The organism is Dysgonomonas sp. 520, from assembly GCF_010501095.1.
In the GTDB taxonomy this organism is placed as follows: domain Bacteria; phylum Bacteroidota; class Bacteroidia; order Bacteroidales; family Dysgonomonadaceae; genus QVMP01.
The window spans coordinates 1-57671 of sequence record NZ_QVMP01000004.1 but is presented as its reverse complement, the minus strand read 5'-3'; the positions used below and the strand labels follow the sequence as shown (position 1 = coordinate 57671).

46 protein-coding genes and 1 pseudogene (1 of these 47 running past the window's edge) are annotated in these 57671 nt (G+C 37.6%); 18 read left to right on the top strand and 29 right to left on the bottom strand.

Features of this window, described 5'->3' with window-relative positions:
• On the bottom strand, window positions 1-1344 hold the 5' end (the start) of the coding sequence (locus D0T56_RS03360) for a TonB-dependent receptor (protein ID WP_163318718.1). The gene continues 1899 nt to the left of window position 1, outside the view; 1344 of the gene's 3243 nt are visible here — the first part of the coding sequence; the start codon lies at window positions 1342-1344; the stop codon falls past the left edge of the window.
• A gap of 286 nt (window positions 1345-1630) precedes the next feature.
• Between D0T56_RS03360 and D0T56_RS03355 the strand changes: the two genes are divergently transcribed.
• Window positions 1631-5995 (top strand): two-component regulator propeller domain-containing protein, encoded by a 4365-nt coding sequence (locus D0T56_RS03355; RefSeq protein WP_163318717.1) that lies wholly within the window; start codon window positions 1631-1633, stop codon window positions 5993-5995.
• A gap of 120 nt (window positions 5996-6115) precedes the next feature.
• On the opposite strand, the gene gpmA is transcribed toward D0T56_RS03355, so the two are convergent.
• From gpmA to D0T56_RS03280, 15 genes and pseudogenes are all read right to left on the bottom strand, one after another.
• Entirely contained in the window at window positions 6116-6862 is a 747-nt protein-coding gene (gene gpmA, locus D0T56_RS03350) for a 2,3-diphosphoglycerate-dependent phosphoglycerate mutase (protein ID WP_163318716.1), read from the bottom strand.
• Window positions 6863-7368: 506 nt separating this feature from the next.
• Entirely contained in the window at window positions 7369-8466 is a 1098-nt protein-coding gene (locus tag D0T56_RS03345; RefSeq protein WP_255491024.1) for a glycoside hydrolase family 43 protein, read from the bottom strand.
• 78 nt (window positions 8467-8544) lie between these two features.
• On the bottom strand, window positions 8545-9438 hold the full coding sequence (locus D0T56_RS03340) for a glycoside hydrolase family 43 protein (RefSeq protein WP_163318714.1): 894 nt from the start codon (window positions 9436-9438) through the stop codon (window positions 8545-8547).
• A gap of 142 nt (window positions 9439-9580) precedes the next feature.
• A complete protein-coding gene (locus D0T56_RS03335; RefSeq protein ID WP_163318713.1) occupies window positions 9581-10714 on the bottom strand; it encodes an aldose epimerase family protein in 1134 nt (377 codons plus the stop codon).
• A 4-nt stretch (window positions 10715-10718) separates the two neighbouring features.
• Entirely contained in the window at window positions 10719-12728 is a 2010-nt protein-coding gene (locus D0T56_RS03330; RefSeq protein WP_163318712.1) for a hypothetical protein, read from the bottom strand.
• Window positions 12729-12754: 26 nt separating this feature from the next.
• Entirely contained in the window at window positions 12755-13000 is a 246-nt protein-coding gene (locus tag D0T56_RS03325; protein WP_255491014.1) for a hypothetical protein, read from the bottom strand.
• A complete protein-coding gene (locus tag D0T56_RS03320) occupies window positions 12978-13604 on the bottom strand; it encodes a DUF1016 N-terminal domain-containing protein (RefSeq protein WP_163318710.1) in 627 nt (208 codons plus the stop codon). Before D0T56_RS03320 ends, D0T56_RS03325 begins: the two co-directional genes overlap by 23 nt.
• A gap of 2 nt (window positions 13605-13606) precedes the next feature.
• Window positions 13607-13942 carry a hypothetical protein gene (locus D0T56_RS03315; protein ID WP_163318709.1) on the bottom strand — a complete coding sequence of 112 codons (336 nt, stop codon included), beginning with the start codon at window positions 13940-13942 and terminating at the stop codon, window positions 13607-13609.
• Between the two features lies 1 nt (window position 13943).
• A pseudogene (locus tag D0T56_RS03310) lies at window positions 13944-14995 on the bottom strand (site-specific integrase).
• 51 nt (window positions 14996-15046) lie between these two features.
• Window positions 15047-15958 carry a helix-turn-helix domain-containing protein gene (locus tag D0T56_RS03305; protein ID WP_163318708.1) on the bottom strand — a complete coding sequence of 304 codons (912 nt, stop codon included), beginning with the start codon at window positions 15956-15958 and terminating at the stop codon, window positions 15047-15049.
• 247 nt (window positions 15959-16205) lie between these two features.
• The gene (gene mnmE / locus D0T56_RS03300) at window positions 16206-17600 is read right to left on the bottom strand and encodes a tRNA uridine-5-carboxymethylaminomethyl(34) synthesis GTPase MnmE (protein WP_163318707.1); all 1395 of its coding nucleotides are present in this window, start codon (window positions 17598-17600) and stop codon (window positions 16206-16208) included.
• 172 nt (window positions 17601-17772) lie between these two features.
• Window positions 17773-18504, bottom strand: a complete 732-nt coding sequence (locus D0T56_RS03295) for a hypothetical protein (RefSeq protein WP_163318706.1) — start codon at window positions 18502-18504, stop codon at window positions 17773-17775.
• A 116-nt stretch (window positions 18505-18620) separates the two neighbouring features.
• Window positions 18621-19223, bottom strand: a complete 603-nt coding sequence (folK, locus tag D0T56_RS03290; RefSeq protein WP_370458781.1) for a 2-amino-4-hydroxy-6-hydroxymethyldihydropteridine diphosphokinase — start codon at window positions 19221-19223, stop codon at window positions 18621-18623.
• A gap of 34 nt (window positions 19224-19257) precedes the next feature.
• Window positions 19258-19788 carry an RNA polymerase sigma factor gene (locus D0T56_RS03285; protein WP_370458780.1) on the bottom strand — a complete coding sequence of 177 codons (531 nt, stop codon included), beginning with the start codon at window positions 19786-19788 and terminating at the stop codon, window positions 19258-19260.
• Between the two features lie 110 nt (window positions 19789-19898).
• Window positions 19899-20429 carry an RNA polymerase sigma factor gene (locus tag D0T56_RS03280; RefSeq protein ID WP_163318705.1) on the bottom strand — a complete coding sequence of 177 codons (531 nt, stop codon included), beginning with the start codon at window positions 20427-20429 and terminating at the stop codon, window positions 19899-19901.
• Between the two features lie 621 nt (window positions 20430-21050).
• Between D0T56_RS03280 and htpG the strand changes: the two genes are divergently transcribed.
• The 3 genes from htpG (at window position 21051) to D0T56_RS03265 (ending at window position 24512) form a co-directional block, all read left to right on the top strand.
• The gene (htpG, locus tag D0T56_RS03275) at window positions 21051-22940 is read left to right on the top strand and encodes a molecular chaperone HtpG (protein WP_163318704.1); all 1890 of its coding nucleotides are present in this window, start codon (window positions 21051-21053) and stop codon (window positions 22938-22940) included.
• A 317-nt stretch (window positions 22941-23257) separates the two neighbouring features.
• Window positions 23258-23455: a hypothetical protein gene (locus D0T56_RS03270; protein WP_163318703.1), complete on the top strand. Its 198-nt coding sequence runs from the start codon at window positions 23258-23260 to the stop codon at window positions 23453-23455.
• 22 nt (window positions 23456-23477) lie between these two features.
• Complete coding sequence (locus D0T56_RS03265) at window positions 23478-24512, top strand: N-acetylmuramoyl-L-alanine amidase (RefSeq protein ID WP_163318702.1); 1035 nt, start codon at window positions 23478-23480, stop codon at window positions 24510-24512.
• Window positions 24513-24744: 232 nt separating this feature from the next.
• Here D0T56_RS03265 and D0T56_RS03260 read toward each other — a convergent pair whose 3' ends face one another.
• The 3 genes from D0T56_RS03260 to D0T56_RS03250 form a co-directional block, all read right to left on the bottom strand.
• A complete protein-coding gene (locus D0T56_RS03260; RefSeq protein WP_163318701.1) occupies window positions 24745-26070 on the bottom strand; it encodes an NAD(P)-dependent oxidoreductase in 1326 nt (441 codons plus the stop codon).
• 277 nt (window positions 26071-26347) lie between these two features.
• On the bottom strand, window positions 26348-27919 hold the full coding sequence (locus D0T56_RS03255; protein WP_163318700.1) for an Rne/Rng family ribonuclease: 1572 nt from the start codon (window positions 27917-27919) through the stop codon (window positions 26348-26350).
• A 278-nt stretch (window positions 27920-28197) separates the two neighbouring features.
• Window positions 28198-28473, bottom strand: a complete 276-nt coding sequence (locus D0T56_RS03250; RefSeq protein ID WP_163318699.1) for an HU family DNA-binding protein — start codon at window positions 28471-28473, stop codon at window positions 28198-28200.
• Window positions 28474-28654: 181 nt separating this feature from the next.
• Here D0T56_RS03250 and mutY point away from each other — a divergent pair, with 181 nt between their 5' ends.
• From mutY to D0T56_RS03235, 3 genes are read left to right on the top strand one after another with little or no spacing between them, the layout of a single operon-like run.
• A complete protein-coding gene (mutY, locus tag D0T56_RS03245) occupies window positions 28655-29737 on the top strand; it encodes an A/G-specific adenine glycosylase (RefSeq protein ID WP_255491023.1) in 1083 nt (360 codons plus the stop codon).
• Window positions 29738-29787: 50 nt separating this feature from the next.
• Window positions 29788-30144, top strand: coding sequence for a hypothetical protein (locus tag D0T56_RS03240; protein ID WP_163318698.1), 357 nt, complete (start codon window positions 29788-29790; stop codon window positions 30142-30144).
• Window positions 30141-31232, top strand: coding sequence for a glycosyltransferase family 4 protein (locus D0T56_RS03235; protein WP_163318697.1), 1092 nt, complete (start codon window positions 30141-30143; stop codon window positions 31230-31232). Before D0T56_RS03240 ends, D0T56_RS03235 begins: the two co-directional genes overlap by 4 nt.
• Window positions 31233-31283: 51 nt before the next feature.
• On the opposite strand, the gene D0T56_RS03230 is transcribed toward D0T56_RS03235, so the two are convergent.
• Window positions 31284-32120 (bottom strand): helix-turn-helix domain-containing protein, encoded by an 837-nt coding sequence (locus D0T56_RS03230; protein WP_163318696.1) that lies wholly within the window; start codon window positions 32118-32120, stop codon window positions 31284-31286.
• Window positions 32121-32437: 317 nt separating this feature from the next.
• Between D0T56_RS03230 and D0T56_RS03225 the strand changes: the two genes are divergently transcribed.
• Entirely contained in the window at window positions 32438-33241 is an 804-nt protein-coding gene (locus D0T56_RS03225; protein ID WP_163318695.1) for a hypothetical protein, read from the top strand.
• Window positions 33242-33716: 475 nt separating this feature from the next.
• On the opposite strand, the gene D0T56_RS03220 is transcribed toward D0T56_RS03225, so the two are convergent.
• The gene (locus D0T56_RS03220) at window positions 33717-34580 is read right to left on the bottom strand and encodes an AraC family transcriptional regulator (RefSeq protein WP_163318694.1); all 864 of its coding nucleotides are present in this window, start codon (window positions 34578-34580) and stop codon (window positions 33717-33719) included.
• A gap of 190 nt (window positions 34581-34770) precedes the next feature.
• Between D0T56_RS03220 and D0T56_RS03215 the strand changes: the two genes are divergently transcribed.
• From D0T56_RS03215 to D0T56_RS03190, 6 genes are all read left to right on the top strand, one after another.
• The gene (locus D0T56_RS03215) at window positions 34771-36561 is read left to right on the top strand and encodes an L-fucose isomerase (RefSeq protein ID WP_163318693.1); all 1791 of its coding nucleotides are present in this window, start codon (window positions 34771-34773) and stop codon (window positions 36559-36561) included.
• A 5-nt stretch (window positions 36562-36566) separates the two neighbouring features.
• Window positions 36567-36959: an L-rhamnose mutarotase gene (locus D0T56_RS03210; RefSeq protein WP_163318692.1), complete on the top strand. Its 393-nt coding sequence runs from the start codon at window positions 36567-36569 to the stop codon at window positions 36957-36959.
• An 8-nt stretch (window positions 36960-36967) separates the two neighbouring features.
• The gene (locus D0T56_RS03205) at window positions 36968-37612 is read left to right on the top strand and encodes a class II aldolase/adducin family protein (protein ID WP_163318691.1); all 645 of its coding nucleotides are present in this window, start codon (window positions 36968-36970) and stop codon (window positions 37610-37612) included.
• Window positions 37613-37619: 7 nt separating this feature from the next.
• A complete protein-coding gene (locus D0T56_RS03200; RefSeq protein WP_163318690.1) occupies window positions 37620-39083 on the top strand; it encodes a rhamnulokinase family protein in 1464 nt (487 codons plus the stop codon).
• Window positions 39084-39114: 31 nt separating this feature from the next.
• The gene (locus D0T56_RS03195; protein ID WP_163318689.1) at window positions 39115-40347 is read left to right on the top strand and encodes a sugar MFS transporter; all 1233 of its coding nucleotides are present in this window, start codon (window positions 39115-39117) and stop codon (window positions 40345-40347) included.
• A gap of 266 nt (window positions 40348-40613) precedes the next feature.
• Window positions 40614-40877 (top strand): prolyl oligopeptidase family serine peptidase, encoded by a 264-nt coding sequence (locus D0T56_RS03190; RefSeq protein ID WP_163318688.1) that lies wholly within the window; start codon window positions 40614-40616, stop codon window positions 40875-40877.
• Between the two features lie 4 nt (window positions 40878-40881).
• On the opposite strand, the gene D0T56_RS03185 is transcribed toward D0T56_RS03190, so the two are convergent.
• Entirely contained in the window at window positions 40882-41628 is a 747-nt protein-coding gene (locus D0T56_RS03185) for a hypothetical protein (RefSeq protein WP_163318687.1), read from the bottom strand.
• Window positions 41629-42039: 411 nt separating this feature from the next.
• Here D0T56_RS03185 and D0T56_RS03180 point away from each other — a divergent pair, with 411 nt between their 5' ends.
• Window positions 42040-42948 (top strand): YafY family protein, encoded by a 909-nt coding sequence (locus tag D0T56_RS03180; protein ID WP_163318686.1) that lies wholly within the window; start codon window positions 42040-42042, stop codon window positions 42946-42948.
• Window positions 42949-42985: 37 nt separating this feature from the next.
• On the opposite strand, the gene D0T56_RS03175 is transcribed toward D0T56_RS03180, so the two are convergent.
• The 4 genes from D0T56_RS03175 to D0T56_RS03160 form a co-directional block, all read right to left on the bottom strand.
• Entirely contained in the window at window positions 42986-43630 is a 645-nt protein-coding gene (locus D0T56_RS03175) for a hypothetical protein (RefSeq protein ID WP_163318685.1), read from the bottom strand.
• A gap of 6 nt (window positions 43631-43636) precedes the next feature.
• Window positions 43637-43927 (bottom strand): hypothetical protein, encoded by a 291-nt coding sequence (locus D0T56_RS03170; protein ID WP_163318684.1) that lies wholly within the window; start codon window positions 43925-43927, stop codon window positions 43637-43639.
• A gap of 464 nt (window positions 43928-44391) precedes the next feature.
• On the bottom strand, window positions 44392-45423 hold the full coding sequence (locus D0T56_RS03165) for a hypothetical protein (protein ID WP_163318683.1): 1032 nt from the start codon (window positions 45421-45423) through the stop codon (window positions 44392-44394).
• An 87-nt stretch (window positions 45424-45510) separates the two neighbouring features.
• A complete protein-coding gene (locus D0T56_RS03160) occupies window positions 45511-45669 on the bottom strand; it encodes an Arm DNA-binding domain-containing protein (protein WP_163318682.1) in 159 nt (52 codons plus the stop codon).
• A 507-nt stretch (window positions 45670-46176) separates the two neighbouring features.
• Between D0T56_RS03160 and D0T56_RS03155 the strand changes: the two genes are divergently transcribed.
• Window positions 46177-48240, top strand: coding sequence for a sensor histidine kinase (locus tag D0T56_RS03155; protein ID WP_163318681.1), 2064 nt, complete (start codon window positions 46177-46179; stop codon window positions 48238-48240).
• Here the strand turns inward: D0T56_RS03155 and D0T56_RS03150 are convergent.
• Window positions 48203-48859: a response regulator transcription factor gene (locus D0T56_RS03150; protein WP_163318680.1), complete on the bottom strand. Its 657-nt coding sequence runs from the start codon at window positions 48857-48859 to the stop codon at window positions 48203-48205. The genes D0T56_RS03155 and D0T56_RS03150 overlap by 38 nt on opposite strands.
• 171 nt (window positions 48860-49030) lie before the next feature.
• Here D0T56_RS03150 and D0T56_RS03145 point away from each other — a divergent pair, with 171 nt between their 5' ends.
• Together D0T56_RS03145 and D0T56_RS03140 are read left to right on the top strand one after the other, a co-directional pair.
• Window positions 49031-50494 (top strand): hypothetical protein, encoded by a 1464-nt coding sequence (locus D0T56_RS03145; RefSeq protein WP_163318679.1) that lies wholly within the window; start codon window positions 49031-49033, stop codon window positions 50492-50494.
• 63 nt (window positions 50495-50557) lie between these two features.
• Window positions 50558-56551, top strand: a complete 5994-nt coding sequence (locus tag D0T56_RS03140) for a T9SS type A sorting domain-containing protein (protein ID WP_163318678.1) — start codon at window positions 50558-50560, stop codon at window positions 56549-56551.
• 411 nt (window positions 56552-56962) lie between these two features.
• On the opposite strand, the gene D0T56_RS03135 is transcribed toward D0T56_RS03140, so the two are convergent.
• Both D0T56_RS03135 and D0T56_RS03130 read right to left on the bottom strand, forming a co-directional pair.
• Window positions 56963-57271, bottom strand: a complete 309-nt coding sequence (locus D0T56_RS03135; RefSeq protein WP_163318677.1) for a hypothetical protein — start codon at window positions 57269-57271, stop codon at window positions 56963-56965.
• Window positions 57258-57671 (bottom strand): hypothetical protein (locus D0T56_RS03130; protein ID WP_221412327.1); only part of this gene is annotated, 414 nt, incomplete at its 5' end. The genes D0T56_RS03130 and D0T56_RS03135, both read right to left, overlap by 14 nt.

Sequence of the window (57671 nt, the reverse complement as noted above, 5' to 3'; positions counted from 1 at the left end):
TTTCCACGTAAGTCCGGCGTTAAATGTTGTATTGAACTGATTTTGTTTTTTATACTCATTTTCAACGTCTTCGATAGGATTACGAAGCGAGCTTAACGCCTCCACCGAATTATCGTCTTGCCCCTCAATCAGTTCGGACGACATTCCTACCAAACTTCTGACAGGTGCATACTTAACAGCATCTTTCAGTTTTTTTCCGTTCGATATACTTGGTCCGGTTATATCTGCATTGGAGAAACGAACAGAGAAGTCAAAGTCAAGATTTTTGTTGATTTTCGTATTCAACTTGAAGCTTATATTATCTCTTTTATACTTCGAGTTCAACATAATATAGTCTTCATCGGCATGCGTATAGCTCAGGTTAAACCGGGTGGTTTCGTTACCTCCGGTTATGCTGGCATTATAATTCTGCTGCACGCCGGTGTTTCCATACAGTTTGTCTTGCCAGTTATTTCCTTTCTTTGCCTTGTATATACCAAGGTCGTCCCAAATTCCGTAATTGCTGAAGAATCCTGTACTGATCGATTCTCCCGGGTCAAGTTCTCTTTGGTAGTACACATATTCGTAAGGAGAAAGTACTTCTGTGAGATTATATGCTTTTTTGAAACCGACATACGCGTTCAGATTTACTGTTATCTTTCCTTCCTTTCCGCTTTTTGTAGTCACTATAACTACCCCATTAGCTCCCTGCGAACCATAAATTGCCGTAGAAGCAGCATCTTTAAGCACGTCGATAGATTGAATGTCTCCGGGAGCGATATCCGAAATATTACTTACCTGAAATCCATCTACAATATATAATGGCGAATTGTCTTGAGTAATAGAACCTCCACCACGCACACGTATTTTTATTTCGGCATCCGGAGATCCTTCCGTTGTTGTAATGTTTACACCGGCCATACGTCCCGATATAGCCTCCAATGCTGATGTTACAGGAATATTTTTCAAGGTTTTATCGTCTACGGAAGCAACAGACCCCGTCAAATCGCGACGCTTCATTGTTCCATATCCAACAACTACAACTTCATCCAACTGAGAAAAATCGTCCAGCAAAGTTACATCGAGTGTAGAACCTGAAATCGCAATCTCTTTCGATTTCATTCCAATGTAACTGAATACTAAGGATTTTGTTGCCGAAGGTACAGAAATTGTGTATTTTCCATCTATGTCAGAAATTGCTCCGACCGTAGCATCCTTTGCCGCCACCGAAACACCTATCAGTGTTTCTCCTTTTGAGTCTCTTACCGTACCGGTTATTGTTTTTTGCTGTGCAAAAACACTCATAGCACAAAACAACAACAATAAGGTACAAAACAGACTTCGTAAATTGTTTTTCGTTTGCATCTTTTGGTTTATTTAAAATTGTTTTAGATTTTTGTTAAGGTTCGCAATGCAATGTTAAGGTATAATAATGAGGCGTGAGGGGGATATTTTGGAATTTAATGAGGGTTGAATTGGAAGAGCACACAAGCCAAAATCAAACAACACACTACTAACAAGCGAGTTACACAATAAATATCAGAAAAAACAACTATGTATTATTGTACAGATTACAATTAGAAATCATCTTTCTTTGAAAAACTAACAGTATATTTGTGTATACCTTTTTAATATTAAAAACACACTATATATGAGACTAAAACTTTGGCTTTTGTCATCCGCCTTCTTTCTCGTGTCTCTATGTATATTGGCTCAACCTAATTGTCATTTCGAGCACTATGGGCCAATAGATGGATTGCCTCAACGCTCTGTGATGAGTATACTTCAAGACAAGAAAGGTTTTATGTGGTTTTCTACTTGGGATGGCTTATGCAAATTTGACGGCTACAACTTCACCACATACAAATCTCGATTGGGCGACCCCGTATTGATGAAAACAAGCAGGATAGACAAGATATGGGAAGACACATACGGAAACATCTGGGCACACTCTTATAATAAGGAAACATACAAATTCGACCCGAATATTGAACAGTTTAGAGCCATAAAATCGGAAAACAACGGGATATTTCTTTCCTCAACCACCATCCCCACTTCTTCGGGCAAGGTTTGGATTACGTCCGAACTGATGGGATGTGTATGTGTATTAGATTCGACAAATTCGACCCGTTTCTTTAATGTCGAAAACAATCTACTGAAAGGGAATAAAGTCAACACCGTATTTGAAGACAAAGAACTCAACTCATGGATATTGACAGACAATGGACTGACCAGGTTCTCTCATGACAACAAGGAGTGCAACACATTCTTTTCGGTGAAACAACCCGAAAAAGCCAGATTTTTTTGTGCCACTGAAGTGAACGACGAAATATGGTTTGGAGGCGAAAAAGGCTGCATTTTTAGATATCAAAAAAAGAATGGAAAATTCAAAACATTAGAAACAGGTGTCGAGTCTAACATAATTTCGATAAAAAACATTTTCGATAATGTGGGGATAATACTCACGTCCAACGACGGTTTTTTCATCTATAACAAAGAAAAAGATGAACTCAACGCATACAATAAGTCGAATTTGCCCAACCTGCCCACAAACGAACTGATATCGTGCTATGTAGACAAAAACAAAGATATATGGATAGAAATGGACCATTACGGGGTTGCCAAATTCGATGTTCTTCATAGCAAGTTAACTTTCTATACGTCGATCAACCCAAATAGAAGCGACATGGCATTTCCGCCTCATTTCTTAGTTTTGGAAGACAATTCGGGTGGAATCTGGATACATCCCAGAGGTGGAGGATTTTCGTATTATGATAAACAAACAGACCAGCTACTTCCTTTCTACAACAACCCATTGGCTCCTAACTGGAAGTTTTCGAGCTTGTTGCACGACGCTTATTTCGACAGGCAGGGAAACCTGTGGTTAAGTACCCGTTCCGACGGTTTGGAAAAAATAGTGTTCGACAACGATTTTTTCAAATTCGATTACATAGGAGCCAGTAGCAGCTATTCTCTGGGATACGAAGTCCGTGCTATATTTGAGGATAGGAATAAAAATATTTGGCTGGGAAGTAAAGACGACATCATCAGGATATACGACCAAAACGAAAACTTTAAAGGGATTTTGAATAACGATGGAAGGATAGGCTCGACGGGAACCCCCATTAAAGGGAAAACATATACAATTATCCAATGCAAGGATGGCACTATCTGGATCGGGACCAAAGGAGACGGCTTATACTTGTTAGAGCCTCGTGCTTCGGAAAAAGAATCTTTCAACATAACTCATTTCACCAACAATGCCAACGACCCTAATTCTGTTAGCAGCAACAATATATATTCGTTGCTAGAGGACAACGAAGGCCGATTGTGGATAGGGACTTATGGCGGTGGGCTGAATTTATATGACAAAAAAAACAGCCGGTTCATTAATCATCAAAACAACTTAAAGAACTACCCGATTGATGTAGGGCACTATGTGCGGACGTTGGAGATGGATAAGAACGGGAATATTTATGTGGGCACAACGTTCGGATTAATAGTTTTTTCTTCAAAATTCGAATCTTTTGACAAAGCCTCCTACAAAGTATATACAAGAAATGCTTTCGAGAAAAACAGCCTAAGTGCCAACGATATATTCTACATATACAGGACAAGTAAAAACGAAATATTCATTGCAACCTTCGGTGGTGGTTTATGCAAAGTTATTAGCAAAGACGAACAAGGCATGCCACTCAAATTCAAAAACTACAATGTAACAACCGGACTCCCTTCCGATGTTATTCTGACCATAATAGAGGATAACGATAACAAATTGTGGGTAAGTAGCGAAGGCGACCTCACCAAGTTTGATCCGGAAACAGAATCATTCGAAATATTCAGCGACATAAACAGGATTATGAGCCGGCAATATTTTTCGGAGGCCAAAGCGTTAAAAACATATCAGGGCGAAATCATATTCGGTTGTTCGAAAGGTATACTTTCTTTCATCCCTCAAAACATTACCAGAAGCGACTTTCAGCCCTATCTTGCTCTAACCGGGTTTCGTGTGTCTAATATTGACATTCAGTTGCACGAAAAAATAGATGCCATAAAGGAATTGACATTAACTCACAAAGACAACTTCTTCACCATAGAATTTGCAGCTCTCGACTTTGTTAATCCTCAAAACATATCATACGCCTATCGCCTGGATGGCTTTGACAAAGATTGGATCTATTGTCAAAAACAAAGAATAGCAAATTATACAAATTTGTCTCCGGGCAATTACGTATTCAGAGTAAAATCGACCAACAGCAACGGAAACTGGATAGAGAACGAACACGTTTTGAACATAACCATCAGGCCGTCATTTTGGCAAACAGGATGGGCATACTCTCTATATATAACAATAATTTCGCTTATAGTTTTCATCGTATTACGCTCTGTTTTTACGTATTACAGGATGCGCGACCGTGTTGTTCTGGAGCAGGAACAAACCGAGATGAAAACACGTTTTTTCACAGATATTTCGCACGAGATACGCACTCCTTTAACAATGATAGTGTCGCCTGTCGAAAATATTCTGGACAACGAGAAAATACCTCAAGAAATAAAGCCGGAACTAAATTTGGTTCTCAAAAATGCAAACAGGATGCTCAATATGGTGAATCAGATTTTAGATTTCAGAAAAATTCAGAAGCTAAAACTCAACATACAAGAGGTGGCAATTGGCGAATATGTTGCAGAGATATGCAACAATTTCTTCAAATCGGCCGGAGAACAAGGCATTCAGCTAAATGTTGACAATCAGATAGGTGGTGAAAAAATTTGGGTGGATAAGAACAGCATCGAAAAACTAGTATTTAACTTGGTTTCCAATTCTATAAAATATACCCCTAAAGGGAAAAACATAGAAGTGACCATCTTCAAGAAAGATAAAGCAATAGCTCTGCAAGTGAAAGACGAAGGGCAAGGCATGACTAAGGAGATACAAAACAAACTATTCACCCGTTTTGCTTCCTTCAACACCGATAAAAACAAGCCAAGTACGGGTATCGGTCTATCTATTGTAAAAGAAGTTGCAGACAAACATCACGCTAAAATAGCGGTTGACAGCGACATCAACAGGGGAAGCTCATTTACCATACTTTTTTCTCCGGGACTGGAGCACTTCGAAAACGACGAAAATGTAAATATAACTTATCCTGAAAAAGAGGATATATTAAAGAGACCGGATGCTGATGCCTCGAACGGAAATGAGAATATTGAGCTGGCAACAAAGGAGAATTCCGACCTTCAAGATAAAAAATTGTCTGTACTTCTGGTTGAAGATGATTCTGACCTAAGAGGTTTTACGCGAACAATTTTGGCTCCGCACTACAATGTACTTGAAGCCGAAAACGGAAAAGATGGCTACAATTTAGCTATTGAAAATCTACCGGATATCATATTAAGCGACATTATGATGCCAGAGATGGACGGGATAGAGTTTCTGCGAAAAACAAGAGAAAACTATAATACGAGTCATATTCCTTTCATTTTACTGACAGCAAAAACGAGTCTCGACGACAAACTTGAAGGCATTAGCTTTAGTGCCGATGAGTATATAACAAAACCATTTAACGTTAAACTACTGAAAGCCAAGATTAACAACATATTAGAACAAAGAAGGCGATTAGTAGAGTTCATTTCGAAGGACAACCAGTTGGTTTCTAACCCCGAAAAAGCAGAGACTAGAATAACCAATCAGGATGAGGTTTTTATTAGAAAAGTGAAAGAAGAAATAGAAAAGAACCTCGACAACAACGAGTTTATGATAGACGACCTGGCAAATGTTACCAATATGAGCCGAAAGGTATTTTTCAACAAGATGAAAAGCCTTACAGGTCTAGCCCCTGTTGAATATGTAAGGGAAACCAGGCTTAAACATGCCGGCGAACTTTTGAAAAACAAAGAATATATGGTGAAGGAAGTTGCTTTTATGGTAGGTTTTTCGGATATAAAATATTTCACCCAGCATTTCAAGAAAATGTATAACATGACGCCGGGGCAATATAAATCTCAATTCAATTAACCGGCTTTCGCTTCGGCAAATTGGGTTGAAAATGATATGGTTACACCGATAAATATTATGAATAAGGGACCGGGTTATACGCATGGCAACCCGGTCCCCCCCCCTTCAAAATAGTGCAAATTATTTTTTCTTCCCTTGATTAGCTACAGCCTCCATCAATTTTTTGATTTCTTCAGGATCTCCCAGGAAATAGTCTTTTACAAGATTCAAATCATCATCAAATTCAAATACATAAGGCACTGCCGTTGGCAAGTTCAACGAAACGATATCTTCATCGGAAATACCTTTAAGATATTTGATGATACCACGCAAACTGTTTCCGTGGGCAGCTACCAATATTTGGTCGTGTTCAACCAACGATGGGTAAATTGTTCCTTCCCAATATGGTACAATACGTTCTACTGTTTCTTTCAAAGATTCGGTTAACGGTAAAAATGCTTTTGGAACACCTGCATAACGGGCATCAACAAATGGAGAGCGTTCGTCATCTTTTGCCAATGGTGCAGGAGGCACGTCGTAGCTGCGACGCCATATAAGAACCTGCTCGTCACCATATTTTTCTGCAGTTTCGGCCTTGTTCAAGCCTTGAAGCATACCATAGTGTTTCTCGTTCAATCTCCAAGTTTTTTGAACCGGAATCCAGTCCAGATCCATTTGATCTAAAATGTTGTTAAGAGTCTTCACAGCTCTTTTCAGGTATGAAGTAAATGCCAACTCGAATTGGAAGCCTTCCGCTTTCAGTAGCTGACCTGCTTTTGTTGCTTCTTCTACTCCTTTTTCCGATAAATCAACATCCGTCCATCCGGTAAAACGGTTTTCTTTATTCCATACACTTTCTCCGTGACGGATCAAAACTACTTTTTTCATCTATTCTCTAATTTTAAAAATATCCAATAAATTTAGGGTGTGACAAAATTAAGAAAATTAATTCTAATCATAACTATATCACGCTTTTTTCTGAAAAACAAAAGGAGGTGCCCCAAAAGTCTTTTTTACCCCTAATTTGGGCTCCGCCGAATGTTGTGGCTCCTAAAGGGGGGCGTGTGCAATCCGTGTGCAACAAAAAGAGGCAGCCACTTACGATGTAAGTGGCTGCCTCTCTTGCTCTTCCTCTTGGACTTGAACCAAGGACCCTCTGATTAACAGGCACGACTTTAGTATTATCAATCAGTAGTAATAGCTCTCAAACAGTGCCAGAAAGCTTGTTCTAAAAGCCCATGCAGCCACCTATTTGCGCATTAATATCATCTATTATCTACGATTCTCTAAGTGCGTGTGCAAAACGTGTGCAACGCCCCTATTTTTTCAGAGCAAAAAAAAGCTAATTCTTATTTTATAGATTATGTCGTAAGTGGATGGTATAGGCTTTTTTATCATTCAATATTTATAGTTTTGGGGCTTGTCGATGGTCCATCAACATATAACACACCATCTTTGTCGATTTTCATCTCATCGATAAATACTACACGGGCTTCTCCCGTTTGTTCTGTCCGGCCATGATATATGCAAAACATTCTTTTCTTGTCTTTCGACCATGTTACGCTGTTATGCCCGGTACCCGTAACAATGCCATGCTTGTTAGTATTTCGCTCCAGAATAGGGTTATTCAATGCCTTTCTAAATGGACCTAAAGGATTGGTGGCTGTGGCATAGCCTACGGCATAGTTTGAACCTCCAAAGAAATTAGCAGAATACATCATATATATTTTGTCATTTGTTTCGTTTGTGAATGCGAAGGAGCCTTCCGTCCAGCGGCGGTTAATCTCACCGCTTGTTACAGAACGGCTTTCCCACTCCGATTGAGGATTATTCATATCTTTAGGTGGTTGGAGCAGAAGTACTGGCTCTCCTATGATTTTCGAAAAATCGGATGCAATTTCTACTCCATAAATCCAGCTTTCTTCAATCTCATTGAACATATTCAGTTGTTTCGCCCATACGGCAACTTCGCTTTCTACGGGATGTTTGTAGCAACAGCGCGAGTAGTATAAATATGTTTTACCATTAAAATCGAGGATATTTGCGTCAATTACAGGGTATCCGGAGTCGAATAGTGGTTTATCGGACATCTCTTTGAAAGGGCCGGTAGGCTTATCGGAAACAGCAACACCTATCCTGAAGTTTTCGTCCTCGTTAGTAGGATTATGCTTCCAGTTTGCACTGAAAAACATATAGAATTTTCCATTACGTTCGTAAACTTCAGGAGCCCAGAAGCAATCCAATGCCCACGATTCGGGTGTATTTCCCTTATATACCTGTCCTTCAGGCTTCCAGTCTACTAAATTATCGGACGAATATACTTCAAAGCCTTCCAGTTTTCCGGTTTCGTCGGTTCCGTACATGTAGTATTTTCCGTCTGATGCCAGAAGCACATAGGGGTCGCCAAATCTTACTGATAACGGATTGGTGTATGTAACAATAGTTCGTGGCTTTCTCATTTCAGCAAATAGAATCAGTCCCATGCTTAACATAAGGATAATAAAAAATGTACCTGCTATAATTGGTCTATTTGCTTTCTTCATTATTTGTAGTGATTAATAGATGAGAGGTTATTGCTCTAAAAATATGAACGATTTGTAATCAATTTTCATTTTATCTACTCCCGATGAGTCTTTTTCGAATGCAGCTGAAACAATTGCTGTTTTTCGTTTATCAACAATGGTGTCGGACTGATGTGTGTGGAACACATACTTCCAGTTATTATTCGCATCTTTAAAAAAGTCGCCATGCCCTACACCATTTATTCCAATATTTTCTTTACTGATAATGGGGTTACCTTCATATTTTTTCCAAGGGCCATAAGGAGATTTTGCTGTTGCGTAACCCACTGCATAATCTTTGTTCCGGAAATCGTTGGCCGAATAAAAAAAGTAATATAATTCATTATGCTTTATTATGGTCGGACCTTCTGCTACTTTCCAGTCTGCATTTTCGGTATCTTCCCATGTATTGGGGGCCGCTTCGATGCAAAATCGAGTTGTTTCGGGCTTGATATCCGACAGGTCGTTTTTCATTTCCGAAACGTACAACTTGTTACCATTGTCCAGTTTTACATAGTACAGGTATATTTTACCGTTGTCATCAAAAAATAAATATGGATCTATCTGTCTGTTTTTACCCGATATTTTTGTTGGGGTTTCTTGCCTGAATGGACCTAAAGGCGAATCACTTTGGGCAATAGCGATGTGCTCATCGGCTGTATATACCAAATAAAACTTGCCATCACGTTCAAAAACTTGCGGAGCCCAAAACCATTTGCTGCCAAAACTATTTTCTTTTGATAGGGCTAAACCGTTTGTAGCACCTTTAGGCCCTTCCCACTCTGTTAAATCGGTGGAGGTATATACTAAAATACCGTCTTCATGGCTTGTACCATATAAATAGTATGTACCGTCCTTGTAGAAAATGGTGGGATCGGCCAGTTCTATGGGTATCTTACTCATTATGGCATCATTTTTTTGTTTGCCAGAGTTATTAATCGTCTTGTTGCATGAGCCAAAAAATGAAATTAAAATTATACAATTTGCTAAGAATATACTTTTAGAAATAAATCTGACCATTATTTTTGAGTAATTTACTGAAGTTTTACTTAGTCGAAAATTTATAAATACAGGTCTGCGTGTAAACTTCACCCGGTTTTAATACTGTTGAAGGGAAGTTCGGGTGATTGGGGCTATCAGGGTATTTCTGTGTTTCAAGCGCGACCGATTCTCTATACTTGAGAGGCTTGTTGTATTTTCCTGTTGTTTTTCCATCAAAAAAGTTGCCACTATAAAATTGTATTGCAGGCTGGTCTGTAAATATCTCCATAAATCTGCCGCTTACAGGTTCGTAAAGTGAAGCTACCAGTTCAATACCTTTATCCGATTTACGGTCTATCACCCAATTGTGGTCATATCCTAAACCATTTTTCAACTGTTGATTTTCTTCGTTTATCCTTTTCCCAATCTCTGTTGGCGTTCTGAAATCGAAAGGTGTATTTTCTACAGAAACAATTTCTCCGCTTGGTATTAAAACGCTATCCACAGGAGTGGTTTTGCTTGCATTTATCATCAATACATGATCTTCAATTGTTCCGTTGCCTTCACCTTTCAGATTGAAAAACGAATGGTGTGATAGATTGACAACCGTAGCTTTGTCGGTGGTGGCTTCGTACGTAATTTTAAATTCATTATCTGCTGTGAGACTATAAACCATTTTAATGGTTAAAGTTCCCGGAAAACCTTCTTCTCCGTCAGGCGAAATATAAGAAAGATGTATATTGTTTTCACCTACACTATCTACATTCCATACCACTCTATCAATACCTTTCAGCCCACCATGCAGGCATTGACCATTATTATAGGTTGGCAATTGGTACTTTACTCCATCCAAAGTAAATTGCCCTTTTGCTATACGGTTAGCATAACGTCCTACTGCAGCACCCAAGAAACGTTCGCCTTTGTTATTTACATATTTGTCGATGTTATCGTAACCCAATACTACATCTTCATATTTACCATTTTTATCGGGGGCAAAAAGCGAAACCACCCTTGCTCCGTAATTGGTAACTTGCATTGTTAACCCATTGCCCGATTCCAACGTATATAGGGATACTTTTTTGCCGTCAACTTCTTTCTCAAAAACGGATTTATCCAGTAGATGTAAATCTGGTTTTTCTTTTTTTCCGCACGAAAGAGTAGTGAGTATTGTAACAAGAACTATAAGACATTTATTCATAGTATTACTTCCTTTGTTTTTTGTTAAAATAGTTCTCGACTCTGTTTGGGCTCAGCATTTGCCAAAGAGAAGCAACCGTCCATCCGGGGGCAAAAATATCGTTATAAAATCCTTTGCCGTTTTTTCCATAATCCCAGTTTGTATGCTGTACTACTTCCGGATAATACCCTACTTTACCTATATCAAACATATGCCCTTTTACTGGCATTAACTGAAGCATTGAGCTTTTGATAACAGAAGAGAACGATGAAAAACGGGGTTCGTTACATTCCTTTGCCAGCCAATCGAGTATAGTGGCAAATTCGAAGATGAACACATCTATGTGATTATTTTCTACCGACACATTACCCCATCCACGCGATTTGAAACCAACATCACCCAACATCTGTCCTTGTGCAAACGGAACATCCCACATATAGTACCATGACAGACTGAAATATGCAGCCTTCTTACAAAGGTTTATATAATGTTCACGCTCCTTACCTTTAGTCACAAACGAGAGATAGTACATAGCAGTTGATGCATATAAAGAAGCTTCCTTGTCTTCGCAGTTAGCATCGAGGGTAGATGAAAAATAATCTGATTTGGATATTAGTTCCTTTTCCAGATAAACTGCTGTTTTTCTTGCGTTATCCAGATAATGTTTATCCTTGAAGTAGCCGTATGCCATAGTAAGCGGAAGTGTTGCCGAAGGTGTACTTCCACCCGAACTGTCAGTTATTTCGAATTTATTATTAAACTTCCGAGGGAAACTTCCGTCAGCATTTTGAAGTTTAGCGAAATTATTAAGCAGATGCTTGACTTTTTCTTCCCAATCTTTGTGGATGCGACCTTTTTTTCGTTCGTAGTCAAGATAGTTCAGAATAGCAAAAACTCCTTCCGATTGACGACGAATACTGTATAAGTCAGGTTCCTCGTTATTTTTCAGGTCTACGAACTCTCTTAAAAAGCCTGCGGAAGTGAAGCCATGATTTAAGTAGCTATCAAAAATCGATCTTGCATCCGCTATCAGGTCGGTACGGTTATTAGCTTCTCCATATTCCAAAGCATTAAATGCATTTAGTAATATACGTCCCACAAATCCTATTTCGGCAGATCCGTTATTGGCACAATCGTCGGTCCGCATATGTACTCCCGAGTAATATTTTAGGTCGTATTTATCAACATAACTTTCTTTGAAGAAATTTGACAGTATTTCTTTTGCCTGTTCGGCTGTGTATTTGCTTTCTGTTTTTTGCGGATTTAAGATATCGAAAGAATAATTCCATACATTAGCAACAAAACCCGAAAAATCTTCGGCTTTTCCTTTTCTTAAATCCCATTTCAGGGTGATACTTTCTCCTTTATCCAGCTTCATAAAAGTTTGGATGGCAGGAGACAGGGTTAATTTCCGGATATAGGTTTTTGGGGCTTCGCTGTATGGGAATCCGAACACAAGTGCAGATGTCCCGTTTATATTCCTGAAACCGGTATATCCTAACGATGTTCTTCCGCTTAGTATAACTTCTCCATCTTTATGAGTAGTCAGGCATTCTTCTCCTTCGTTATCCATACGTAAAACAGTATAGAATTCGCCCGTTTTTCCGTTGAATGCTCCTGCCAGAGGCACGCTTAAACGGTCTTCCCTTACCTGCCAACTATCACTTGTGTGGAAGGAAGGTGCTTCTTTGGGTGAACGAAGATTACGGCGATACCAGAACCCCGGCATATAAAACTGGCAATCGTTGTGGCTGAAACCTAACTTAAGAATTTCTTCGAAACTGAAATAAACCGTTTCCCGGGCAGTAATCGTTATTTCCTCCGTCGAAATCGTAGATTCTATAGCGTTCTTCCGCCGAATATCGACAGGCAAGTCTTTGCTTGCTTTTAATGAACCATCAGTAGTTTCGTATAGCGAGAAAGTTTCGGCTAGGTTTCCAGGGCTCTTCAAACTGATTTTATATTCGGCATCCTGTGCAGCCAAAGGCGTAATTGCACAGATGATCATGATAGCTATCAATATTTTCTTTTTCATATTTTCTTTTTACTCTTTGTAAGGGTTTAATAAGTCAGCCCCGGTGTAAAATAATCATTTGAAACAACCATAACTGCGGGATTATCATTCGTAAACGATACATCCGAAATATGCATAAAACGTGGTTCGACAGTAGTTGCGTCATAATGGGCATGGAAAACTATTTTCAGGTTACCATCTTTATCCTTGAATATGGCACTATGGCCTGTGCCTTGCAAATCTTTAGGTTTTTGAAGTATCGGGTTATGTTCATATTTGCCCCATGGACCCATTGGCGAGTCTGCAGTAGCATAGCCAACCCCATAAAACGGACTTTTGAAGTCGTTGGCAGCTCCGTTCATAGACACTTGATTCTATCTGACGGCGCAATTCTCTATATTTTAATTTCTCCTTGTAAGCTAAAAGGATATAGAAAACTTTTTCTTCTTCAGTCTTGCATCCTGTTATAATCTCCAAGTGAGATGTCCAGTTTATCAATGACAAGAAAGATATAATCTGTCTTTCGTCTCTTAATTGTGGCGGCAATGCCGCCACAATTGTATTAATTTGAATATCAGTGCTTTTTGTTTGTGGCGGCAATGCCGCTACAAATTTAGCAGAACTATATGTCTCATAAAATTTCACCATTCTATATATGGCACTTCTATCAAAACCTTTTAGTCCGGGCTGGTTATTCTTTAAATATTTAGCAAACTGATCAACTACTCCTGATCCCCATTGTTCGGATATTATTCTATGGGAAACATACTTTCCTACTTCCCAATTTGTTGTGATAATCTCAGTATTGATAGCCTGGTAAGCTCTATTCCTATGAGAAATGATGATTGATTTCAATTCCTCAAACTGTGACTGTATTTTATTTACTTCGTATCCCATGGTTATTTGTTTTTTAGGTAGTTGTATAGGTCTTTTGCTGTTGGCAAAGTTATTGTAATTTCTTTGCCATCCTTATTTTCTAAGACTCCCATGTTTGAATCTGTTCCGAATTTTGCATCATATATCCACCATTCTACAGTTTTGCTTGTATCATCAGTAGCTATTTCAAGCAACTTGATTAGAGCTTCCCACAAATAATGGTTGTCATATATTGGTGCATGACAACCGGGGAAAGCATTTTCCATTGACTCCCCAAAGAACTCATCGTGTTCTAATTGTTTTCTCAAAGCTTCAATCGCTTCAACAAAGTCTTCTTCTGATATATGTATATTCTTCATCTTATCTCAAACTAATCTTATTCGCTGATTCTCTTTTTTTCTCACTCACCAGTTCCGCATACACCTGAGTTGTACTCACATTTTTATGCGTAAGCATTTTGCTGACAGTATAAATATCTGTGCCTAAGGCTATCTGAAGGGTCGCAAACGTGTGCCGAAAACAATGATAGGTAATATTTTTCGTAATCCCGGCTTTCTTGAGCCAGTTTTTTAAGGGGTATTGTGTCATGGAACGCTGCAATCCTTTGAACACTTTCCCTTTTCCACGTTCACCGCAGAGTTCCAACGCTTCGAAGCTGATGGGGAGCGTTGTTTCTGTTTCAGTCTTTTCTGTACGTAACCGTAAGCAGTATCCATTGTCGGCGCCAAGAACAATTTCATCCCACGTCAAGTTGAGAATGTCACTGATCCGTAATCCTGTCAGACAGGAAAAGAGTGAGGCGTTTTTAAGCACCGGAATATCACATGGCGTATTTGCCAATAGTTTCACCTCATCATGGGTTAGGTATTCTTTGCGAACATCCTCGTATTCTATCTTCTCTAAAAAGTCATTTACGTTTTCCTTGATCCGTTTATCTCAGTATGCAATTTTTAATAATCCGCGGAAGGTAGAGAAATATCCGGCTGCCGAATTACGAGCTATCTTATGCTTGGGTCGATTCAGCTGATTTGCATTCAATAAATAAGAGCGAAACTTACGACACAAATCTACATTTACATCACCAAAAGTGCACTTGCCATTAACAAACTTATAAAAGTGATCGTAAACTCTCAACCATTTCTGATCTTTAGTTTTACTCATTTCACTGAAATAAGCTAAGAAATCTCCCTTCATCTTATGTTTATCCAAGAATCCGTATTCCTCATTAATTATAGATTGTACACGGATAGAGCGGAAGCTTCTGCTTTTAGGAGCATCTCATTATTATACTCACGCTCTACTTCATTCTTTGGATGCAAGTAGATATAGATTCCTAAATACTCCCTCCGGCTCATCTCCATTGTTTCGGGATTGCGGATGGCCGGATAGAAGTCCAGGTATAAACTCTCCATATCATTTTTGATAGGTCGGCGGCGTAAAGTGACTTTTGATATTGACATGGCTTATATAATTATCGGGTTTAATACACGGTCTAATTCCTGCTTGGCTATCTTAATTGACTTTCCAATCTTTACTTTAGGAATCTTATGATACTTCACATAATGATATATCTGATCCCGGCTCATGTTGTACTTTTTCATGGCTTCCGGAACTGTATAGTATTCCAGTCTTTCCGACTCTACTTCTTCTTTTAACTTATCCACATGATATTTCGAGTAAAACACATATTTGCCTTCTTTCTTTTTGGGGATTGAGTTTTCAGACACGAATGAGTATACGGAATTGATAGTCATATTAAATTTTTCCTTTATATCATCTACAGAATACCATTCGGCAATGCCGGTGTGCTGATTCTTTTTTGAAAAGTAAGCGTCCACATGTTTACGACTGAAATAAGTCTTTCCTTTATTTAATGTACGAGGGAAATTGTTTTCCTTAGCTACTTTAAAAATCCATGATTCGTTTACCTTATATTTTTCTTTAATCTCAGCAACCGTGCAAAGTTCAGAGATAGGCTTACGATCGATAGAGGGTTTCGCTTTGTATTCTTCCCTTGCATCAAACATGGTGTCAATATCTTTTCTGCGAATAAATGTTTTCCCACCTATTTGAACTGCTGGCAAACTGCCGGAATGTAGATATCGGTATACAGTCATTCGTCCAACACTCAATAAAAAGGCAGTTTCTGATACGGAGAGAAATTCTTTGTCTTTGATCTTTTCATACTGATCACTAATCACCTCCATCTCTTGCATTGTGCGATAGTTGATAGCCGTCAACCTCATCTGCCGTTTATTATCTTTATACGCTCTTGAGTTACAAGTGTGTGAGCAATAACGGGTCGTGGTCTTGTAAGCATTGAATGTAATGCCACAAAACTCACAGATCTTTAGTATACTTCCTTGTTCTTTCATCTTATTTCGCCAATATTCTGTATCATCATGTATCATTGTGCATCATGAAGTCCCAATAGTGTATTATCTGTTGAAATTAGGACTTGAAAAACAAATACAAAAACACAGCGGTACAGCCGCGGTACAAAAGTAAGCGAAACAATTGGATTTAACAATAGGGAAGCATTAATTAGATAAAATATAACTGATTTACAATAAAATACTTTGCTATTAGTGATAGTTGCTGGAAATGGATGGTAATCTCAACTTACTTGCCGATACAGAACTTGCTGAAAATATTGCCAAGGATTTCGTCAGTCGAAATTTGTCCGGTTATTTCTCCAAGATAATACATACACTCCCTGATGTCTTGAGATAAAAAATCGCCGGATATTCCGTTTTCTAAACCTTCCGATACTCGCAGAATTGCCTGCAATGCATTTTGTAGAGCTTCATAATGCCGCATGTTAGTCACCACAACATCCTGCTCTCCAAATTCCGGAATATTGACGGCATCAATTAATCTTTTTTGCAGTTCGTCTGTTCCCTGATGGTATTTAGCCGAAATAAATACTCTATCAGGAATTTCTTCTAGAAGTAGTTTTTCTTTCTGCTGCTTTCGTTCGGCAAATATGACATCTACCTTATTGAACACCAATATCAACTTCTTACCTTCAACATACGGTAGTATTTTTTTCGATAGTTCTATTGTATGAGCGTCGTCTGTTTCCGCATCCACAACCCAAAGAATGATACTGGCTTGCTCTAGTTTCTTAAACGTACGTTCAATACCCAACGTTTCAATAGTGTCCACCGTATCACGAATACCTGCAGTATCAATCAACCGAAATATGAGCCCTTCTATATTGATAGTGTCTTCTATAAAATCACGGGTAGTTCCATGGATATCCGAAACTATCGCTTTTTCTTCTTTGAGTAGGAGGTTCAGTAAAGTCGATTTCCCGGCATTAGTTTCACCTATTATGGCAACAGGAATACCTGTCTTGACGGCATTGCCCAAAGCAAAAGAATCGGCTAGTTTAGATATATGTTGTTCTATGTCAAATGCCGCTTCTTTCAGATTATTCCGGTCGGCAAACTCCACTTCTTCTTCCGAAAAATCCAATTCCAGCTCTATCAAAGAAGTAAAGTTCAGTAATTTAGTTCTCAGTTCTATAAGTTTATTGCTGAATCCTCCCCGCATCTGATTCATTGCCAGTCGGTGAGTTGCAGCAGATGTGGAAGCGATCAGGTCAGCAACAGATTCGGCCTGAGACAGGTCCATCTTGCCATTAAGAAAAGCTCTTTGCGTGAACTCTCCCGGAGTTGCCAGCCTCGCCCCTCTTTCAATCAGCAGTTGCAAAATACTCTGCTGGATATAGATAGAACCATGACAAGATATCTCCACACTATCTTCTCCTGTGAAAGAATTAGGAGAACGGAAAACGCTCACCAACACCTCATCAATCACAGTCTCATTCTTAACAATTGTGCCGAAATGTATTGTATTGGGATCTTGACTGACCAATTTTTTCCCCGTGGGTGATTGAAAAATAGAATCTGCCAATTCAACACAACCTTTTCCCGAAATACGGACAATAGCAATCCCTCCAATTCCGGCAGGAGTGGAGATGGCAGCGATAATATCTAACGGATTATTCATAACCTATCTTTTTACAAAACCAAATGTACAAATCTTTTTTCGAATCATAAAATGACTAAAATGGATGAACAGGAATAAAAAAAGGACAGGAACCTTTCTGTTACGAAAGTCCCTGCCCTTCTTGCAATTTATTAACCATCAATCTTATTACCTCATATACACATCTCGCATTTTATCTACTTCTGGATGACCTTGTTCCGGACGACCGTTGAGAACCACTCCGTTCCGAACTTCTTCCATTGCTCGATCTGACATTGTTGCCTTGATTTCTCGATCTGGAGTTTTGTTGATAACTCTTTTCTTTGTTTCCCGATCTTTGAACCTGGCTGTTTGAACGTCTGTCGGAATTAGCTTTAGCGCTATTGTTATTCCGTCTTACCTGCTGATTATTATTACTGCGGACTGTTCTGTCGTTACGTGAGTTTTCAGATTTTGTGTAGAAATTCTCTCGCTGACTGCTGTTGCGACCAGAATTCACCCATCTCACATCGTTGTTTCGGCTATTCTTATACCTGCTGTCATTGCTGTAACGTATCACTGCCTGATTTCTATGGCCTTTATATCTTGAATAATCTTTGATATGGACATTGTTGTACCTCCAAGGTTCCGGCCTGTGATTAATAACCACTTTGTGCATGTGATAGAAATCGTAGTGATGATATCTGTAAGGCAAATAACGTGCTGAGATCCATCGGCCTCTATCCAACCAATAGAATAATGATAAATTCACATTGTAATACACATTTATGTCGGGCATATAATAATAATCCACATAATCATACCCCACCGGGCCCCACGCCGGTTGACTGCCTATATTTATATTTATGTTGACCTGCTGAGCATCTGTTGCGTTGTATGCCGCCGAACCAATCAATAATGCCAATATTAATAATAACTTTTTCATATCAGTACAATTTAAAGAATCAATACTAAACCTAGTCGTTTATCTTCTATGATTGTAATAGTAGAGAAAGGATTAAAAACCGAGCCTACAATTAACCGACATTAACAATTTACGGTTCATTTTCGCAAATCATTCAAAGTCTTCAACTCCTCAATAGTCTTTTTTAGAACCGGATGAAGAACAGAGGATGCAATATCCGACAAAGGAGTGATCACAAAATCCCTTTCATGCAGATGAGGATGTGGCAACACTAAAATATCAGATTCATACACCAAGTCATCATACATCAGAATATCAATATCTATAATCCTGTCTGAATAAACCCTATTAACCGATTTCAAAGTGCGTCCCATCTTTTTTTCTATTTCTTGCGTCGCAAAGAGCACCTCTTCGGCACTCATTGCTGTTCTGACATGACAGGCGGCATTGATAAACATATTATCAGAATTGAAACCCTGCGGGTCTGTTTCGTACAAACCCGACACCGAGACAACTTCGCCTATCTTGTTTTCGATATTCGAGATTGCCCGGCTAATATTATTCTTTTTATCTCCTAAATTAGTCCCTAATCCGAGATAAACATCGTGGCATTTCGCCTCTTTCTTCATAGTCAAAAGTAATAGTATAATAGTAAATAGTACAAGGTAATCTTTGTTGTTGGCCTTAGCTTCACAGCCTGCCGGCACGAGTTGGGTAGCAAAACAAAAAGCAACGATCATTTATTCAATAATCATTGCTTTCCTTTATTTTATATTATTCTCTATCTTGGAACTGGTAATCTTTAAGTTTTGCCTGTAATCTTTTTCTTGCGAAGAATATACGGCTTTTCACAGTTCCGATAGGCAAACTTAATGCCTGTGCAATTTCCTCGTATTTGTAGCCCGAAACATGCATAGAGAATGGTACTTTATAGTCATCGGTAAAACTATTGATGGCTTTGTTTATTTCGGCAATTGTATATGCGCCTTCCGGACTGTCAAAACCCGAATCCTGAGGTAAATTTAAGTGGTAAAGGTTTTCTGTCTGGTCAAATACAGTTTGAGTACGAACAATTCTGCGGTAATTATTCACAAAAATATTGTGCATAATTGTGAAAACCCAACCTTTGAAGTTCACGTTTTCATAATACTTGTCCCTGTTGTCCAAGGCTCTCAGTGTTGTTTCCTGCAATAAGTCTTTGGCTTCTTCTCTGTTTGTAGTTAGCGTAAGCGCAAAGTTCATCATATTGTTTTGTAAATCGAGTAACTTCCCCTCGAAATTGTTCATTTCTGTGTTTGCTCCCATAATATTGTTTTTTTATTTTTTATTACTTTCTGATTACCCCTAGTACTTAATTAACAAAAAAAGCCTCCAATTGTTCAGGAGGCTTTCAATTTAAATATTTTTATTAATATTTATTCTCTGTCCTGATACTTATAATCTTTTAATCTTTCTTGCAATCTTTTTCTTGCGAAGAATATACGACTTTTCACAGTTCCGATAGGCAAACTTAATGTTTGTGCTATTTCTTCATACTTATAACCCGAAACATGCATCGAGAACGGCACTTTATATTCGTCCGTAAAACTGTTTATAGCTTTTGTTATCTCGGCAATTGTATAAGCGCCTTCCGGTGTGTCGAACCCTGAATCTTGTGGCAGACTCAAATGATAAAGATTTTCTGTCTGATCTACTACTGTTTGGGTACGAACAATTCTGCGATAATTATTCACAAATATATTATGCATGATTGTGAAGACCCAACCTTTAAAGTTTACATTCTCGTAATATTTGTCTTTATTATCAAGTGCCCTTAAAGTTGTTTCTTGTAGCAAGTCTTTGGCTTCTTCTTTATTTGTAGTTAGAGTCAAAGCAAAATTCATCATGTTACTTTGCAAATCAAGTAACCTCCCTTCAAAATTTTCTGCTTTTTTATTAGTTTCCATAACACACGTATTATTTATCTATTACAATAAAATAATGTCTTCAATAATTTTATAAGACAAAGGTATGACCTTTTTTCTGATAAAAACAATATGCAAATTTATTTTCAGTTTAAATTGTTAAAATATAATGTGCGTTAATGGCATGTCGTTGTATATTAAGTGTATAGTAATGCGTCTAAGACGTAAAATATAGATAAATCACGAATAGATTTTATCTATTTTCACTTTTAACCCAGAAAAAGATTGTTTATGCAACTTTCTTTTATTAACATTTTAATCTCAAAAAAATCAAATTTGATATAAATCCATCAGTCTTTAACACAAAAAAGAGTTTTTATCTCATTTTTCATAACAATTGTGTATTTATGACATCGCACTCCTGTTTTGTCAATTTTATTTTAATTTTCTATTGGAAAGCACTCAAATATTAACAATTTACGTTTTTTTAACTATTTTAAATTTGATGACGGGTCAAAACAACAGTCTAAAACAGGACTGACAAAATGACAAAGAGGAAATATTGGCATTTTATTTGCAGAACAAAAGCGAATATCTTGGTCAATATTCAACAATTAATTCTAATAAATAATAATATATCAAGTAAAAATAAAAAAACTGTTTATGCAACATTCCGGAAAAATTGGGGTAACCACAGATAACATTTTCCCAATCATTAAAAAATTTCTTTACAGCGATCATGAAATTTTCCTTCGCGAATTGGTATCAAATGCTGTTGATGCCACTCAAAAACTAAAGACTTTATCTTCCTTGGGCGAATTTAAGGGAGAGTTAGGCGATTTGTCGGTGAAAGTTTCGGTGGATGCCGAAAAAGGAACCTTAACCATCTCCGATAGGGGGATAGGTATGACCGGCGAAGAGATAGACAAGTATATCAACCAGATTGCGCTTTCGTCGGCAAACGAATTTCTTGACAAATACAAGAATGACGCTAATTCGATAATCGGACATTTTGGACTTGGTTTTTATTCTGCTTTCATGGTTTCGAAAAAGGTAGAGATTGTGACACAATCATACAAAGACGAAACCGAGGCCGTGAAATGGAGTTGCGATGGAACACCTAACTACACCATCGAGTCTGTTGAAAAAGCCGACCGGGGAACAGACATTATATTATATATAGACGATGAAAACAAAAATTTCCTGGAAAACGCCGAAATTGATAAACTTCTGAAAAAATATTGCCATTTTCTACCGATTCCCATTGTTTTCGGGAGAAAAACTGAATGGAAAGACGGAAAAAGTGTCGAAACTGACGAAGATAACGTTATCAACGACACCAACCCGATATGGAATCGTAAACCAACAGACCTGACAGACGAAGACTACAAGAAATTTTATCAGGAACTATATCCCTTCTCCGACGAGCCAATGTTCTGGATTCATCTGAACGTGGATTATCCTTTCAAGTTGACGGGGATTCTTTATTTTCCGAAGATAAAGAGCAACATAGATTTTCAGAAGAACAAAATACAACTGTATAGCAATCAGGTTTATGTAACCGATTCGGTGGAAGGAATCGTTCCCGAATTCCTAACTCTGATGCATGGTGTTATCGACTCTCCTGATATTCCTCTGAATGTTTCGCGTTCTTATCTTCAAAGCGATCAGAATGTGAAAAAGATTTCCAGCTACATCACTCGTAAGGTAGCCGACAGACTGGAAGAAATATTCAAGAATGACAGGTCTCAGTATGAAGAAAAATGGGATAGTCTGAAGCTGTTTGTTGAATATGGCATGCTTACGGATGAGAAATTCTACGAAAGGGCTCAAAAAATTTGCCTGTTGAAAAACACGGAAGGCAAATATTTCACTTTCGAGGAATATAAAACTCTGATCGAATCGAATCAAACAGACAAAGAGGGTAATCTCATATACCTATATGCCAGCGATAAAACAGACCAGTATACATATATTAATAATGTAAGGGAAAAAGGATATGATGTTATCCTTTTCGATGGTCAGCTTGATGTTCATCTGGCTGGACTTTTAGAGCAAAAATTCGAAAAAAGCCGTTTCGTAAGGGTCGACAGCGATGTGGCTGACAACCTGATAAAGAAAGAAGACGACGCAGAAGTAAAACTTACCGACAAGCAAAAAGAAGAACTGAACGAAGCATTTTCTTCTCAACTGCCAACTATTGACAAGGTAATGTTTACGGTCGACTATAAAGCTCTGGGTGAGAACTCGAAACCTGTGCAAATCACTCAGAATGAGTTTTCGCGCCGCATGAAAGAGATGTCTGCAATGCAGTCCGGATTTTCTTTCTACGGGGAGATGCCCGACAGCTATTCTCTTGTGCTGAATATCGACAATCCCCTCATCAAGAAAGTAATATCTGATGTAGATGGCAAAGAAAAAGATGCAATAACCGAATATGCAGCAAACAGTGCTGTTGTACGCCAATTGGTAGATCTGGCTCTGTTGGCTAACAATATGCTGAAAGGTGAAGCATTAAGCAACTTTATCAATAGAAGCATCGGGCTTATCTAATTAGGTGCGAGGTATATACAACCAAGCATGGGATTGCAAATCCCATGCGACGACAGGATGGGAGGGGTGCGTTTGTAGGGGCAGGCCTCTGGTCTGCCCGAAAGTAGGGGCGAAAAATATTTCGCCCGATATCGTTGACATGAGGGCGTAAAATCTTACGCCCCTACTAGGTAGACTATTGTACAATAAAAACCAACACTTTTCAATTACTGATTCACATTACTAATTAATCTTAGGGTTGTCTTTTTACAGGCAACCCATTTTTTATTCCTATATTTGCACTCAATATTAGGACTATAAGAAATATATTTCAGATTATGGACATCAAAAAAGTAATTTTCGTATTTCTATCGTGTTTGCTTTTTTCTCTTCAATCATATTCTCAAGGCAAAACGGTTGTACTACCTCAGATAGAAAGCAAATCGGAAGAGGCAACTCTGGTGAAGTCCGGGCAAACAAAATGGAAAGCCGAACCGTGTTATGTATACTCTACCCGTTATTTTCAACTTTCGTAGATAATTGTCCTTTTCACTTGGTATGAGATTTAAGATATTTGTTTGTACGCTTTTCTTCGTTTTTTTTTGTGTCACTATCTCAGCACAAAATAAAAAGACAGATACGCCAAAAAATGGAGAAGGCGTGGATATGTTTCTCAGAAGAAATGGATATACGACAAAAGAAGACCGCCGAAAATTTCTTGACCTGAACAAAAAGAAACTGGGTAAAGACAATTCGCTCAAACTTGGAGTTAAGTACACTTTACCTGCTTCTTCTACAAAAACAAGCAAAAAAGACAAAAAAAAGAAAATTCCGACAGGTAATCAGCCTTTATTTGGTAGTAAACTTGCCAAATATGACATTATATCTGACAAACTGAAGGGTGCTTGTTACTATCTTGTCTGCGGACATGGAGGTCCCGATCCGGGAACCACATATAAACTGAAAACGCCTAAAGGAACCGTCACCTTGTCTGAAGATGAGTATGCTTATGACATTATGCTGCGGGTTGCCCGAAATTTACTCATGAATGGAGCAACTGTTGATATCATCATACAAGATGCCAAAGATGGCATCAGGGAAGATATGTATCTGGAAAACAGCAAACGGGAAACATGTATGGGTGCTTCAATTTCCATCAGCCAGAAAGAGCGGTTGAAACAACGCACCGACAAAATAAACGAACTCTCATCTAAATCGAAAGCTAAATATCAGAGGGCAATATTTTTTCACATCGACAGTTGGCGCGAACATCACCGGGTTGATGCCTATTTCATATACCATAAAGATAGTTCGCTGGGGAAAAGTATGGCACAAAATCTGAGAGACGAGCTGAAAGTGAAGTACAATAAACATCAACCTACCAAGCGGTTCAACAGCGCAGTGAAAGCTGCCGGCGTGGATACAGACAAAACCCTTTACGTGCTTGGTTGCAAACCCGTTAGCGTATATGCCGAATTGGGTAACCTGAAAAACGAAAAAGACCGCCAGCGTTTTCTCTATCCCTCCAATCGCCAATACCTTGCCGATTGGCTAACTTTGGGGTTAATTAAAGACTATCAAGAAAATAAATAACACGAAGCGGTTGTTGAAAAATATTTCATCCTGATATTCGGGCAACCCTCCCCCAAAAGGAGGAGGGAGTTATCCCCTCTCTATTCTTTTGGAGAGGTGTAGGGGTGGGTGTTGACTACATTACATTCCGTCGAAACAACGTTCGACGAAACGCATGTGAGTCAATGTTATTTCTACTCCACCCGGCAAACGTCGAATAAGAACTACCGATTCGCATCAATAATAAAATATTTTAGTCACCTAACAGTTTCACAGCATCTATATACTGCGCCATACCCTTTGCCACCCGTTTTGCATCGCGCATGGCAAGGACAACCGTTTGAGGTGTATGCACAACGTCACCTCCGGCAAAAACACCTTTACGGGTAGTCATTCCATAAGGAAAGTCTTTTGTGATAACATAGCCTGCGTCATTCACTTCTATACCTAATGAAGTGGAAACTATTTTATTAGCAGGTTTCGACCCGATGGCAATCAACACACGATTGAAAGGTATGATTTTTTCTCCGTCCGGTCCTTCCACCCTGATAGCTTTCAGAGTGTTATCTTCTCCTATAAATTCTTTTGTGCTGGTTTGGAAAAGGAATTTGACACCTTCTTCCACAGCTTCGTGATATTCTGTTTGCAGGGCGGGTATTTCGGCTTCCGTTCTGTGATATATTACCGTTACGTTTTTTGCCCCCATGCGTATAGCCGTACGGGCAGTGTCCATAGCCACATTTCCGGCTCCAATAATAGCTACCTCTTCACCCTCTATCAATGGCACGGTTTCGCGGCTGATGTCTCCGTTGTTGAACAGGTTGACCATCCGCAGAAAGTAAGAAGACTGAAGCACTCGGTATAGTTTCGATCCGGGAATGTCGAGCGATTTAGGAACAGATGTTCCCGAACCAATGAACACGGCATCAAATTCATGCTCGAGCATCGAATCTACGGTTATTTTCTCTCCCACAGTCACGCCATTAAGAAAAGTAACGCCCAAAGCCTCTATTTTTTTCACTTCACGCCTCACTATATCTTTTGGCAAACGGTATTCCGGAATACCATACATAAGCACACCTCCGGGTTCTTTTTGTCCTTCAAATACCACAACGTTAAATCCTTCTCTGGCCAAATCGCCGGCAACGGTCAACCCGGCAGGTCCTGAACCTATAACGGCGGCTTTTCCTCTTGTTTTGGGTTTCAGCCGTTCCTTTATCAGTCCCATTTCGCTATCGAAATCGGCGATAAACCGCTCCAGTTTGCCCACTCTTATGGGTTTTTCTTTCTTGTTCAGTATGCAATGCCCTTCGCACTGCTTTTCGTGTGGGCATACACGCCCACAGATAGCAGGCAAATTGCTCTTTTCGTTGATAATCTGCATTGCCGCACCAACGTTACCCATCGAAAGTTGGTGGATAAATCCCGGTATATTGTGTTCTATCGGACAGCCTTGTACACACAATGGATTTTTACAGTTAAGGCATCTTTTTGCTTCGTCAATAGCCTCTGCTGTTGTATAACCCCGGTTTATTTCTGCGAAATTTGATATTATCTTATCTTCTATCTTATTTTCCATAAATAATCATTTTGCAATCTTGACTTTGCAAAGATAGTGAATATTTGTAATATAGAATTTGAATTTGTGATATTTTTAATTTATGACAGATATATGTTATTGATATGAATCGGTAGTTGAATACACCCCCCCCTACACCTCACCAAAAGAGAGGAGACAAACGCCTCCTTCTTTAGAGGGGAAAGATGGGTGGGAGTATTCGGTTATATGGGCAGACCAGAAGCCTGCCCGAAAACAAAAACGGCTCCGGAAAAATCCGGAACCGCTCTATCTAAAATTATTTGAGTTCAATTTCTTGCTTCAGGTCAATCTCTTCTTTGTTTTCGTCGTAGAAATGATATTCGAGATACGCAAGACTCTGATCGGGTATGATCTTGAAGTTGTTACCGTATTTCCATTTCCATCTCATTTTCAGAGAGATTACTCCTTGATTGATATACGCTGCCACATATGGATGTATGTGTAAGGTAAATTTCTTCACTTTTAGTTTCTTCACCAAATAACTGATTTTAGATTGCAACGAATCTACAAACAGTATGGATGGTTTTGTTTCCCCTTTTCCAAAGCAGCTGGGGCATGCTTCGGTTGTATTTATTTCCATTTCGGGCCGTACCCTTTGGCGAGTGATTTGCATCAACCCAAATTTGCTCAGTGGCAATATATTGTGTTTTGCCCTGTCATTTGCCATTAACTCTTGCATACGCACAAGAAGTTTGCTACGGTGTTCCCCTTCGGTCATGTCTATAAAATCGATGACGATAATGCCTCCCAGGTCGCGAAGTCGAAGTTGACGGGCAATTTCCTCGGCAGCCAACGAGTTCACCTCAAATGCCGTTGTTTCCTGCCCTTCTTTCGATTTTGTCCTGTTCCCGCTATTCACATCAATTACGTGTAAAGCCTCTGTGTGTTCAATAATAAGGTATGCCCCGTATTTGAATGTAACTGTTTTCCCAAACAGTGCTTTTATCTGTTTTGTCACCGCAAAATTATCGAAGATAGGCAAATCGCCTGTATACAATTTCACGATGTCTTTTTTCTCCGGGGCAATGACTGTCAGATAGTCTTTTACCTGATTGTATGTATCCTGATCGTTGACATGAATTTCCTGAAACGAAGGACTGAAAACGTCTCTGAGGAGTCCTACAATCCGTCCTGTTTCTTCATAAATCAGTGTTGGTAGTTTGCCTTTCTGTATTTTAGGCATATTTTCGTCCCAACGTTTCACCAATGTTTTAAGTTCGGTATCGAGTTCCACCACTTTTTTGCCTTCGGCCACCGTGCGGACTATAACACCAAAGTTTTTTGGTTTGATACTTTGAAGAAGCTTTTGTAATCTTATACGTTCTTCTTTCGATTTAATTTTTTGAGAAACAGATACTTTATCATTGAAAGGTATCAGAACAAGAAAACGCCCTGCAAACGACAGTTCGGAGGTAAGGCGTGGTCCTTTAGTAGATATTGGCTCTTTGGCTACTTGCACCAGGATTTCCTGTCCAACCGTCAACACATCGGTTATGCTGCCATCTTTGTCAATATCTTTTTCCAGCTGAAATTTTGATAATTGGGGAAATTTTTTCTTGTCAGCCAGAGCTTTTTTGTAGAACTTGTCCACAGATTTAAACTGGGGCCCAAGATCTAAATAGTGAAGAAAAGCGTCCTTTTTGTGTCCTACATCTATAAAAGCAGCGTTCAGGCCGGGCAACAATTTTTTCACCCTGGCTGCATAGACATTGCCAACCGAAAACGAGGCGTCTCTTCCTTCCTTCTGCAATTCGACAAGTTTCTTGTCTTCAAGCACGGCAATAGATACCTCTTTGGGTTGAACGTCTATAATCAGTTCGCTGTTCATAAATTTTTTTACATATTGATTTTGTCTAAGGACTAGATTTTCAGTTTTACCACTTACAAAATACACAAAGAACAAACCTAAAATTCAATACATTCTTTAAGTTTGTTCCTGTGATTATTTCGTTTCAAAGAAAAAATCTTATTTTTTCTTTTTATGTCTGTTTTTTCTTAGTCTTTTCTTACGTTTATGCGTAGACATTTTATGTCTTTTTCTTTTTTTACCGCTTGGCATAGCTTTCTTTTTTGTTGATTAATACTTAGTTAACTTCTATTGCGTTATTACTTCTTTACTTGGCTAACGAAAGTTTTAGCTGGTTTGAAAGAAGGAATATTATGCTCAGGGATGATAATAGTTGTGTTCTTAGAAATGTTGCGAGCTGTTTTTTGAGCTCTTTTCTTCACGATGAAGCTACCAAATCCTCTAAGATAAACGTTTTCACTTTTTGCTAAGGAATCTTTTACTACATCCATAAAAGACTCAACTGTCATAAGGACTGTAGCCTTATCAATGCCCGTGTTCTTTGCAATTTCGTTAACGATGTCTGCTTTAGTCATTGTTTAGTTATTTTATATTATAGATTAATACTAATTTTTTGGATTGCAAATATATAGCTTTTTATTTACCTTTGAAAAAATAAATGTTCTTTTTTCAGCTATTATTTATTGTTTTTTTTTATTAGTTGTATTAAAACCAGTATTTTAGCCACTTTCGCAACATTTCATATTAATGTATTTAATGCAAATGAGTAGCTTTCCTCAGCCTTTATATGCCGATATTTCTTCTGCTTTGGTGTTTTGGTACAATGCCAACAAACGGGATTTGCCTTGGCGCGATACTAAAGACCCGTATTTGATATGGCTGTCTGAAGTTATTTTGCAGCAGACCCGTGTAGATCAGGGATTAAGCTACTACAACAAATTTGCGGAGAGGTTTCCTTTTGTCGAAGATCTGGCTAATGCCGACGAAGATGAAGTGCTGAAACTGTGGCAAGGCTTGGGTTATTATAGCCGGGCACGGAATCTGCATGCGACGGCTAGAAATATTACAGACAATTATAACGGTGTTTTTCCGGATAATTACAAGACAATTTTATCGCTAAAAGGTGTGGGTGAATATACGGCGGCGGCCATTTCGTCCTTTTCGTTCAACATACCTGTTGCCACGGTAGATGGCAATGTGTACAGGGTTCTTTCTCGGTTGTTTGTCATACAGGAGCCCATAGATACGGGCAGGGGAAAGAAAGTATTTTCTCAGTTGGCACAAGAAATATTGGATAAGAAAAGTCCGGCTATGCACAATCAGGCGATGATGGAGTTCGGCGCATTGCAATGTGTGCCTGTCTCTCCCAAGTGCAGCGAGTGCCCTCTGTCAAATGTTTGCGAGGCGTATAAACTGAACTTGGTGTCTTCATTTCCGGTGAAGCAGGGTAAAGTCACAATTAAAAACCGGTATTTCAATTATTTCGATATCAGGTACGGTGAGTATACATATATAAATAAGAGAGGAGTCAACGATATTTGGAAAAATCTGTATGAACTTCCTCTTATAGAGACATCTTCCGCACAGTCGATGGAAAGTATTTTACAGGACAACTCTTTTTCTGAAATGTTTCCCGAAAACAGTATCAATAATATTGTGCATAAACAAAGCATCAAGCATATACTTTCACATCGGGTCATTTATACCGAATTTTATCTGGTGGAAGTGACCGACGATGATTTTTTGAAACGAAATTTCTTGAAAATAAACATCTCCGATATTGATAATTATGCCATTTCCAGATTGGTGCACAAATATCTCGAAAATTGTGAAAAATAAGGATACTCTGAAAATTATTCATATTTTTATGTAAATAAAATCTGTTCGTTATGAAAAAAATATTGAACCTCATTCCTATATGTCTGATAGCGATACTACTGGCTTCGTGTGTTTCCACAACTTTCACGTATCAGAAAATAGTTTCCATCGATTATTCAAAATATAATACGGAAGGGTTTTTCATCACCGAAAGCAATTGTGTCAATTTTGATTATACTGCCATAAGCTCTGTCATTGTCAGAAATAACTATTTTACAGACCCGAATATCATTTTTGAAGAACTCATTAACGAATGTAAGAAGCAAGGTGCGGATGGAATTATAAACCTGAATTTTTATCTTTCCTCGGATAACAAAGGAGAAGAGGGCGATTACATAATAAAAGGTATGGCTATAAAACGTAAATGAAAATACTTTTACTTGGCGAATACAGCAATGTGCATTGGACTTTAGCAACAGGTTTGCGCAACTTGGGGCATAAAGTTATGGTTGTATCTGATGGTGATGGATTCAAAAACTATCAGCGAGATATTGATATTTCGATGAAAAGTGAGAATCGGATGGGACAGATCAAATGCCTGTTTTCTATTCTCAGAACGTTGCCCAAACTGAAAGGTTTTGATGTTGTGCAAGTTATCAACCCCAATTTTACACGTATCCATCACATCAATCTTCTATTGTATAAGTATCTGAAAAAGCATAACAGGAAGATTTTCCTCGGTGCTTTTGGCAATGATTATTTCTATACTAAGGCCTGCATTGAAAACAAGGTTTACAGGTATTCCGAGTTTTTTGTTGACGGAAAACCAACCAATCTGAAAGCGAATAAAGAGCTCGTAAAAGCATGGATAGGAACTTTCAGGCAAAAGGCTAACATAGAGATGGCTAATAGCTGCGATGGAATTATTGCGGGACTCTACGACTACTATATGGCTTATGAACAGGGTTTTGGGAATAAACTGAACTACATACCTCTTCCGATAAATTTAGAGGAAATTCCTTTTTCAATACTAAATATACCGGAAAAGGTTCGGTTTTTCGTTTCCATAAACAAAGATCGTATGGAGATAAAAGGCACTCCCCTGTTTCTGAAAGCATTGAAAAGAATAGAAGACAAATACAGTGACCGGATAGAAATTTTTGAGGCAGAATCTCTCCCATACGGTGAATATAAGGCTAAGTTGCAGGAGGCTGATGTTGTTTTAGATCAAACTTATTCCTACTGTCTGGGTATGACCGGTTTACTAACATTAGCCGGTGGTAAAATATTGGTGAGTAGTGCCGAACCCGAAATGTACAAAGCCTTGGGAGAAAAAGAGAATAAGCCTGTTTGCGGCATATTGCCTTCGGTTGATGATATCTATCAAAAACTGGAATCTCTTATTTTAAATAAGAATGATTTTCCTGTATTCTCCCAAAACGGACGATTGTTTGTAGAGACGCATCATGATTACACCAAAGTTGCCAAGCAATATATAAACGTTTGGTCGAAATAGAATTTTTTTCTATCTTTGTAGCTTAAGATAATGATTTACAGCCTGCCTCTGTCACTGACTAAGTGACAGAGGTTCTTTTTTATGGCTACTTTCCTGTCTTCTTTTCCGTCGGATTTCGGAGGGAGCTTTGCCCAGATTTTTGTGGCAAAATTCGTTGAAATGAGAAAGCGTCGCAAATTTGTGATCCGTCGATATTTGTTTCAGGGTTTTGTTCGTGTAATAGATTTCATAATATACCGTGTTAGTTCTTCGCTGACGGAGCCACGAATAAGCCGACATGCCAAACGTCTTGCGAAACCGCTTGTTGAATCCCGAATAGCTGTAATTCATCTTTTCTGCTAACAATCTCACATTTAATGTATTCTGGGACAATTTGCGCACCTGCTCCGAGAAATGAAAATCGTTAGACAGATGCGATCGGAAGAAATCGGTCAGCTCTTCATTCGAGTACGACATCTTCAAAATGCAAATCAATTCCCTGATTTTCAGAGTGTAGAGAACCTCACTACTTATGCCGCTTTCCTCATACATTTGAAGCGAACGAACATAGGCATGTAGCACACTTTCCATTTTCAGGCAGGATATGTCCGGCTTTTGTTCACATATACTACTGATATTCAGAGTTTCAAGATGGACGGAGTCAATCAAATTTATTACAATCACCGAACTTTTTTCCAACACTCTGGCAGATAAATGATCTCCCGCAGGCAGGAAAAATAGTCTCGATTCGGATACCGTCAACGAATTTTGCATGTTGGAAGATATTCCCAACCGACCTTTCGTTACTACAATAATTCTGCTTTCACCCTCTTTCGTTTCCCAATCGGAACCTTTCTCAAAATTGAGGAATCGTATCAAAGCACTTTCATTCTTATCATTATCCTTCATCTTTTTTATGTTTGTTTAAGTGTTTGTATTAGTGCGTGTTTAACTAATGTATTACAGATTTTTTCAAAACCATTTTTCCGTCTGAACTAATAAGCTGTTGTTTACTAAATGTTTAAAGCAAGATAATCATCTGTATAAATAGAAACTATTTCTGCCTGTTTAACCGATGTTTCACATATTGGAATCTCTGTTTTCGTAATCAATTGATAATAAGTGTAATAGCACTCCAATTATCACCCCTCCGTCACTTAGTCAGTGACAGACCGGGAATAAGCAGGCAATCAGGTATTTAACACAACAAACAACATTAAAAACTTATGAAAAAGAGCAGTTTAATTTTATTGATTTTTTTAGCCGTTACGGCTCTAAAAGCACAGGTGGGTGTGAACACGGAAAACCCGCAGGGTATCTTCCACATCGACGGGAAAAGAGACACAAATGGCAGTACAAATATTGCAGATGATGTGATGGTAGATACTCAAGGTAGAATTGGAATAGGAACGAATGCGCCCCAAAACAAAATAGACATCCGAACGACAGGAAACAATACAGGACTACATTTACCAAATGGGGCTTCGTCCGGAAAGGTTTTGACGTCCGACACGCAAGGAAACGGAGTCTGGGTATCAGGTGCTGTGCAATATCAAACAATGGTTGTGGGTAAAGGAGGAAATACCATTTATTCAGGAATAGTGCCATATCCCGAATCAGGGCCTTCTATTGGCAAGATCGTAAAAATTGACTTCTTCAACAATATCAAGTTTGATAAGGCTAAAGAAATTTATGGAAGTACATACGGTTGGGATGCAGTCAATCAACGTTATGTGGCTCCGGTTACCGGTATTTACCGGATTTCGATGAACATGTATTTCCGATCAACTCAGCCGGGAGAGAATCAACGGGTTTATGCTTTTAAAAATGGAGTATTTTTTCAAGATCCGGGATTTATCTCTGTCACAGACAATGGAAAGGATCAAAATAACTTTGTTATGGGGTTAGTTAAATTAGATCAAGGAGATATAATTGATTTCTGGGGATTCATTTACAATAATGCCCAATCGGAAGATATTCTATTATATGGAGAAGAAGGGCATAGCTACATTCTGATTGAATCTTTATAACGTTTTGACAATATGAAAGAGAGTAGTTCTCAAGCTGGAAAACTGTCCTTTCGTTATATTACAATTAGCCGTGGTGCATTTATCCAAATAAATGAAAGAAGTTATTTATTATCAGAAAGACAGATGGATATCATATAGTTAATAATGCGAAATGGAACTACCAGTCGTGTAAATAACATAAAAACAAGTGACTACTTACATAAAGAAAGAGGATAAATAATCCGTTAAACTTGATTAGCATCATTTATTCTCTTCATGACAAAGAGCTACAATGTATAAACGTTGTAGCTCTTTATATATTAGAAAAAGTGACTCTGACTAACAGGCACAACTTTGGTATTATCAATCTCCCAAACAGTGACAGGAAGATTATTTAAAGCCTACACAATCTATTGCCTGCAATTCTCTGAGTGTGTGCTGGAAAAATCGTTTGGCGATTGCTAAGTAGAATAAAGATATTTGAAGAAAACAATAATCAAATCGAAGTGTCTATTTTATTATTTCTATACTGACTCGGAGCAAGATTCGTATATTGCTTGAATAGGCGATTGAAATAAGAAACGTTATCTATTGATAACTCCAAAGCTACATCGGCAATGGACATATTTGTGGTGAGCAAGAGCAATTGAGCTCTTTCTATCTTTTTGATATTGATATATTTAATGGGAGTGTAGCCTGTCTCTTTTTTGAAAATACGAATCAGGTGATCTTTTGTTATGCATGAGATGTCGGTCAATTGAGAAAGCTCTACATTTTTGTCGGTGTTTTCATGAATATATCGCAAACATTTATCTATCCTAATATCTTTATACCTTGATTTCAGTTGTGCCAAACCCATAAATTTGGCCATAATTTGATATAAAATTCCTCGCGTTTCCAGTTGGATGTGTATTGGAAGCAGGTAATTATCAGCAATAAATTTAGAGAAGCTTGGCGTATTGTCATAAACTCTCGGATCAATATGGTGCAAATGCCGTTCAGGGTTTATTTCCAATAATCTTTCTATTAGAGGAGAATCTAATGTGTTTGCATTTAACTCGACAGGAAAATCCAACTTGTCGAAGACTGACTCTTTATTATACGTTTTCTCATAAAAATGAATATAATAAAGAGAAAAGAAACTATCGCTCTCATCATCATGCAGAGTGAATGGCGGTGTAAGATAAAGATTTCCGGGAGTTAGTGTGTATGCTTTTCCGTTGATATATGTCTTGGCCTCACCTCCGGTTACATAATATATACGGGCAAAAGGACTACTAATGTTTTTCCAATTCCAACTGGCATTCAATTCAGAATAGCCTACATTCAGCAACACCAGATTTAAATTATCTATTATCATCAATTTGCAATAAGAATAACACGATTGTAAATATACGATTTGTAGCACATAATACCAACTTTCCATCTTTTAATGTCGATTTTGTGCAAAATATTCATCGGAATAATGAAAGCCTTCTTAATATTTAAACTTTACTTTTGAGAAAAACAAACATTAAACCAATACTTAACCTTAAAAGAAACGAATAACCATGAAAAGAAGCAGATTTCAAGGCCAATGGCCTAAAATAGGTATTCGTCCTACCATCGACGGACGTATGGGAGGAGTTCGTGAATCCCTCGAAAATCAAACCATGAATATGGCAAAAAGTGTAGTGCAGCTGTTAACTTCTACACTTAAATATCCGGACGGAACACCCGTAGAATGTGTAGTTGCAGATTCTACTATCGGGCGTGTAGCCGAAAGCGCTGCATGTGCGGAGAAATTCAGAAGAGAAGGAGTCGGAGTAACTATTACTGTTACCCCTTGCTGGTGCTATGGTAGCGAAACAATGGATATGGAACAACATACTGTGAAAGCTGTATGGGGATTTAATGGAACAGAACGCCCGGGGGCTGTTTATCTGGCGGCCGTACTTGCCGCTCATGCACAAAAGGGTTTGCCTGCATTCGGCATATACGGATGCGACGTACAAGATGCCGGAACAACGGAAATTCCTTGCGATGTAAAAGAAAAGTTGCTTCGCTTTGCCAAAGCCGGACTAGCTGTGGCTACGATGCGAGGCAAATCGTATTTGTCGATAGGAGCAGTATGTATGGGAATTGCAGGCTCGATCGTAAATACCGATTTCTTCGAAGATTACTTAGGCATGCGCTGCGAGGGTGTAGACGAAGTTGAGATCATCCGCCGCATGACCGAAGGCATTTATGACAAAGAAGAATTTGAAAAGGCATTAGCTTGGGCTAAAGCCAATTGCAAGCAAGGAGAAGATAACATAAATCGTCCCGATCTTGTGAGAGATCAAGCCGGCAACGAAAAGGATTGGGAATTTATAGTGAAAATGACGCTTATCGTTCGTGATCTTATGATCGGTAATCCGAAATTGAAAGAAATGGGATTTGGTGAAGAGTCTCTTGGGCATAATGCTATTGCAGCCGGATTTCAAGGACAACGCCAATGGACGGATTTCTATCCGAACGGGGATTTTGCAGAAGCTATTCTGAATTCCTCTTTCGACTGGACGGGAATTCGTGCGCCATATGTATTAGCTACAGAAAATGATGCGCTGAATGGTACGGCTATGTTATTTGGCTATCTATTGACTAATACAGCACAAATATTTGCCGATGTACGTACTTATTGGAGTGCGGATGCGGTGGAACGAGTTACAGGAAAGAAATTGGAAGGATTGGCTTCAGGTGGCATGATTCATCTGATCAACTCAGGCGCAGCTACGTTGGATGGTAGTGGACGTCAGAACGATGAAGACGGTAAGCCCACGATGAAACCATTTTGGAATATTACCGAGGCAGAAGCAAAAGCTTGTCTGGATGCAACTACATGGATGCCGGCTAATCGTGAATATTTCCGTGGAGGCGGTTTTTCTTCGAAGTTCTTAACCAGAGGAGGTATGCCTTGTACAATGGTACGCCTGAATCTGGTGAAAGGAATAGGCCCGGTATTGCAGTTGGCCGAAGGTTGGACAGTAGATCTCGATCCGGAAATACACCGCATCTTAGATGAAAGAACGGATAAAGGTTGGCCTACAACATGGTTTGTTCCTCGCCTGACCAATAATGATAACTTCAAAGATGTGTATTCGGTAATGAACAACTGGGGTGCTAATCACGGTTCTATCAGTTGCGGTCATATCGGTGCCGATCTGATAACGTTGGCTTCTATGCTTCGTATACCGGTGTGTATGCACAATGTGGACAGAAAAGATATATACCGTCCTGCTGCATGGAGTGCTTTCGGAATGGATAAAGAAAGTGCCGATTACAGGGCATGTCAGACCTATGGAGCTTTGTATAAAAAGTAGGATATATGACAAACTTGAAAGAAGGATATAATAAAAAAATGGCAGGAGCGACCAAACGCTTCTGCCAATGCCTTAAACTAAACCCTGAGACTTTAGAGCAATATAAGTATTGGCACGATAGTAGAAATATTTGGAAAGAAATACCTGAGGGTATTCGCCGTGCAGGCATTCTGGATATGGAAATATATTTGATAAACGATATTGCTTTTATGGTTCTGGAAACCCCGATGAGTTTTGACTGGGATGACGCTTTTGGCAAATTGGCAACTTACGAGCGTCAAGCCGAATGGGAAGAATTTGTCGCCAAATTTCAAATTACAGAAAAAGGTCAGCGTTCGGAAGAAAAATGGCAATTAATAGAAAGAATTTTTTCTCTTACCGAAGCTTTAAATGAATAATCTTAACTATGATAACAAAAGAACATATAGCAAAATTTATAGAACAAGCTAACCGAGTAGGTAAAGAACGGTTACAACTTTGCAGTAGCGGTAATCTTTCGTGGAGGATAGACGACAACATTGCTCTGATATCCGGAACAGGCTCTTGGCTGCCACGCCTGGCAGAAGAAAATGTATCTGTCTGCGACATTTCTACAGGAATGCGTATTGATGGGCCAAAACCGTCGATGGAGAGTACTTTTCATTTGGGAGTGCTACGTGAGAGAAAAGACATGAATGTGGTTTTACATTTTCAGTCCCAGTATGCAACTGTGGTTTCCTGTATGAAGAACAAACCGAAAAATTATAATGTAGTAGCCGAAGTTCCGTGTTATTGCGGACGCGAAATCCCTGTTATTCCCTATTTCCGACCGGGATCTCCCGAACTGGCAAAGGCAGTATCGGAAGCACTAACCAACCACGATTGCGCTTTGATGAGCAAGCATGGGCAGGTGGTGTGCGGTAAAGATTTCGATGATGCTTTTCAGAAAGCTGTGTTTTTCGAATTGGCTTGCAGTATCATTGTCCGTGCGGGAGAAGGAAACTACCTCACACTCACCGATGAAGAAATACACGACCTTGATGTATATATTTTAGGTAAAACCGATAAATAAGCATCATATGTCATACCTAGCCTTAGATCTCGGAGCAGGAAGCGGACGGGCTATCGTTGGCACTATCAGCGATGGTAAAGTGCATCTTGAAGAGGTGCACCGCTTTAATAATACTCTAATACAACAAGATGACACATTATGCTGGGATTTTCTTTCCCTGTTCGAGAACATTAAACTGAGTATCAGCTTGGCCGTCAGGAAAGGTTACGATCTGAAAGGAATTGCAGTAGATACATGGGGGGTCGATTTCGGACTGCTGGACAAAAGCAATAACCTTTTATCCAATCCTGTTTGTTATCGGGATAGCAGGACAGAAGGTTTGTCGGAAAAATCGGCCAAATGTATCTCGAAAGAAGAGTTGTACTCCATTACAGGGATACAACAGATGGACATAAATACGATTTTCCAGCTTTGGAGCATGAGGAGATCGGATAGTCCTCACCTTTCCAATGCCAACAGGCTTTTGTTTACTCCCGATCTTATCAATTATTTCCTGACGGGAGTAATGGGTAATGAATATACCATTGCATCTACTTCGCAGTTATTGAATGCCCGAACTAAAGAATGGAGTGCCGGTGTTTTTAAAGCGATGGATATTCCTGCCGATATAATGGGAAAGATTTTGCAGCCATGTACTCTTTTAGGTGGATTGACAAAGCAAGTGTCCGAAGAAACAGGAGCCAAAGGCGTAAAGGTATTTGTTGTTGGTTCGCACGATACGGCAAGTGCTATTGCAGCCATTCCGGGTAAAGGAAACAATTGGGCATTCCTGAGTTCGGGTACGTGGTCGTTGTTAGGTACATTGAATGACGAGCCCATCCTAACCCAAGAGGCTATGACAAACGATTTCACTAACGAAGGAGGAGTCGATAATAAAATACTGTTTATGCGTAATATTACGGGACTTTGGCTCCTTCAGCGCATAATAGGCGAATGGGAAAAGGAGGGGTTGAATACTTCTTATGATTATATTCTGTCCGAATCGTCAAAAGCAGAACCATTCCGATGTATAGTAAATAGTGACGACCCTGTTTTTAATAATCCGTCATCAATGAAGGAAGCTATTCAAGCTTATTGTTCCCGTTCAGGGCAGCACATCCCTGAAACTCAGGGAGAATTGGTGAGGTGCATCCTTGAGTCGCTGGCAATAAAATATTACTATGTGATGGACAGACTGAAAAAATGCTCGGGAAAAGACTTTACAAAATTGTATGTTGTAGGGGGTGGAAGCCAGAATGAGCAATTGAACCAGTATATTGCAGATGCCTTAGATATAGAAGTAGTCAACGGATTGACAGAGGCAACTGCAGTAGGGAATGTAATTCAACAAGCGATAGCCGATGAAAAAATATCAGGATGGGAAGAAGCTTATGAAATAATCGAAAATAGTTTTAACTTTAAGAGTTATTATCCTGAGGATACCGGCAAATGGAAAGATACAGCACAAAATGTAAGTCATTTGTTTAAATAAGAAATAGAATACACTAACCGATAATATTACCATGAAAGACAATATAAATTCAACCTCTCTATTCAGAGGGAAACAAGGGCAGAACTATCTGTTTCCTTTTATACTTGTTACAAGCTTGTTTTTTCTCTGGGGATTTGCCCATGCGCTACTCGATGTGTTGAATGCTCATTTCCAAGAGATTCTGCAAATATCTAAAGCCCGTTCGGCATTGGTTCAGTTTGCTCTTTATGGAGGGTACTTTGTGATGGGTATACCTGCCGGACTGATAATAAAAAAATATGGGTATAAGAGAGGAATCATATTTGGTTTATTCGTATTTGCTATAGGAGCATTCTTGTTTTATCCGGCAACGTTGATAAAAACATTTTATCCATTCCTTATCGCTTTGTTTGTAATAGCCTGCGGGCTAACCTGCCTCGAAACGGCAGCCAATCCTTATACAACAGTGTTAGGCCCTTCCCAATCGGGAGCAAGACGGATCAATCTGGCACAGTCTTTCAATGGTCTAGGATGGATTCTGGGTCCATTGGTCGGAGGACTTTTGATTTTTTCGAACGATGGAGATCCTTTTGCAGCATTGGCTAAGCCTTATGTAGGCATCGGAATAGTGGTATTGCTTATTGCTGTTTTGTTTGTGCGTACACCTTTACCGCAGATATCGGCGGAAGATTCGGACGTTTCGGGCGATCAGAATAGTAAAAGCAGATATCGCGATTTATTGAAACATCCTTTGTTCATATTTGCTGTTGTAGCCCAGTTCTTTTATGTTGCGGGACAAACCGGTATAGGTAGCTTTTTTATCAATTACGTGATAGAGGTACGCCCCGATATTAGCCATCTGGAGGCATCGCAGATACTGGCATTCGGAGGCATGGGGATGTTTATGATAGGAAGGATATCGGGCAGTTACATGATGAAGTATTTCAATCCGAAAAAATTACTTTCCATATATGCTTTCATAAATATATTGTTGATGGTGATGGTGGTAATGGGTCTGGGTATGACATCGGTCGTATGCCTTTTCGCTTCCTACTTCTTCATGTCTATTATGTATCCGACAATATTTGCCGTTGGCATCAGCGGGTTGAAAGAAAATACCGAAAAAGGCTCATCTCTTATTGTTATGGCTGTGGCAGGGGGAGCAGTTGTACCGATGCTGATGGGGAGAATTGCTGATGTGTGGTCTATGGCAGTAGGTTTTTTGGTACCTCTTGTCTGCTTTATTGTTATTCTGATATTTGGATTAAGCAAGTTAAAGAATTAGGAATAGTCATATTACCACCTATAATTTATTAAGAGTTTGTTTCAATAATTCTGTTTTACAGGATTGTTGTAGCTGTCGGGGTAATAGACCGATAGAGTGTGCTTTGGTTAAGAAGAAATTTTGATGCACACGTTTCGGGAAATATCATGGTTATAATGCTTATAATTAGCACACACTGCGAATAAAGAAACAGCCACTTACGATGTAAGTGGCTGCTTTTCTTGCTCTTCCTCTTGGGCTTAAACTAAGAGCCATCTGATTAACAGGTGAATAAAAGTTTTAAAATATTAATAGGTCAAGATGGAACTTATGATTTAGAAAATAATTTCCCCAACGATTTAACTAAAAAGAAATTTTTTGGTTCCGAAAACATGAGCAACTTAAATAAAATATCAGCCATAAACAATATTCCTTCCAATCCGCCGGCAACTTTTCTGATACACGGAACCGCTGACACAGTTATCAGTAAAGGCGAATGTCAAAAATTTGGAAAAGCATTGAAAAAGATTTATTGTTTACAATATATTTGATTCATTAATCTATCCGTTTGATAAGTCGATCTAAACGAGCAACTTGCTTATCGGTTAACTTGTCTCTATTATATTCCAATTGTGATTGAAGGTTTTCAACAGCATTTAGATTATCAGCATTCGATATGTCTTTGTATAATGAATTAATCGCTTTTTCAAAATCATTTAATGTCGTGTCCCAATTTGCACCAGAGCTACCTTTCTTATTGGTTTTAACATCTCTCCCTATTTTAAGCTTTGTCGTTATCTTGAAACTCACTATCTTCGAAAGTGTTTCATCATTAGCATTAGATACACTAAACTTAAGTTTACCAAATCTCCCAGATTCTGCATGAAGTAATTCATGAGGCATTCCAAAATAGAAATTACCCCATTCAGGCTCCCAGATATTTAACGGTATTCCATCTTTATCATACATTTCATACCCAAATCCTACTCCAATTTCATCATAACTAGAACCTGATCCTCCAAGTGATGTAAGAACATCTTCGGGATATGGAAATTCAACATCAGTACGTTTTATCGTAATTTCAATTATTTTATCGATATTCATAGCCTGATATGGTTGAATTTCAAATTCAGTGCCCACAATTTCAAAATACTCGGATAAATCTCCTGAAATCCCAGGTTCTGTCAGAGTAATAACTTTTTTGTCGTTTTCTTCTTTCGAAGATTTCTCACCTCCACACGAAACGAGCCCCAGACTCATACATACTACTAATAAAATAGCAGTCACTTTTAAATTTCTCATAGAATAAATAATTGTTTTTTGCCCTCTCCGGCTCCAAAAGAAGAGTTTATAAAATGCTGAAAGCGTGGAACCGTTAACTTACTTTATCTAGCAGGTTCTAGCAAAACCTTAGGAGTAAAATAAGCAACAGCCCACGCCTATACAGCATGAGAGCAGTCAACCTATCCTCCTCCTGTTAAATTTGCTAGATTTGCTAGAGAGAAATTAAGTTAAACTCTTTCAACGTTTGAATTCGAATACGTTTGCCGACTAATACTAATCGGCATGACAAATATACTCATAATTTCAACATTTCAAGCGCTTTTGCCCTCAATGGGCTGTTGCCGATGCAAAATAAACTGTTGATAGTGCCATTGTGTGACGCTTTAAATAACTATTTTTGTTTTCGATTAGTAAACGCAATATATACCTATGTCACGTATTCATCACTTACAACGTAACCTACTGATTATATCTAAGATAAGAAAATGTCCATATATCAATTTTGCCGAGCTCACTTCTTATTTGGAACGAGAATTGAACTTTCGTGGAATATACGATACAGGCCTATCACGTCGAACCATACAACGAGATATACAGAATATTCGAACCGAATTTGGTGTCGATATAGAATATTGTCGTCGTAATCAGGGTTATTATATTGAAGATAATACAATACGTTCCGATATAGACCGCTTTCTGGACGAGTTCAACATCCATAACGCACTCAATACTGAAATAGGAATACCCGATTTTGTGCTGGCCGAGAAACATCGCCCTATGGGTACACAACATCTTTACCCGCTTATCCATGCCATTAAAAACTCTCTACAAATCAGTTTTTCGTACCTGAAATTCGGGTCTGATAAGCCCTCATTCCGTGAGCTTGAACCATACGCCGTGAAAGAGTGTCGGGGCCGGTGGTATCTTATTGGGCGAACCAAAGGGCAGAACGACCTGAAAACATACGGCCTGGATAGAATAAACGATCTTGTTATCTTGGACGAAACTTTTCCTAAAGACAATACAATAAATGTGTCTGAAAAGTTTAAGTATAGCTACGGTATTTATTCATCCGATGAATACCCCATTGAAGATGTTATTCTCTCTTTTGATGCAAGAGATGGTAGCTATCTAAAGTCTTTACCCCTACATCATAGCCAGGAAATAATAACCGACAATAAAGATGAATTTGTTATCCGGTTACGACTGAAAATAACACTCGATTTCATTATGGAACTGATGTCCCGAAGCTGGTCATTAAAGGTTATAGAACCCTTATCTCTTCGGGAAGAAATACAATCCATCTGTAAATCGGCACTGGAAAGGAATAGTCTGTAACCGGCTGTTACAGACTACCGTGTTCTTTTTTGTATCGCTATAATGCTGCAAGTATTTCTTTCACTGATTTAAGTCCTGCCAATAGGTCACTTTTTGGAAAGTCGTATTTTTTAATCAATACTTTTTCCGATACAGGTTTTTTATCTCCGATTATTTTTAGCAGGATAATATCAATTTTATTTGCTTGGGGTCTTATCTCTTTCATGGAATCCAATAAAACAAACTTATTAGTCATTATTTCAGGCCAATGAGCCAAATTATAATAATCGATACAGCACTGTAAGTCTCTGCGAAAAGTAATCAGGCCTTTAAAAACATTGCTCAAAAAGAAATAAACATCTTTTTCAGGATGTCTTTCTTGTGCTTGCTGCAATCTATTATTATCAACGATTTCATTCAGTAGGCTTATGGCCTCTTTTTCACTTCGCTTCGTGATGAAATTCCCTCTGAGAAAATCACTTATATCGAAGCCATATTCTTCACCGACCTTATTGTAGTCTTTGTCTAAAATAGCCTGCTTTTCTTCTACATACAAATCGAAGGCTTTCAGAAGGGCTACGATCTTATCATGTTCATTTTGTAACAGAAGGTTGTTTTTGGCTTGCTTTGATGTCTTAATATCAGAACATACAATACAATCCAACAGCATTCGGGTCGTCCACATTTTGTTTTTCTTCTTCATATTCTCTCAGGATTGAATTAATTGGACGTCCAAAATCTCTTCTTCTGATTCTGCCCGTATTTCGGCTCTTTCTCTTTCGTATCGCTCAGAAATTTGGTTAAGTATTCTCTCAAAAGCTTTTGCTTCTTCCGATTCTTCTTCGTCATCTGCCTGCTTGATTTTTGGCAATTCCTTCGCAATACCAAGTGTGTCAATTGTTTTTAATTCGGGTATGGGCTCTTCAAGCCCTAAATCCACCCGAATTTCATGATTCACTTCTTCAATAACCGCTAATATCCGGCGTTTTAATCCTCTCATAAACTATCAATTTAAGGGTTTATCTCATATATCCTATATATTCTCAAAATTTGAGAAATATAAACAAACAGAGAGAAGATTAATAAAAATTAACTTACTGAGATTATTTTTCCGTACCCCCCTACATGAGTTTTTTTTGAAGAAAATGTCAAGCTATTTTTACTGGTACGTAACTTTGAAAATCAAGATACCCGTGGTGCATTTAGGACTTTGATATAAACTCATTCATTATAAGATTCATATTGGTTTTGTCATTTTGAACGAAGTGGAAAATCTGTGTGTTTTCAATCCAGGTCCTTCGTTTTACTCAGAAACAACGTTCGAGGAGCGAAGGCGACTCAATGACAATATAAATGTGTATTATATTTCAGCCTGTTATATTTCATTATCTAAATGCACCACGGGTTCAAAATGTAAAATTTGACTTGTGAATAATTGTTTTTTGTAGAAAGTATTCGGAAAATTTATCTTTTTCCTTTTCTTGAGTTTTCACGACTATCCATCAATTGAAGTTTAGTCTTTTCACAAAGAAATACTAATTCTTTTTCCATTGTTGAAAAATTGACAAGCTGTTCTAAATCAGATGCCTCCTCTATTATTGGACTATAAGTGGCTCTCATTATTTTATTACTAATTTTTCCTTTCATCCTCTTCTTAATCTCATTTGTAAGTTTACATATCTCACTCAATTTATCTTGATTTTGGACCATTATGTCATGCATCGGAACAATGTGATCCAGTGAGATTTGCAAGAAAGATTTAACTTTAAAAAGGACATTCTCCTTTTCGTGTGTAGGTGTAAATACTTGAAGTTTTTTATTTTCGTTTGTCAATACATGAACTTCTTCATTATTAGGATCTATAAGAAATGAGTTTATATCAGCTATAGATAGTATTCCGTCCTCACTATAGACAAGCGTCTTATCAATCATAGCCTTTATGTACTTGTTAAATATCTCTTTCCTTCCCGTTTTGTAGAAAAGGCGCTTTATCAGACCTATAGGATAAAGTATATTTTCATAGTAGCGATCTTGGGTAATTAGGCGGAAATGAAACTTGGAATATAATTCATCTTTTGTGATTTTTATTATATTTTCTGGTCCTTCATTCTCAATAGATATACTATTCTTGTGAATATTGAGATCTTCGGTTTCCGGATCAAGATATTGATAAACAAATTCCAAATAACGGTTCAGACCTGTGCGCCAATTGCTTATAGTGCTCTTGGGACGGTCTACAATCTTTAAAAAATCCTCAGAGTAATATAAATGTATAATTTTATCCATAAAATCCTGAAAGGTATCAATGTCTTTCTGATTTATAAACATTTGAATTGCATCAAACACATACATTATTTGACCGTTGTATTTAACCTTCAAATCTTTACATGCGCTAGAGGTATAACTACAATATGAAACTGCAGAAGCTGGACTTATACCAGTTTCTTCTTCAATCATCCATTCTTTGAATAAGTCTTTTAATGGTAGTTCTGTCATTTTTTTCGTATTTTTTTGTGTATAAAATTTTCAATTTTAACAAAAATAGTAAGATTTTTCATAAAATCTCCTTTTTCGGCAAGCATTTCAACATCGCTCTTTAGATAAGTCTTTTCCTGTCGGGAAATATTCCCTCACACGCTTGTAGTTGACCCTGATTTTGACAGGGTATTTACCTTGTGCATTAACCTTGCGGGTATCGAGCATTACACTCACCGTAATGCCATCTTTCGAATACGAATACATAGTTTTACATAAAAAAAATTAATATGTTATATATTCCAATATCTCCGACAATATAAGCGTACGGAACTATTAATGCATGGGACTTTTAAGGGTTTTGAGAAATAGAAACGTAGATGGAATGTTCCGGTGCGACTTATTTTACTCGTCTCGTCCCAATAAAATAAGGCTATTGCACTCGTTTTGCACACGCACATACTGACTTCTGAATAACCACTAAGACACTATTTTGATTAGTTAATGATTACTCGTACTATAAATACTTTTATGGAGAAGGGCACACATCCTTTTTATGTAAGTTTGAAAATGCTAATATTTCTATATCAGTGTTGGATCAAATAATTTTGGATGTGAAAAAATAGTTTTAGCTTTGCACGGCTATTTGCAGCAAAAAACGAGATGTATCGCAGTGCGGTTAGCACACCTCTTTTGGAGAAGGGTGTCCCAAGTTCGAGTATTGGTATCTCAACAGTTGAAGACGGATGATTTCGGTGATTAAAGAATACAATTATGTTTCGAAGTAAAACAATATTCCTTTCTGTTATTTTAATTACATGCATAAACTATTGTGCTAACGCCAATCAACAAGAAGTTAAAACAGAACCTGTACTAGATTCTCTAATTAATATCATTAACAATAAATCCATACCGTTTAAAGATAAGTATCAACTGGACAGTGTTGTTCGTAATACACCTGCTCTTAGGAAATATCGAAATATAGTCTGCATTCAACTAATACCAAAAGCAAAAAAAGAAAAGGCATACAGCGAAATAGTGAGATTATACACAAATGCTGCATCTTACAATATCGGACAGAATGAAATACCTACGGCCCGTTCCTACTTAGATTCAGCGAAGTTTATTTTGGATAAGAATATTAATTTCAGAGATTTAGGTTTCTATTATCGCAATGAGGGCGACTATTATGGCATGCTAAGGCAGTATGATTCAACACATTCTTATTATTACAAGTCTATAGAAGCATACGAAAAAGCAAACAGCAACTATAATGATATTATTTCTATATTACGCAATATGTCTATTGTCCACTTTAATAAACAGAATTATGATGAGGTTAAAAAGATCATAGACAAAATGAAATCAATTGCACCAAAATGCGAAGACCCCGTATATGTAAGGATGAAGATAGATGAAGTTGCAGGCGGATATTATAAAGACATGAATCTCTATGAATCTGATAATAACACACACTTAGATTCTGCGTACATGTATTATAATGATGCGGTTATCCTGTACGAATCTTTAGACTCGATACAAGCAAAAAAATATCGGTCTTCCATTTTTTATCCCTATACAAAACTAGCAGAAATTGAGATTGCCAAACCAAAAACCGATTGGAATATTGTGGATAAGAGTATATCTCAAGTGAAGGAAATTACTCAACCTGAAGATTCCTTGAAGCAATCTATAATTTTGGTTCTTGAAGCAGCTGTTTTTATACACAAATGCCAATATGATAATGCTGAGAACAAAATTAAAGCAGCTCAGAAAATCATAGATATTGTCAGTAAAAGAATTCCTGAATATAAAAACGAATATTTTGATATATATAGAGCATACACCGATTTATACAAAGCTAAAGGAGATTATATCAATGCACTGAAATATATTGAACTCAGTCATGATATAAGAATTCAATACATGAAAGAGACTAACAATGAAATTATAAAAGAACTTGATGCTAAATACGAAACAGCTCAAAAAGACGTTCAAATAAGCACATTGCAAGTAGAAAAAGAAAAAGAAAGACGAAATAAAATTTTCATATTAGGCTTCTGTTTCTTTATTCTTGTTATGTTAGTTATCTCCCTGCTTTATAGTAGAATACAGCGACTTAAGAAAGATAAAGAAGCATCTATCTTACTAACTCGGATAAAAGAAAAAGATGCAGAATTTATAATTGCAGCTAATAAAGCAGAGTTAAGATCGATGCGTTCATACTTGAATGGACTGGAAACAGAGCGTGAACGGTTGGCCAAAGAGTTACACGATAATGTTGCAAACGAACTTCTCAGTATCGACTTCCTACTAAAGAGTACAACAGATACTTCTGAAAAGATATCAAGCCAGATAGAAAACCTGCATAATGAAATCAGAAATATTTCTCATGAACTGATGCCTCCACTATTCAAATATGCCAGTTTGCCCCAAATAATTTCTGATTATATAGCCAAAATTAGTGAAGGAAAAGACATACAGGTAAAATTAAATATTAAAAATGAGCAGGGCTTCGATGATATTCCGAATGATAATTTATTAGAGGTTTACAGAATTGTACAAGAAACAACCAGCAATATCATAAAACATTCGGAAGCTACAACAGCCGAGATTAAATTAGAATGCTGCAACAGCACTATCATAATGAAAATTGAGGATAATGGAAAAGGGTTTAATCCGACTATAAAGCAAAACGGAATAGGTCTACTTATTACCAAAGACAGAATACATAGCATGGATGGGACTATCGAGATCGATTCGTCTGATGGCAACGGATGCAGAATATATATTCAACTTCCTATATCTCAACAAGGCGATAGCAAATGGCTACCCTGACGAGTTGCATCACATTACTTACATCAAGCTTCATAAACAAGTTTTTTCTGTGGCCTTCTATTGCATTTTCAGATATTTCCAACTTGAGTGCAATTTCTTTACTCGTATATCCGTCAACAATATATCGAAGAACCTCCTGTTCCCTCTTTGTAAATAGACCTACTTTACGCCCTTTTTTGTATAATTGGCTCTTAGCCTTTATATCCTTAAACTTTGGACATAAAAATTTCTGTCCATTGCATACAGCTTCTATAGCATGTTCGAGATGAATATTTGCAGTATTTTTCAGAACAATGCCATTAATGTTCATTTCCAATAAGCGGTTTACGTTCCACACTTCCTGATGCATTGTACAAACGATAATATTCGAATTTTTATCTATTTTTCTTATAGATTTTATCAGGTCAAAGCCTGAAATATTTTGAAATTCAAGATCGAGAATATATAGATCAAAGCCTGTATCCTTTATAGTATTCAAAACAAGTTCAGGATTAGTAAATAATAATAGATTTTCTCTTTTCAAAGAGAATCTATTCACCAAAATATCGGATATCCCTGTCAGAATAAGCTCGTGATCATCTGCTATTAATACTCGTTTTAGTTTCAAGATTGTTTTCATTGCAATTAATTTATAATGCAAATATATTCATAAAATGCAATCTATATATACGGAAAACCGTATAAAAAGGAAATCGATAAATACGTATATTTGTGCAACCATTTAAAGGTTGATTTATAAAGTATATATTATTGGCTAAGAAAAATTAACGAATACACAAAATAATTATTCATGGATATAAACAAACTTAAGAAAACCCATATTATTATATTTTCTCTGCTTTTCATCTTTACAGCATGTAGTGAAAACGAATTCATTAAGCTTAATGAAAATAATTACGAAGTAAGGAGTGATTCAACACTTTTAGTCAGAGTTGAGCCTCGCTCTAATGCTGAAGTGATAAGGGAGGTAAAGTATGGTCCATTCATTTCCTTGAATAAAGACTCCTATTACACTGATTGGGTAGAAGTGTATGTTAAGGACTATCCTAACATAGTATTTACAGATGCACCTCAAATAGATTCTATTCGAGGCTTTATAGATAAGAGATCTTTCCAAGCCAATGCAGTCCGGAGCCTGAGCTCATATTCTTCAGATCCGATATTCTATACCAAAGCTAATAAAAACAGCAAATGTTATTCGGACTCAGAGCTTCGCAATATGGATGTTTTAAGTTTTAATGTAGCCGGAGATATAGACAACAAGGAGTGGATACCTGTCGAAGTGTCAGGGTGGAAAAGGAATAGATCAGGTAATCTGACACCGGAAACTTTTCATAATTTACTTTATGTTCACCGAGATCAATTTAAAGATGGAACAATATCGTTTTACGCCTCACATATGTATACCAAACACTCTATCATAAGCTATTATTGGGATTCTATATGGTACGACGCTAATAGAATTTTCAGAGGACAATATTTTTTCGATTTTCATTTATCATGGTGGAGGTCTATACCTATTATTGTCTTGGTTTTGCTTATAATCAATATTCTCGCTATTTTTCTAAGTTCTATCCCCAAATTGCAGGTTTTTGTTGAATATATTACCTTGCTGGGAGCTTTTGGATTTGAATTTATTTACATCTTTTTGTTAGGGGAGAATTTCTGGTTTTGTAACCCCGATACTATGGGGTGGTTCAAAGCCACATTATTCTTTATCCCTACTATCTCTTTATTAGTTTTACAATATTATCGTTTCTTGAACTTATTACAGCATATTCAACAATTTACAAGGCCTATTTCTACTTTTATGGGAGTATCTTTTTTCAAGTATTGGATAATTCTGTTCTTTGTTATTGCTATAATATGCGGAGGAGATCCTCCTAACGATTTGGCATCAATATGTGTTATCGGTATAGGGGTTATCCAAATTATTCAATTTGTAGTTACCTTGATACAACTTCGACATACTCCATTGGTAGCATTAGGTACTGCGATAATAATCCCGCTGGGAATGCTTGCCGTCATCTTCTGTTTTCTCAGCATATTAGGAACTGCCTTACTATTTGCCATAGTGGGACTAATAATTTATGGCGTAGCGGTAGCCAAAGGAGGAAATGCCAGTATTGATAATGGCTACGGACCAGCAGGCCATTGTCCGCATTTTAATACTCCTTTTTGCGATTTCATCGAAGGTGGACGTTCAGAGTGCTCACTCCATAAAGGACAAGGCTGCAAACATGGACAGGTATAAATTGATATATTTCGACTTTATTGTCAACAAATCAGATAAACAAATTTACATAAAGACAACTCTATGAAATCAAAATTACTACTTTTAGCTTTTTTAGTTTTACAATCCGTATACTTAAGAGCTCAATTTGCAGGAGGAGATGGTTCTGCAGAAAATCCGTATTTGATAGAAACTGCTGAGCAATTAAATGAAGTAAGAAACCATCTTTACCAAGATATTCATTTCATGCTGAAAAACGATATTGATTTGACCGATTGGATTGCAAACAACGAAGATGCCGATATCAGAAAAAACGGATGGTTACCAATCGATACTAAAACAAATGATTACTCACATTATAAATATTTCAATGGAGCGGGTCATACCATCAGGGGTTTGTTTATTTACAGGCCGGATGCATCAGGTGTTGGATTATTTGGATCGATACGTACCTTTTCAATTAAAAATTTACATATTGAAGATTGTCAAATAACAGCTTCTCATGATGTAGGAGGACTGATAGGTAAATTTGATCCTTATAAAGGAGCGGAAATAAATGCATGTTCTGTAACCGGAACGATTAACAGCTTTGGTAACACAGGGCTTCTTATCGGGTATAGTTCCGGTAGTGGCAATGTTTCCGGATGTACAACATCAGGTGTTATAAGGAGTATAATAAAGATGGGAAATAATACATCTGCTTATATTACATATGGTCGATACGGTGGACTTATCGGCTCCTCTAGTCTCGATATTGTTGATTGTTCCACAAATTGTATTATTCTGTCCGACTTTGATTATATTGGAGGAATAGTAGGATATCAAAGGCCCGGCTCTGTAAAAAACTGTTATGCTTCAGGATACCTGTCCGGATATAATTATGTTGGAGGAATAGCTGGCGAAAACAGTAACTCAAGCATATCGGGTTGTATCTCTACTCAACGCGCAATTAACGGAAAGCAAAATATAGGGCGGATAGTTGGCTCCGGAAGTTTGTTAAACGAGAACTATGCTCTTAAGGACATGTTGCTTAACGAAGAAGTCTTGAGTGGAAATTCCGGTGGAATACATGGCGGAAATAAAACCATTACACAATTACATGATAAATCGACTTACGAAGCACTAAGTTGGGATTTCAATACTATTTGGAAAATAGAGGGCAGCAAATCCTCTCCATATCTCTATTATCAAACAGTTCCGGCAAAAATAACAAGTGAGTTAAAGTCAAACAAGACATCAATAGAGGGAATAGTCAGCACATCTGCGTCAGCTGATATTTGGGTAAGAGTTAATAATAAAGAACCTCAAAAGGTATATCCCAATAATGAATCTTGGCAGCTAAGTGTTTCGTCTCTATCGGGTTGTGACATTATAATGGTATGGAGCCAAGAAAACAACGGAAAAAAGAAAAATCAATCGGTTTACTATGTCGATTATTTAGGTAATGGCACCGAGCAATCGCCATATGAGATAGCAACTGCTTCCGAATTAGATGGCATCAGGCATAAAAAACATCATGCCAGTTACGTATTAACAAATGATATTGATCTGAAAAAATGGATCGAAAACCATGATGATGCAGATGTTCGTAATTATGGTTGGCGACCAATAGGATATGGTTACGGATTTATAGGTGGTTATATTGATGGAAAAAATTTCAGAATTAAAAATTTATTTTCTAGCACGAATGAATCATGGAAACATTCCGGGCTGTTTGGTATGATTGATAAAGATTCAGAGTTTACACTGAAAAACTTGTTTATTGATGACTGCCATGTAGTGTCAGAAAAGGGTTATGTAGCAGCTATTGTCGGTTCCTCATTAGCATCCAATACTCTCATCGAGAATTGCCATGTTTCAGGCTATATATCAGGGGCAAACGCAGCCGGACTTATTGCCTGGATCAATGAAGGCAACTCATCATTTAGAAACTGTAGTGTATCGGCTAATATATTAGGAACAGAAGGTGCTGCCGGACTTGTCTATCGCAGTGATTCTAATACAGAAATAAATAATGTACATATCTACTCCACTATAAAATCAAATAGAAATGCTGCAGGTTTGATTGCTTATTCTTATAGCAATAATGTGACAATCAAGAGTTCTTCGGTGTCCTCGCTAATAGAAGGAAAAAGTGAAGTTGCCGGATTAGCACTTGCTAAAAAAAGCACAATTGATAACTGTTATTCATCTTCAATTCTAAAAGGCGAAGCAGTATATGGACTTGGTGGTGGTGCATCTTCCTTCAGAAATTGTTATGTACAAGGTTCTATGGTCGGCAAAAAGGCCTATGGGTTAACTACAGGTGCAGATACATTTACTCAAAATGTATCAATTTTATCCGAAATAAAAGGTTTGGACGGCACTGCGTATCGAGTTGCTGCAGAGAGTCCATGGTTTGAAGGAAAAAATAACTATGCTTTACAAACAATGTTAGTGAATAAAGCTACTGTTACAGGGACACAGAACAACGAGCATGGAGCTGATGCTACATTAGGACAGCTAAAGACAAGTAATTTCTATACAAATACGCTAAATTGGGATTTTGATAATATATGGAAAATAGATAACAGTGCAAGTCTGCCATACTTTAAACAGCAGACAGCTCCTCCTACTTTATCAACAATCCCGTCGAAAGGCGTATCGTTGTTGAATGGTACTTGCCCTTCGTCTACAAATCATATCATTATAAGGATAAATGATAATAAACCAATATTTGTTGCTACAAATGGGACAAATTGGTCGTATACGTTAAGCGCGCCTCTACAAACAGGTGATGCCGTTCTTATATATACTAAAAGCAACTCATTATCAAATAGCTATGCACTTACATACAGTATAGAAAACGAAACCGGATTCGGAACAGATGATGATCCAATCCTAGTTCGTAATGCAGATGAATTGAATGCGATAAGAACTAACATGAATGCCATATATCAACTTGCAAATGACATAGATTTGGCAGATTGGATTAATAATAATCCGAATGAAGATATTCGTAATAACGGATGGTTACCTATCGGCTATCTAAACGACAATGAAGCGATTCTTTTTAATGGAAAACTGAAAGGAAAAGGGTATCGTATCACCGGATTAAAAATAAACCGTCCCGAAACAGATAATGTTGGTTTATTTGGCTATGTAAACGAGGTTGATTCTATATGGTTCGAAAATGTAAATATCGTAGGACAAGATAATGTAGGAACTGTTGCAGGGATTATAAAATCAGGAGTTAAGTTCTGTCATGTTTTAGGAAATATCCAAGCAAATAATAACGTAGGAGGTATATTTGGAATGGTAGATGTTGACGATTCATTTGGAGGATTTGCTAGTGCTGTCGGCTGTTCTTTTACAGGATATATTTCGGGCAATGACAAAATCGGAGGTTTGATAGGTTGTATAGACATGCCGATTAAGTCATTTGGTAGCAGTAATGGCGGACACATTCTCAATTGCCAAACTTCTGTTATAATCAAAGGAAATAATCGTGTCGGTGGTCTTTTAGGATTTGGCGCCGCTTACGTTAATCATTCGGTTGCAGATGCGGGTTCCGGCACCTCTATTATAGGTTGCTATAGTACGGGTGCTGTGTATGGCAATACATATGTAGGAGGCATTTGCGGATATCATGGATTGCCTGGAAGTGTCATGTATGAAGATAATAGTATAGGTAAAACTTATTCATCGTGTTATGTTAGTGGCAATGATTATGTTGGAGGACTTACCGGACGCAGAGGGTTTATATCTAACAGTATAGCTGCAAGTCCATTAATTATCAGCACTAATAAAATAAATACAGGGCGAATATCAAGCGAATTCGGAAATAGTAACAATAATTACGCATACAAAGATATGTTATTAAACTATGAAACAGTAGTAGGATCAACAAATACTATTAACGGGCAAAACATATCGAAAGAAAATCTTCACAAAAAGGCCACTTATACTAATCTAAATTGGGAATTTGAAACTTTATGGACTGTAAAGGAAGATGCAAGCTTACCATATTACATTAATCAGATAGAACCGCCAACTTTATCAACAGCGATAGCTCCTAGCGTAAAAACGTTAAGTGGAACATTCGACAATATCAAAGGGAAGGCCGTTATGGTTCAGTTGAATTCCGGCACACCGGTTAGTGCTACAGCAATAGATAATGCATGGTCGCTGACGTTGAATCAAGAATTATCAATTAATGATGTCGTCTTGATTTGGACAGAAGGGCAAAATAAACAACGCAGCTATGCCATTTGCAGATTAATTTCTTATGATAAAGGAATAGGTACTGAAGATGATCCCTATTTAATCAGGAATGCGGAGGAATTAAATTCAGTAAGAGAAAACCTGAGCGCAAATTACCGTTTAGCTAATGATATCGATCTAACTGGCTGGATAGCATTAAATACGGATGAAGATATCAGAAACAATGGATGGTTACCAATAGGAAGTAAGGATAATAGTTTTTCCGGTACTTTGGTAGGAGGGAATCATACAATCAAGGGGTTAATGATTAACCGTCCGAAGCTGATTTATACAGGATTATTTGGGTTTTTAAATTCCTCAAAAATAGACTCAATCAATATTATTGATGCAGACGTTATAGGAGCTGATGCGACAGGTATATTAGCCGGTGGAATGTTTAAGAACGTGGCAAATGTAAAAATCAGTGGTAAAGTATCTGGTTTAAACTGTGTTGGAGGTCTGGTCGGGTTGGTTGACTCCGGAGATGATAGCACTGTTAAAATACAAGGAAATACGTTTGACGGAAATATCAGTGGATATGAATTTATTGGTGGACTAATCGGGGCTATAGATCATAAATTCAATAATAACAAGCAAGAAGGACCTTATATTATAGATATTAAAAACAACTTCACAAATGGAAGTATAAATGGTAAAGATAATATTGGTGGACTGGTTGGTTACATTGAGAATCGTATTTATTATTCGAATTATTTATTCTCGTATAAGACAACGCTGTCTCAGAATTATAGTTCGATGATCATAAAAGGCAATGATTATCTGGGGGGATTAGTTGGTTATGGTAGATTTGATAAATGGACAAATACGACAGCTTCATTGTTTATAAAAGACTGTTATGCTAATGGTGTTATTGAAGGTAATGAAAATATAGGAGGGATAATCGGCTATTGTAATGGCTATGATGAACCGTTCTTGATAGAGATTACTAATTGTTATGCCGCGAATTATCTTAAAGGGACATCTGTTATAGGTGGCATCACTGGACGTAATGGCAATATAAAGAATTGTTATGCAATGAACCCATCCATAGTATTCTCCCATACGAGTCCATTTGTGGGGCGGATAACTCCGTCTGCAAATGAGACAGAAAGTAATTTTTATAGTCAAGACACTAAAGTATTCAATCTCTCCAATCCTAATGATATTTATACAATTACAGCCTACGGAACAGAAATTGTGAATTCTGACTTAATGAAACAGAGTACTTATTCTGCTAACGGATGGGATTTTAATTCAATATGGTCTATATGGGATGGATATAGTTATCCGTACTTTTCGGCAACAGGTATCACCCAAACAACTCCTCCTGCAATAACTTCTGATATACAAGAGGGTGTACTTACATTATCAGGAACATACAATGGACCGAACACAGTATGGGTAAAAATAAATGAAAATAATGCTATTCAAGCGACTATCGATAATGGTATTTGGAGTTGTTCGCTTCAGGAGCCACTAAAATTATCTGATATTATCAAGATATGGAGTTCTGTTAATGGCTTAGAGGACAGTTATAGTATTTATAGTATTGTGGGTGATAATCAACATACTTCAATTGAAAATATATTTAATAAAAAAGCATTTATAAAAGTATATCCAAATCCAGTCGTAGATGTTCTTTCAATTGAAGGTTTAGATAATTATCCAAATGCAAAAGTTTTAATTATAGATATAAAAGGACGTGTTCTGATTTCAAACGAAACAGCGGAAGACAAATTTCAACTCCCTGTTTCAACCCTGTCCTCTGGTGTTTATTTTGTGAAAATTATTTCAGAAGATAATAATGTGACAGTTGAAAAGATTATAAAAAAATAGGATAAATTTAGGAAGTATATTTTTATTGAATCGGATAATGTCTTTGCTCCTGAAGAACTCCATAAATCTTTATTGGAAAAAGATGAGACAAGCGAATCCTTATATTTTGATTATTATCGGCATAAACACAATGATTTTGCAGTATATAACAAAAGTGTTTTCGAGGATAACCCTTTTTATGATACCGATTATGAATGCTACATTCAATTTCTAACTAAGGGTATATTTTGTTTCTTAAATGTGGCTAGTCTTAGATATAATTATAGCTATAAAAGAATTGTATCTAAATTACGTAAGATGGATGGAAAGCAATTTGAAGTTGAATTCAGAAAATCAATTAACAATTCAAAAGAATAAGAAAACTTTTCCCTTTAGACAAAAGACCTCCGTATTTTGTGAGAGGTCGTCTGTCTAAAGGGAAAAGTTTATCAAAGCGCAAATTGTTATGTCAAATTCGTTTTCTTTTACGAGAATTGAAGTCACCCCAAGAACGACTGACGTTATAATACTAATAGTCCCAATAAACATTGAAGCTTTACTTTCTATGCTCTTTTTTCTATCAGATTCAGCATCATAACAATCAATAGCATATTCAAGTGTTTTTTCTAAATGAGTATTATCTACTACAATTTCACTGAGTTGTAAGTCAATAGGCTCATTATCTGTTCCTTTTTCTAATAACGGCCAAAAAAATTCACGAATTGTTTTAAAAATTTTCATATTCGAGTAAATTCACTATTTCATTTGATATATCGCAACCTGTTTGTTTCTCTATCCAAGCCCACTGCTCATTGGGGTTAATTTCAAGAAAAATATAATTATCAGATTTATCCAAAATAAAATCAATCGCACCAAAGCGAAGATTAAGAGTTTTAAGTAAAGAAACGCATTGAGATGTAATATCATCAGGCAAATTTATATTGATATGTTTTAATGGAAATTCACCCCTGCGCCAATCTGTTTGAGTCTCATTGTTTTGCTGGGAGTCAATTAATACGGCAAAAGGTTTTTCTCCAACCATAGTTACCCTTACATCATAACTCTTATCAATATGATTTTGAAAAAAATTTGGAGAAAATTCTATTTGTTCTTTCTTTAGTTTTTCTTTCAATAAATTAGT

What these genes read in the sequence shown, in the direction of transcription:
- D0T56_RS03295 (WP_163318706.1), bottom strand. Translation starts at nt 18,504, where the DNA reads ATGAAAAAGTTATTATTAATATTGGCATTATTGATTGGTTCGGCGGCA.
- D0T56_RS03210 (WP_163318692.1), top strand. Translation starts at nt 36,567, where the DNA reads ATGACAAACTTGAAAGAAGGATATAATAAAAAAATGGCAGGAGCGACC.
- D0T56_RS03340 (WP_163318714.1), bottom strand. Translation starts at nt 9,438, where the DNA reads ATGAGTAAGATACCCATAGAACTGGCCGATCCCACCATTTTCTACAAG.
- mutY (WP_255491023.1), top strand. Translation starts at nt 28,655, where the DNA reads ATGCAAATGAGTAGCTTTCCTCAGCCTTTATATGCCGATATTTCTTCT.
- gpmA (WP_163318716.1), bottom strand. Translation starts at nt 6,862, where the DNA reads ATGAAAAAAGTAGTTTTGATCCGTCACGGAGAAAGTGTATGGAATAAA.
- D0T56_RS03305 (WP_163318708.1), bottom strand. Translation starts at nt 15,958, where the DNA reads ATGAAAGAACAAGGAAGTATACTAAAGATCTGTGAGTTTTGTGGCATT.
- D0T56_RS03315 (WP_163318709.1), bottom strand. Translation starts at nt 13,942, where the DNA reads ATGAAGAATATACATATATCAGAAGAAGACTTTGTTGAAGCGATTGAA.
- D0T56_RS03260 (WP_163318701.1), bottom strand. Translation starts at nt 26,070, where the DNA reads ATGGAAAATAAGATAGAAGATAAGATAATATCAAATTTCGCAGAAATA.
- D0T56_RS03235 (WP_163318697.1), top strand. Translation starts at nt 30,141, where the DNA reads ATGAAAATACTTTTACTTGGCGAATACAGCAATGTGCATTGGACTTTA.
- D0T56_RS03200 (WP_163318690.1), top strand. Translation starts at nt 37,620, where the DNA reads ATGTCATACCTAGCCTTAGATCTCGGAGCAGGAAGCGGACGGGCTATC.
- D0T56_RS03285 (WP_370458780.1), bottom strand. Translation starts at nt 19,788, where the DNA reads ATGGGAGCAAACACAGAAATGAACAATTTCGAGGGGAAGTTACTCGAT.
- D0T56_RS03320 (WP_163318710.1), bottom strand. Translation starts at nt 13,604, where the DNA reads ATGGGATACGAAGTAAATAAAATACAGTCACAGTTTGAGGAATTGAAA.
- D0T56_RS03255 (WP_163318700.1), bottom strand. Translation starts at nt 27,919, where the DNA reads ATGAACAGCGAACTGATTATAGACGTTCAACCCAAAGAGGTATCTATT.
- D0T56_RS03220 (WP_163318694.1), bottom strand. Translation starts at nt 34,580, where the DNA reads ATGATAATAGATAATTTAAATCTGGTGTTGCTGAATGTAGGCTATTCT.
- D0T56_RS03195 (WP_163318689.1), top strand. Translation starts at nt 39,115, where the DNA reads ATGAAAGACAATATAAATTCAACCTCTCTATTCAGAGGGAAACAAGGG.
- D0T56_RS03140 (WP_163318678.1), top strand. Translation starts at nt 50,558, where the DNA reads ATGAAATCAAAATTACTACTTTTAGCTTTTTTAGTTTTACAATCCGTA.
- D0T56_RS03205 (WP_163318691.1), top strand. Translation starts at nt 36,968, where the DNA reads ATGATAACAAAAGAACATATAGCAAAATTTATAGAACAAGCTAACCGA.
- D0T56_RS03225 (WP_163318695.1), top strand. Translation starts at nt 32,438, where the DNA reads ATGAAAAAGAGCAGTTTAATTTTATTGATTTTTTTAGCCGTTACGGCT.
- D0T56_RS03330 (WP_163318712.1), bottom strand. Translation starts at nt 12,728, where the DNA reads ATGAAAAAGAAAATATTGATAGCTATCATGATCATCTGTGCAATTACG.
- D0T56_RS03160 (WP_163318682.1), bottom strand. Translation starts at nt 45,669, where the DNA reads ATGTATTCGTATTCGAAAGATGGCATTACGGTGAGTGTAATGCTCGAT.
- mnmE (WP_163318707.1), bottom strand. Translation starts at nt 17,600, where the DNA reads ATGAATAATCCGTTAGATATTATCGCTGCCATCTCCACTCCTGCCGGA.
- D0T56_RS03180 (WP_163318686.1), top strand. Translation starts at nt 42,040, where the DNA reads ATGTCACGTATTCATCACTTACAACGTAACCTACTGATTATATCTAAG.
- D0T56_RS03155 (WP_163318681.1), top strand. Translation starts at nt 46,177, where the DNA reads ATGTTTCGAAGTAAAACAATATTCCTTTCTGTTATTTTAATTACATGC.
- D0T56_RS03250 (WP_163318699.1), bottom strand. Translation starts at nt 28,473, where the DNA reads ATGACTAAAGCAGACATCGTTAACGAAATTGCAAAGAACACGGGCATT.
- D0T56_RS03185 (WP_163318687.1), bottom strand. Translation starts at nt 41,628, where the DNA reads ATGAGAAATTTAAAAGTGACTGCTATTTTATTAGTAGTATGTATGAGT.
- folK (WP_370458781.1), bottom strand. Translation starts at nt 19,223, where the DNA reads ATGATCGTTGCTTTTTGTTTTGCTACCCAACTCGTGCCGGCAGGCTGT.
- D0T56_RS03165 (WP_163318683.1), bottom strand. Translation starts at nt 45,423, where the DNA reads ATGACAGAACTACCATTAAAAGACTTATTCAAAGAATGGATGATTGAA.
- D0T56_RS03265 (WP_163318702.1), top strand. Translation starts at nt 23,478, where the DNA reads ATGAGATTTAAGATATTTGTTTGTACGCTTTTCTTCGTTTTTTTTTGT.
- D0T56_RS03325 (WP_255491014.1), bottom strand. Translation starts at nt 13,000, where the DNA reads ATGGGTCCATGGGGCAAATATGAACATAACCCGATACTTCAAAAACCT.
- D0T56_RS03170 (WP_163318684.1), bottom strand. Translation starts at nt 43,927, where the DNA reads ATGAGAGGATTAAAACGCCGGATATTAGCGGTTATTGAAGAAGTGAAT.
- D0T56_RS03240 (WP_163318698.1), top strand. Translation starts at nt 29,788, where the DNA reads ATGAAAAAAATATTGAACCTCATTCCTATATGTCTGATAGCGATACTA.
- D0T56_RS03135 (WP_163318677.1), bottom strand. Translation starts at nt 57,271, where the DNA reads ATGAAAATTTTTAAAACAATTCGTGAATTTTTTTGGCCGTTATTAGAA.
- D0T56_RS03335 (WP_163318713.1), bottom strand. Translation starts at nt 10,714, where the DNA reads ATGAATAAATGTCTTATAGTTCTTGTTACAATACTCACTACTCTTTCG.
- D0T56_RS03150 (WP_163318680.1), bottom strand. Translation starts at nt 48,859, where the DNA reads ATGAAAACAATCTTGAAACTAAAACGAGTATTAATAGCAGATGATCAC.
- D0T56_RS03230 (WP_163318696.1), bottom strand. Translation starts at nt 32,120, where the DNA reads ATGAAGGATAATGATAAGAATGAAAGTGCTTTGATACGATTCCTCAAT.
- D0T56_RS03355 (WP_163318717.1), top strand. Translation starts at nt 1,631, where the DNA reads ATGAGACTAAAACTTTGGCTTTTGTCATCCGCCTTCTTTCTCGTGTCT.
- D0T56_RS03145 (WP_163318679.1), top strand. Translation starts at nt 49,031, where the DNA reads ATGGATATAAACAAACTTAAGAAAACCCATATTATTATATTTTCTCTG.
- htpG (WP_163318704.1), top strand. Translation starts at nt 21,051, where the DNA reads ATGCAACATTCCGGAAAAATTGGGGTAACCACAGATAACATTTTCCCA.
- D0T56_RS03215 (WP_163318693.1), top strand. Translation starts at nt 34,771, where the DNA reads ATGAAAAGAAGCAGATTTCAAGGCCAATGGCCTAAAATAGGTATTCGT.
- D0T56_RS03175 (WP_163318685.1), bottom strand. Translation starts at nt 43,630, where the DNA reads ATGAAGAAGAAAAACAAAATGTGGACGACCCGAATGCTGTTGGATTGT.
- D0T56_RS03345 (WP_255491024.1), bottom strand. Translation starts at nt 8,466, where the DNA reads ATGTTAAGCATGGGACTGATTCTATTTGCTGAAATGAGAAAGCCACGA.
- D0T56_RS03280 (WP_163318705.1), bottom strand. Translation starts at nt 20,429, where the DNA reads ATGGAAACTAATAAAAAAGCAGAAAATTTTGAAGGGAGGTTACTTGAT.
- D0T56_RS03270 (WP_163318703.1), top strand. Translation starts at nt 23,258, where the DNA reads ATGGACATCAAAAAAGTAATTTTCGTATTTCTATCGTGTTTGCTTTTT.